The sequence below is a fragment of the Streptococcus sp. 2342 genome (assembly GCF_013276795.1).
Classification (GTDB): domain Bacteria; phylum Bacillota; class Bacilli; order Lactobacillales; family Streptococcaceae; genus Streptococcus.
In genome coordinates, this window is sequence record NZ_VMLR01000005.1 from 91,422 (window position 1) to 149,092 (window position 57,671).

Below are 57,671 nucleotides of genomic sequence, written 5' to 3' on the forward strand. Positions count from 1 at the left end.
ACGGCAAGGCGACGTTGACGTGGTTTGAAGAGATTTTCGAAGAGTATAAAACAAAAAACCGCCTAGATAATACCTAAACGGATGCTTGAAATAATCTAACAAGTTACAACTTAGCTAGTCCATTTAGATATTCATCTATATGGACCACAATCAAAAATCTTAGCCACATAGATACAAACAAATTGCTTGAACTGTTTGCATCCATGGTGACATGTCTACAAACACTATCTAAAGTAGCTAAAGTAAAAGTTTTGATTCATCGTTACAGCTTGTTTCTTATTCATTTCTTTTCTGCTTTCTTTTTTGATGTTTCCTATCTTACCACCTTTTTTATCAGCTGTCAAGAATATTTCAGAATATTTTAAAATTTTTCGAAAATTCTTTCATAATTCTTTCAATTCTTTCATGATTCTTTCAATTCTTTCATGATTCTTTCAATTCTTTTAGGATAATTTCAAAGATTTGCCCATTAGACAAAATAGAACGATTTGAAGACTTTTATGATATTTAGCTGTATTAGAGTCTTTTAAAAGTGTTTTGATGGCTTGTATTTCTTCTTTGGTTGATTTTATATCACTATTATATAATGCGTTTTGATTTTAGTATAGTATTAAACTGACTCTTGGCAGTCGGACAAAAAATCGACAGTTATTTTATACTGTTTAAAACCAATAGTCAATACGACAATCTCTTTACTTTTCGATTATCAACTCTGTAGATTGCTAACATATCCAAAATAAGCCAAGTATCCCGAGGATAGGCAACATATCTAGGTGTCCAAATAGGATTAAACTTTTGTTTATACTGTCTAAGACCACTAAATGAATAGAATCGATTAGTGAAGGCATAGATGAGATAGGCTACTTTTTCTTGTAGAAAGCTATGTTTCTCAGTTCCTACATTTGACAACGGCGCCATGCCTAATTCAAATAAACGAACTCCTTCTTCTTTAAAATGAAGTAATAATTTCACAAAGAGATAATCCATAATACCATTGGGTGCTGTCCTTAAGTGGTAGCGCATCAAATCGATGCTAGCTTCTTCAGGACCATTACAAGCTAAAAAGGTAACAAAAGCCTGAACCTTATCTTCCTTATCCCTTACAAGGGCTATTGGTGCTAATTGAATGTACTTCTCATCAAAAAATCCAAGTGAAAACCCTTTTTCTTGGCGACCATCTAGCCAATTATCCGATATTTCTGTAAGGGTGTTAAGCAACTTCTTATCAAAAGGTGGTTGTAATACTTGGAATTGATACCCCTTGCTTTCTAATCGATTAACAACTGTTCTAAATTTCTTTCCTTGTTTTCCTTCGGTTGTAAACCTATCCAGTAATACCTGAGCAGTCTCCCCAAATTTCATAAAGTCGTACCCATATTCATGAAGTAATAGGGTGGTTTCTTGATTAATTTCGTAGAAAATAACAGAGACATTTATGTACTCCGCAGCCTCTAAAAACTTAGATAAGCCTTTTTCTAAGTATCCTGACTGTGCCAGTGGATCCGACATAACGACACATTTATTATTTTCAATTGCAAATTGGAAAACAACCTTGTCTTGACCATCCTCTTGGTACCAATAAAGGTATTTGTCATCTAAATAAGCCAGGGTAGCATCTAAATTTATATTTGGTATTGTTGCAATAAAGTCTTGATAACGTTGCTTATCGAAAACTTCTCCAAAATTCTCTTTGGTTTGACTGCTCTCACGGAGTACCAAAACATACGAAATCACCAATATCAGAGACGAGCCAAAAAGATGAATCCAGTGTGTAATCAAATGAGGAAGATGTTTAACTTCAAATACATGATGAGGGTTCAAATGTCCTAACAAAACAAGGGCCAAGAAGAAACTTCCACCAATATACGATATATCCTTACAACAATCTTCCCAAGCATAAATATAATGACTACGAACAAATGTATTTCTAATCCACCATATGATAGACAAAATAATGATTAGAAAAAAACTACTTGCGAATGAAAGACTACCAATATTCAAATAAACAAGGCTTACTAGACCTAGTACAGTAGCGAATGGTAATGTAAATTTTAAACGTCGTTTAACTAGTCTTGCAAGAAGGAAGAAGTGTACGCCGAGAATGATACTAGGAAGTTGAAAAACAAACTGTCCAGTGCTAGGTGAAAGTTCTTTAAACAAAGGAAGATGTCCTAATTCTTGAGGAACTATAGCTGACACCACGAGGAAGAAAGCAAAAAGTCTCAACCCCCAAACCAATACTATAGTGGATAGTGATCCAATAACCTTTTGAGGAATTCCCAAATATTTCTCATTAAGTCGACCACCCATATTTTTTAAGAATAAAACAACCCCTAAACAGAAAGGAAGAATATAATAGAATAAACGAAATACTAGTAACCAACTTAGCGCCTGATCTTTATCAATACCAAGGCCAACTAAACCAGATACCATAATTAAATCGAAACTACCTAGGCTACCAGGAATCATCGATATAATGCCAATTGTAATAGCAATCATAAAGAGGGGGATTACATCATAAATTGGTAAATTGTAGCCTAAAACATACCCAACCAAAAGGAAAAAACTTAATACACTAGCCCAATCAAGGGCAGAAGTTAACACTAATGATAAAATTGTCCTTCCACTCAATTGACCAAAATAGACCCATTTTTTTCTATTTGAAACAAATAAAATAATTGGAAGATAGAGACAAGCTCCCAAAAGAGCTGGCCAATATTGTTTAATCCCCATTGAAATAGGAAATATAATTGTGAAAATTAAACTTATCAGTGCAAACAGTGAGAAACCACTCATAAAATAAGGGATGACACGAGAAATTCCTTGCATACTTTTTTCAGAGCGTTCTTCATCTCCATAGAAAGAATAGCGTAAACCAACATCCACCAAACCGGCAAAGCCAATCATATTATTCAAGCTATTTATAGTCCAACTTGTTTCTAGTAAGTAAGATAATTTTTGTTTCTGATTAAGTTCTTTATTTAGGATTCTATCATAGAGCATCATTGGCGCAACAGCCATAGAACCGAGCAAAGCTAAACTAATGACTTTTATTGGAGAGAGTTCCCCCAAGATTGCTCCAATCTTATCAACCGAAATTGTCTTAAAAAGTCTGATTATCTCTACAATAACGAGACTAACAATAGATAAAAATAAGGTAATCTTGATGAGTGTCTGCCATTTTTTCACGCAATTCAAAATTGTTCTCACAAGCTCTTCCTCTTATCCTAATAAAGTTTGTAATATTGGAATAACAACGATAAATAGAACCGTACTTAGAGTCACCACGTTCGTAGAGAATTCCACATCTCCTTTTCCCTGATTAGCAAGGATTGGGAGAACAGCTAGAGCTGGTGTAGCGGACTGAATCATAAAGGTCTTAAATTCTACTGTCGCCATATCTGGTGCAGAGAACTTCAATACAAGAAACATAATCAGAGGAGCTAGGATAAAGCGTCCAACTAAAGTGACAATTGTATCTTTATCAAAAGTAATAGTATTCAAGCCTGCCTTTGCAAGAACGATACCAATATAAATCAGAGATAAGGGAGTGACGATATTTCCAACATAAGTTAAGGTATTTGTTGCGAAATCTGGAATGGAGATTCGGAGAATCAAAAATAGTAGAGCGACAAGAAAACCTACAAGCGGAGCTGGAAGCAATTTCTTCCAGTCAAATTTAGTTTTCTTCTTACTTTGACCCGATTTACTATCGCTCGTTATCACATACACGCCTAATGTCCAGGTAGAAATCGTGTTAGTGATATAGTAAATCAAGAAATATGGAAGAGCCTGATTACCAAAAAGAGCAACGTTTAATGGTAAACCGATAAAAATAGTATTGGCATTCACAAAGGTATTAATCATGGTTCCTCGCCGTCCTGGACGAACCTTGAAAAGCCTAACCGCAATATAAGCTACGATATAGCCCAATTTAAATGCTACAAAAGTATAAAAGAGTCCTCCAGAAAGACTGATTAGTTTATCTAGCGTTAGGTATTTCATCACCGACACAAAGATTGACGCTGGCAAGGCTACATTCATGATCAAACGAGATAGATTGGATCCAAAACTATCTCCAAACCATCCCCTCACCTGAAGAATATACCCCAAAACAATAATAGCAATAATCGGAATGATACTCGTAATCGAGGTTAAAAAGAGTGACATAGGTGTCCTTTCTAAATTACTTAAGTCCACAGGCCATACAAATCTGCCACTATAGAAGGATAGCAGCAGAAATGAATTATTTATACTCTGGATACCACTTCAAATCACGAACTGCTTTGGCCATATCTGTTTCCTTAGCGCGTGCAAGACCTTGCTCTTGTGCTTTTTTAGCGACTGCTTCTGCTACTTTAATAGAAACATCTGCTACATACTTGAATGGTGGCAAGACAGGAGCTCCTGGTTGGTCTGGATTGACAATACCACTCAATGAATGCGCCGCTGCTCCAATCATTTCATCAGTCAAAAGACTTGCTTCAGAAGCCAGCATACCTAGACCAAGACCTGGGTAAATCAGGGCATTATTTGCTTGACCAATCACATAGTCTACACCTTTATAAGAAACCGTATCAGCAGGAATTCCTGTTGCGACAAAAGCTTTGCCATCTGACCATTCAATCAAATCTTTGGCACTAGCTTCTGCCAATTTAGTTGGGTTTGACAAAGGGAAGATCATTGGACGTTCTGTGTTTTCACACATAGCTTCTACTATTTCTTTAGTGAAGGTATTAGGCTGAGTTGAAGTTCCTACAAGAATGGTTGGCTTCACAGTCTTCACTACTTCAAGCAGGTCAGTCAACTTATCTGCGTTACTAAAGTCAGCACGTTTCTTAGCAAATGGTTTTTGCTCTGGTGTCAAGTCATCCATGTCATCAAAGAGAAGACCTTGTTTATCAACCATAAAGAAACGTTTATAGGCTTCTTCTTCAGAAAGACCTTCACTTACCATTTCACGAAGAACACGAGAGGCAATTCCTGCACCCGCAGTACCACCACCATAGCAGAGATAAACTTGATCTGTTAATTTTTCACCACTAATATCCAGCGAACCAAAGATACCACCCAAGGTAACGATTCCCGTACCTTGAATATCATCATTAAAGGTCGGAATTTGTTTCCGGTATTTTTCAAGAATATTGGCAGCATTCAAGCGACCAAAATCTTCCCAGTGAAGGTAAAGTTTAGGAAAGAGACGTTCTGCTGTTTGAACAAATTGGTCAATGAAGTCGTAGTAACGATCTCCGCGGACCCGTTCGTGACGATTTCCTAAGTAATTAGGATTGTTACGAAGTTCTTCACGGTTAGTCCCTGCATCAATGACTAAAGGAAGGACCATTGAAGGATCGATTCCAGCAGCAGCCGTATAGACCATCAATTTCCCAACAGAAATATCGACACCATTTGTTCCCCAGTCGCCAATTCCAAGGATTCCTTCTGCATCTGTTACAACAATGAGACGAATCTCGCGACCCCCGGCAGCGTTTTTCAAAGTGGCTTCAATATTTTCAGGATGATTGATATCAAGATATCCCGCATATTGGGGATCTACAAAAAGATCACTATAGCCTTCAATGGTATCTGCAATGGTTGGATCATATACAATTGGATTGAATTCTTCCAAATGTTGAGAAAAGAGGTAATAAAAAAGAGTCCTGTTGGTATTAAAAATTTCCATTAGGAAAAGACGTTTTTCCAGATCATTGGCTTTTGTTTGCATTTGTGCATAAGTTTGCGCCGCTTGTTCTTCAATCGTTTGAACATACGGTGGCAGTAAACCAATAAGGCCTAGTTCCTTTCGCTCCTCTAAGGTAAAGGCAGTACCTTTATTGAGGAAAGGATTGTTTAAAATATCATGTGCAGTCATAGTGCAACCTCCTTTTTATTTATATTATACCACATGAAACGAATTGTTCATGAAACGTTGTTGTTTAAATAATACAATTGTATACGCATATGTTATAATGAGCCTACGAAAACAATTTCTAATAGGCTCTTTTATACTTAAAACACTATTATTGATAATACTTTAAGTTGTTATATTTTATAAATTTCTGAACTCATCAAACTCTCGATGATCTCTCTTTACTAAAAGTTTCGAGTAAAAGAAACCAATCATACAAATTGACAATCCTCATTAAAATAAATATCATATAAGTTTGTTATGTAGTACTTTGTATTTTTTAAGGTGTTTTTTTGTCATATAAAACTTGTATTCTATTTATATGACAACTAAAAACTATTTACAACAATATATTTCCCAAAAAGTGAAATATTTTCGAACACAGAATAAAATGAGCCAGGAAGAACTTTCGGAACAAGCAGGACTCGGGCTTAAGTATATCAATCAACTTGAAAACCAAAATGTGAATCTGACCATTCACAGTCTTGAAAAAGTGATTGACGCACTAGAAATGACCCCAGAGGAATTTTTCAATTTTGATAGCCTTGAATCAACCTCTGATAAGAGTGACAATCTTTCACTCAAAAGAATCAACATGAAGATTAAACAGCTCCCTATTGATAAACGAGAAAAGATGTTGGTCATTTTCGAGAGTATCTTAGATAATCTTTGAGATCCCTGACTCACTTACATTTTAACTGGTGAATACTCGTATAGTCAAATTATAGGATACGGATAAAAATTATTTATCTGCTGTTTTCCACTTATTTTCCTTCTCCAACTAATGAAAGTGAGCCCATATGAATTTAAAAGATCTACAATATTTTTATGACCTCTGCCAACTTCAATCCTATACGGAAGTAGCAAAACAACATAAAGTCAGCCAACCATCTATTTCTTATGCTATCAAGCGCTTAGAGGAATCCTTTAACTGCAAATTGATTTACCATGACCCCTCGCATCGTTCCTTCAAGCTAACTCCTCAAGGACAAATCCTTCTAAAGCATACAGAACTGATTTTACCTGAGGTCATTTCTACTCGCAAAGAAATTAATCGCTCCTTGGCACAATACTCTACTGTAGGATTCCCTCCTATTATCATTCAATATCTCTTTGCTGCCTTAAACGAAAAAGATAAATTCGATTTTTTAAAAAAGATACGCCCTATCCGCGGTGGCTCCGTAGAGTTATTAAACCTTCTCCTTAAGGGAGACCTTAATGCAAGCCTACTCGGTTTGATTGAACCTCTCAACTATCCTTCAATAGAGACACACGAGCTATTTCATAAAGAACTGTATGTCGTTTTATCTAAGAACCATCCTTTTGCCACTGCTCCTTCCCTCGCTTTTGAAGAATTAGCAGATCAATCCTTTATACTCTTAGATGAACACTTTGTTCACCTGAAAGCTTTTGAAATGCTTAATCAAAAGTATCAAAACAAGGCAGAAATATTCTTTAAGACTGATGACATTGCCATCCTTAAAGAACTTTTAAAGAAAGGGATTGGCCTTAGTTTACTGGCTGATATCGCACTTTCTGATGAAGATGATGATTTAATAAAAATTCCGCTTATACCGAAGGATAAGATAACTTTTACAGTTTATTACGCCTACCTTAAATCAGCTACACCGTCATCAGAAGTAGAAGCCTTATTTAATCTCCTTAAATCATATGAATAGAAAAAACTCTAACTATCAATGAACTGATAGCTAGAGTTTTTTACATTGTAGATATTATACTCAATGAAAATCAAAAAGCAAACTAGGAATCTAGCCGCAGATAGAGCTGACGTGGTTTGAAGAGATTTTCTAAGAGTATTAGACTATAGTAGATTGAAACTAGAGTAATACGCCGCGACTTCTAAAACTTTTCTAGAAATGAATTTGACTTTCCTAATAAAGTTGTTCAGATTTTATTTCATCTCACTATAATTCAATGATTTTCTAAGAATTCTATTTCTTTCGAAAATTCTTTCAGAACGCTTTCAAAGTTTTTCAAATCAGTCCAACAAAAAAGGTTTATAATTTCCATAAAAGTTGACATGGAAATTATAAAACCATTATTAGTTTAGTCCTTGTTGGTAACGCGCCAATTCGGCTTGGTTCGCCCAAACATAGTGACCTGGACGGATTTCTACCATGGATGGCTTATCAGTCTCATAGTCGTGTTGACTTGGATCGTAAACCTTCAAGACCTTCTTGCGTTCCAAGATTGGATCTGGAATTGGTACCGCTGAAAGTAAGGCTTGAGTATATGGGTGAATTGGATTGTTAAACAATTCTTCTGTTTCTGCAACCTCTACAATAACACCCTTGTAAATAACTGCGATACGATCTGAAATAAAGCGAACGACCGACAAGTCATGGGCGATGAAGAGATAGGTCAAACCAAGTTCTTTTTGGAATTTTTTGAGCAAGTTCAAGACTTGGGCACGCACAGAAACGTCCAAGGCTGAAATTGGCTCATCCGCAATAACAAAGTCTGGTTGCATGACCAAGGCACGGGCAATACCGATACGTTGACGTTGACCGCCTGAGAATTCATGAGGGTAACGAGTCAAGTGCTCAGCAAGAAGACCCACTTCACGGATAATATTTTTAACTTTCTCTTTACGTTCTTCTTCATCCTTGAACAGATGATGATTGTAAAGACCTTCAGAAATAATATAATCAACAGTCGCACGTTCATTCAAACTTGCCGCAGGGTCTTGGAAAATCATCTGGATACGACGAATCAATTCCGCAGCTTGTTCACGCGATTTCTTTCCATTAATCTTTTGACCTTCAAAAATGATATCTCCATTACTTGTATCATTAAGACCGATGATAGCACGACCAATAGTTGTTTTCCCACTACCTGACTCACCTACAAGCGAGAAAGTTTCTCCCTTGTTGATAAAGAAGTTAGCATTTTTAACTGCGACAAACTTCTTACTTCCTTCACCGAAGGAAATTTCTAAATCTTTGATTTCTACTAATTTTTCAGACATTTCCTTCCTCCTAGTCTTCCAGATGGGCAAATCCCATTTTTTCACGGATCTTATCGTGGAGATTTGCAATCACAGCTGGTTTTTCTACTTTTGGAGCATCCTCATGAAGGAGCCAAGTTTTAGCCCAATGTGTCTCTGATACTGAGAATTGAGGAGCTTTTTGTTCGAAGTCAATCTGCATTGCATAGTCAGAACGCAAGGCAAAGGCATCCCCTTTCAGGTCAGTATAAAGTGACGGAGGTGTTCCTGGGATTGAGTAAAGATCCCCTTTATCATCAGCAAGCTGAGGCAAGCTAGACAAGAGACTCCATGTATATGGATGGCGAGGGTCATAGAAGACTTCCTCAACAGTTCCATACTCAACGATTTCTCCTGCATACATAACCGCTACCTTATCCGCAATACTTGCCACCACACCAAGGTCGTGAGTGATAAAGATTGTTGTGAAATGGTACTCGTTTTGTAAAGATTTTAGCAAATCAATAATCTGAGCTTGAATAGTTACATCCAAGGCAGTCGTTGGCTCATCACAGATCAAGACATCAGGTCGGCAGGCAAGGGCAATCGCAATAACGATACGTTGACGCATTCCTCCAGAATATTGGAATGGGTATTCATCAAAACGTCTATCTGCGTCTGGAATCCCAACCTTATTCATGTAGTCAATGGCCAATTCTTTTGCTTCTTTAGCTGTTTTTCCTTGGTGTTTTACAATAACTTCTGTAATCTGACTACCAATTGTTTTAATTGGGTCCAAACTAGTCATTGGGTCCTGGAAGATAGTCGCAATCTTAGCCCCACGAATTTGTTCCCAATCCTTGTGAGAAGATAGATTTGTCAAATCCTGACCACGGTAGTCAATGCTACCTTGGGCAATGCGACCATTTTCTTCAAGCATACCTGTGAAAGTCTTTGTCAAAACAGATTTTCCTGATCCTGACTCACCTACCAAGGCTAATACTTCTCCTTCAACTAGTTCAAGAGAAACGCCGCGAATGGCTGTCAATACTTTGTCACGAACGTCAAATTCCACGACAATATCGCGAGCAGTCAAAATTACATTTTTTTCTTTTGTCATTTCTACTCCTATCTATGTGTACGTGGATCACTAGCATCCGCTAAGTTTTGACCAACTACGAAAAGGGACAAGGATACCAAAACAAGGGTTGTCAATGGAATCCAGAACAAGTAAGCATTGGTTGTTACGTTTTGTGAATAATCCGAAATCAAACGACCCAAACTTGGCACTGTAATCGGCAATCCAAGACCGAAGAAAGACAAGAAGGCTTCGTATGAGATAAAGCTTGGAAGCATTTGAGTCATCGTTGTCACAATAACAGATACCAATTGTGGCATAATGTTTTTGGCAACAATCTTCAAGGTTGGTGTTCCCAAAGTACGTGACGCCAAGTTGTATTCCAAATCACGATAACGCAAGATTTGCACACGGATCATGAAGGCAATTCCAATCCATGTTGTTACACTCATGGCAAAAATCAAATTCCAGAATCCAGCTCCGATTGAGTAAGTCAAGACAATGACAATCAAAAGAGATGGGATGTTTGAGATGACATTATAAACTTCCATCATCACGCGGTCAACTGATTTTGAAATTCCCCAAATACCACCGACAAAAACACCGATAACCAAGTTAATCACTGTCGCAATCACAGAAATGAGGATAGAGTTACGAGCTCCGAACCAGACACCGTCAAAGAGCGATTTACCGTTACTGTCTGTACCGAACCAATGCTCAGCATTTGGCTTGATATAACGAGCACTAAAGTCGTTTACCTTGCTGACATCATTGAAATCAAACTTAGAAAACATTGGGTAGATGAAACTCATCAAAATGATAGCTACCAAGATTCCCAACATAACTACAGTTGATTTTTTCTTCATAAATTGTCTAAACACTGACTTCCAGTAAGAATATGCTGGCGCATCAATAGTTTCAGAGGCAAAATCGTCACGTTTTACAAACTGAAATTTTTCTTTATCGATTGTAGACATTATTTGCCTCCTTTCTCAGTCAATTTAATACGTGGGTCAATAATCGTCATCCAAATATCTCCCAAAAGAAGTGAGAAGATAGAAATACATGTAAAGATGAAGACAAGACCTACGACCATAGAGTTATTAGATGCTTTTACAGAGTCAATCAACATTTTACCCATACCTGGGAAGGCGAAGACTGTTTCAGTAAGGGTTGCACCACCGATAACCCCGATAACAGCACCAGGAATTCCTGAAACCAGCGGAACCATGGCATTTTTAAAGATGTGTTTGTTTGAAATTTCTTTTTCAGACAAACCTTTTGCACGAGCGAAACGAACAAAGTCTTGAGATTGCAAGTCAATCATGTAACGACGAATCCAAATGGCTGTACCAGGAGCACCCAACAAACCAAGGATGACTGCTGGTAAAACATAAGAACGCCAATCTCCAGCCCCTAAGATAGGGAATGAATCTGGTAAACCAATTGAGGAACCAATCAATCGAACAATATAAACAAGGGCGATTGTTGGAAGTGCCATCAAGAAGGTCAAAGCCCCTGTTGAGAAGCTATCGATCCAAGTGTTCTTGAAACGAGCCATGGCTGAACCAAGTGGCACGGCAATCGCATAAGAAATCACCAAACCAATCAAACCAGCAATAGCAGAGCTGACAATCATAGATGGATATTGGTAATTACTTTCAGTCGCTGTATAAGGATCATCTTTCCCATAGCTAGCTACTTCACGAGAATCAGCCTGGCTAGGTGACTTGTAGGTTCTTGAGTAAATATTTACAGAAGACGTTTTCTTACCTGTTGGGAACTGAACTTGGGCAGTTTTGGTTTGTCCTTGACCTTGAGTAATAACCTGAAGAACTGGTGTATTAGCATAGGTTGGATAAGAGTCACCTAAATTGATATTCACAAAATTTTGATGCACAAATGGGAACTGACTGTTGAAGTACAAGAGATATTTATGTTTAGTACCCGAACCGACCAATGACCATCCGATAGCTGGATCATTTTCGAAACGAAGGTAGCGTTTCAAGTCTGGATTTTCAGGGTCTTGAATTTTATTTGTATGGTCAATGTCAATCAAGTTAGCATAGAAGTGAAAAACACGTTCAAAAATTGGAATTTCACGAGTAGCATAAAATTGACCACTTTCAGTAAATTCTCCCAAAGTCCAACCATGACCTAATTGATTGATGTACTTTTCATAAATAGCTTTATTGGTCGCATTTGCCTCTACTGTTACAGAAGAATCCATGCTACTTGCCTTTTCTTGCAACTCCTTAGTATCGTAATACTCAATGTAGCCCATACGCTCAAACACAGTATTTTCATAGTTATCACGTTTATCAGCCGTTGTCGCAATTTTATTATAGTTAGGGTCCTGCTTGAAAATCAATTTTCGAGGAACCAAGGTATAGATAATCGTGTAGGTCAAAGTCGTTACTAAGAAAATCGAAACCAATGACCGCAAAACACGCATAAAAATATATTTTTTCATATTATTTCCTTTAAAAATCCCAAAAGAACCTTCTCCTCATGGAGAGAAAGTTCTATTAGAAATTATTTACTTCACATGACTTGCCAATTCTTTTTGAGCTTTCTCATTTGATTCAGCTTTTTCTTTCAACCATTTTTCACGAGCTTTTTCATACTCTTCTTTGGTGATTGCTTTTTCACCAACTTCAGTGTACTTCAAGTATCCTGAATTTTCACCTTTAAGACCAGATTCAGAATATGATGAGCTAAATGGTAGAACTTTTGAAACATATGAAACGGCTGTTTCTTTAGGAGAAGCCATTACTGGAATTGTCAAAGCATTGTCAGTCAACCAAGCTTGTGCTACCGCGTATTTTTCATAACGTTTTTGAACATCTTGGTTTTCGCTGTTTGCATCATCAAGTAATTTTCCATAGTCAGCTAAAGCAAGTTTGCTTACTACTGATGCATCAGTGTTTTGGTCAATACCAAGGTAAAGGCGAGTGTTTCCTCCCTTGATGACAAACTGATCCAAGAAAGTAGAAGGATCTTGATAGTCAGGGTTCCATCCTAGCAAGGTGTGGATATCCCAATCTTGCTCTTTAGCTGTTGGAGCACTAAATGAAATTGGTAAAGCTTCTGCTTGAGTCATTTGTTGCAAGTCTACAACAACATTATCTGAACCCAATACTTTTTCAATTGATTGTTTCAATGATTGAACACGGTTTACAACCGCTGTTGATTCTTGGATAACCAAGGCATCCAAGTGGATTGGGAATTCAACACCTTCAGCTTGTAGGCTTGATTTAGCTTTAGCAAAGACTTCTTTCGCTTTTTCTTCATTGTAAAGTCCATTTTGAGAATCTGCTAGAGATACGTTTGACCAAGTAGAAGAATTTGTCTTAGCCAAGCTATCTTGTACCAATTCACCAAATGTTTTCTTACCAACTTGAAGATTATAAGGTGCAAACGTATTACGGATGGCTACTGCAGCTCCATCGGTACCATTTGTTTGAGCTGAATAAGAATTGCGATCGACCGCAAAGTTCAAGGCTTGACGGAATTCCTTGTTTAGCAATGCTTTCTGAGTAGATGTCTTTTGGGCATCACTTGTTTTGGCAGTGTGGTTATACGTTGTACGGCCATAATTCAAGCTGACAGTTGCAACACCAGCACCTGGTTCGTTAAAGTAAATGTTATCTTTGAAGTCAGCTGCATATTTTTCATATGTAGAACTTGTAGGGAAGATACGAGCTTTGCTATATTGACCATCAGAAAAACCTTTGGCAATTACATCTTGATCCTTACCATCCCAGAAAGTGAACTTAACGTTCTCAATTTTTACATTTTCTTTATCCCAGTAAGCGTCATTTTTAGCCATCTCGATAGATGATTTAGGAGTTACAGCCTTCAAGACAAATGGACCGTTATAAAGAATAGAGTTAGCATCGGTTGGGGCACCAAAACCTTCCCCTTTTGAAGTTAAGAATTCTTCATTAACCGGCATCAAAACACCACTAGTTGTCTTGTCATTCCAGAAAGTTTCTGGCTGGTTCAAAGTATATTCTAGTGTTTGATCATCAAGTGCTTTTACTCCAACGGTTGAAAAGTCGCTTGTTTCACCCTTGATATAGGCTTCTAATCCTTTAATAGAAGAGCTAACGATTGAAAGTCCTTTTGATTTTCCATCTACGGCGTGTTTCAAACCAGTAACGAAGTCTTTAGCAGTTACAGGAGCGTATTCTTCTCCCTTTGCTGTCACCCATTTAGCATCCTTACGGATTTTATAGGTATAAGTCAAACCATCTTTTGAAACTGTCCATGATTCAGCAATAGAAGGAACTAAATTACCATATTTATCATTAGCCAACAAACCATCTACTGCATTTGTTGTGACGAATGATGTTGAATCGATATTGCTGACGATATAATCCAAGGTTTCTGGATCTGTTTGATAAACATATTGGTAATCTTTTGCTAGTTTAGCATTATTTGAACTAGTGTTTGAACACGCAGCTAGAACTCCTGACGCTAATAAGGTAGCTCCTGCTACAGCAAGCACTTGACTTTTTTTCATTTCTTCACTCCTCGTAATAAAGTATAGGTTATTATCGATTATACCATAGATTTTAAGATGTTTCAAGAAAAATAAACGAATTTTCAGAATATTTAGGCTTATTCATACAAAAAATCTAAAAAAACTATTGACTGAGAATGATTTTCAAGGTATAATAATAAACGTTAAGGCGGTATAGCCAAGTGGTAAGGCACGGCTCTGCAAAAGCTTGATCGTCGGTTCAAATCCGTCTACCGCCTTTCAATACCGAATTTATCGGAATTTATCAAGATAAAAAGCCCGCAAAATAGGGCTTTTTTATTTTTTTCTTCGGATAAATACGGATAACTTACAAAAATTTTGGGGCAAAGTTCTTCCCATGACATAATTCCCTCATGAAATCAACTGAAAAAAGCTTCGTCACGCCTGGTGACAAAAGCCTCTAGTTTACTCTGTTTCTTCTTCTATTTCGACTTCTGTAATCTGGACTTTTACCTTGGTAACACGTCCATTTTTCACTTTATCATTGGTTAAGATAAGCTGTTTGTTTTGGCTGACTAATTCATAACTGAGTTTCTCAGTCGTTGGAATGGTCCCAACTCCTGTCAAATAATAACCAGCGATGGTATCAACGTCATCACTTTCCAGTTCAACATCAAAGTAATTATTGAAATCATTGAGGGTCATAGTTCCCTGAACAATGTAGGTATCCTCGCCAATCTGATGAACATCTATTGCCGCTTTGTCCGTTTCATCATCAATTTCACCAACAATTTCCTCTAAGAGGTCTTCCAAGGTCACCAAACCAGCCATCCCACCGTATTCATCCAGCAAGATTGCCATTTGTCTTTGGGTATTGCGCAACTCTTTTAGCAAGTCATCCACAAAAATAGTTTCAGGAACAAAAAGTGGATCTTGTAAAATTTTCTTCCATACAATATTATCAAAACCATCCACAAATCCTGCCTTAAGAAGACTCTTGGTATGAATAATTCCAATCACATTGTCCTTATCCCCATCATAAACCGGGATACGAGAATAATTTTGTTTTAAAATACTTTGGATAATGGTTTGACTATCATCCTGAATATCCACCATAAAGGCATCCGTTCGAGGAACCATGACTTCTCTGGCCATCAGTTCATCGAGCGAAAAGACACCTTGTAGCATCTCAATCTCATCAGCATCCAACGTTTCTTCACTATTTGTCAGCATATAGGCAATTTCATCACGGGTCATCTTTTCATCCGCATCATCGAATGACATAGGAGTCAAATGGCTCAAGAAATTGGTCGAAGCAGCTAAGAGCCAAACAAAGGGACTAACTAGTTTCCCAAGCCCAATGATAACCGGCGCTGTACGAATCGCCAAGGCATCCTTTAGATTAAGAGCGATTCTCTTAGGATACAATTCCCCAAAAACGATGGAAATATAGGTCAAAAATGCCAAGGATAGAAAAGTTGCCACAGCTTGTGCTGTTTCGCCATTCCCAAGCCAAGAGGCAATCACACGTCCTAGAGTATCAGCTAAACTCGCCCCTGATAAGATCGTAATCAGAGTAATCCCTACTTGAATGGTTGATAAAAAGTGGTTAGGATTTTCTAGCACCTTCAGCAGACGGATATAGCGTCTATCTCCTTCTTCTGCCTTTTGTTCAACCCGCGCACGATTAAGAGAAACCATGGCCATTTCTGTGGCTGAGAAAAAGGCATTTAATACCGTCAAGATAAACAATAAAACAAATTGTAGCAACAAATTCTGACTACTTGGGTCTTCCATAGTTCTTCTCCTAAAATAGTATCTTATCCTTTATTATATCACAAAATTTAATCCAGTACATATTATTTTTTTCTTAGTACCTATTCTAGCACTGCTTAAACTAGTAAAAAGAACCCCTACATCCATAAGTGACATAGGAGTTTATTTCATATTTTACTGAGTTACAGTTACTTCTCCAGTTCGGTAATCCAGTTGAAGTCCCTTTTGAACATTGGGAACTAGAACATTGAATTCCAATTCTCCATCCGAAGACTTGGCTTCAATCTGTGAAGCTGAAGGAACTAAATCCTCGTTTGAAGCGTAGTAAAGGGTTACACGGTAACGGACACGCTTGTTTTTATCCAAGGCTTTACGCACCTTACTTTCATAGTAGTTTTGACCAGTCGAATCCTCGGCCTGCGCCTGATTTGCCCAGGCTGTCTGAACAGCAATGTTTTTAGGATTGCTTGTCGAGGCATCAAAACCATCCAAACCACCGATTAAGGCATAGCCTAACAAGTGACCTCTATCGACTGCATGGGTATAAGAGCCCTTTAGATTCTTGACCTGATGCCAACCTGGTGGAGTCCAAGAAGTCGAACCATTCCCGGTTTCTTCACGATTCTTGTACTGGCGAGTAGCCTTAGACAAGAGGGCATTAGCTACGGTTGGCACTGTTTCCTTGCCCACTGTCTTTGTCTTATTATCAGCGTAGGGCTTACTTGAAACCTTGGCATTTAGGTTTGTTTTATTACCATTGACGATAAAAGCACCAGCCCCGTTCCACTCCAGACTCCCTTTTATTTGGCTTTTGACTGCGTCTGTTAAGACACTTTCCGCCAATTCTTGACCAGGCGCGTCTGGTGATTGACTTTTCTGACTCATTTTTGTCTTAGCAGCCTGATTTCCTAGTTCAGTCTGCTTAATATAGTAGCTCCCTGTAGACAAAAGCAATAACACTAGCAGTCCGATTAGTGTCTGTCTTGTTTTTTTGTTCATATTTCTCCTTATCTTTAGAAAAAGACTGGTCTCCCAGCCTAATTTCCTGTAAATTTATGAATCAATTCCTGCCATTTTGCTGGAGACAGGATAGCCCATGGATCTTGACCCTTGCCCAAGATTCCATAACCGACCATTAGACCGATTCCTAGAGCCAGAGCACCTAAAATCAGTACCAGGATGACTAAAAGTAAACGCTTGATTACGTAACCTGATTTCTTATTCATCTTCATCACTTGCCTCAATCCGCTGAATCTTAGCGCCTAGCTGCGCCAATTTCTCATGGAAACGGTAGTAACCTCTATCCAAGTGAACCAATTTACCAACTACAGTTTCTCCCTGTGCTACCAAACCTGTCAAAATCAAGGCTGCACTGGCACGAAGGTCAGTAGAAAGAACTTCCGCTCCCTGCAAAGGCTGTCCACCAACAATACGAGCTGTATCACGGATAATCTCAGAATGCAAGCCCATGCGGCGCATCTCTTCTAGGTGTTGGAAACGATTTTCAAAAACTGTCTCCACCATGGTTGATTCGCCTTTTGCAACTGTCATCAAGGCTGTAAATTGAGCCTGCATATCTGTTGGAAATCCTGGGTGGGGCAAGGTTTTCACATGAACAGCTTTTAGATTTTCTAGTTGAGAGCGAACGCGAATTCCTTCCGTCTCCTCCGTCACTTCCACTCCCATTTCAAGCAACTTGGCAATCAAGGGACGATTGTGCTCCCAGACAGCATCTTTAATCAAGACATCACCACCAGTCATGGCAGCAGCTACCATAAAGGTTCCTGCTTCGATACGGTCTTGGACTACATTGTGAGTCGTACCATGAAGTTTCTCAACACCGGTAATGGTAATGGTCTCTGTACCAGCACCCTTAACCTTAGCTCCCATTTCATTAAGGAGAATGGCTAGGTCAACAATCTCAGGCTCACGCGCAGCATTTTCAATCACTGTCATCCCATCAGCTAGGGTCGCTGCCATCATCAAGTTCTGCGTTGCACCAACACTTGGAAAGTCCATATAGATATGAGCGCCATGCAAGCGTTCTGCCTTGGCTTCGATGTAACCAGCTGTCTGACTAATCTTAACCCCCATAGCTTCCAGACCTTTCAAATGAAGATCAATAGGACGGCTACCAATGGTACAACCACCTGGCATGGATACCTTGGCATGACCCACACGGGCAAGGATTGGCCCTAATACAACGATGGAGGCGCGCATCTTGCTGACATACTTGTAAGGGGCTTCCTCAGTGATGTCGCCAGTAGCATCCACCTCAACAAGATGGGCTTCCTCATCAAAGTCAACCTTGGCATTCAAACCACCAACCACCTGATTCATAATAAAGACATCCGACAAGATCGGTACATTCTGTAAGACTGTCTTTCCTTCACTTGCTAGAATAGTCGCTGCCAACAAGGGCAAGACTGCATTCTTTGCTCCTTCGATGGTTACACTTCCTACCAGACGATTATCGCCACCTTGAACAACAATTTTGTCCATACTCGTTTCCTTTACTCTTGATTTTATAATAATCCTCTAAGCGCTTCTTGCCACAAATGATACAGGCTGATAAAGAAAGAACTCAAGATATAGCCCATGACAATGCTGAAAAAACCTACTAATAAACGAACTTTTCTTGTATTCTCAGCTGTCACTTTTAAAACCTTTTCCCATCTAACAAGATCCTTTAAAAGGTAAAAACTCACATAAATAAAGAGCATGTGACTGCTTAGAGTGAATAATAATTGAACCATTTGACTATTATACCATCTTCTCTGTTTGTGCGCTAGTTTGGAAACTTCACTTAAAAACTAGGGATTGTTTTTCAAGTAATCAATTGCATCTTGTAGGGTTTTAACGGGCACGATTTTCATATCTGTCTTGATTGTTTTGGATGCTTCTAGGGCTGTTTGGTAGTTGTTTTTTGCATCCGGGTGTGCTTTTTGTTCTTCTTCGCTAACAGGATTATCAGGGGCAAAGAAAATAGCGGCACCTGCCCTAGCCGAAGCTACAACTTTTTTATCAATACCTCCAATATCCCCCACATTCCCATCGCGGTCAATGGTACCTGTACCAGCAACAATACGACCATTACGAAGATCTGGGTGAGCTATTTGAGTATAGATAGCTAGACTAAACATGAGACCAGCACTTGGGCCGCCAATACCAGCTGTTGAAAAGCTAATTGGGACATTGCTGATTACCTCTGTACGATCAATCAAGCCGATTCCAATCCCATTTTTTCCATTTTCCAAGGTGATAATCTTTCCTTCTGCAGACTTGGTTTGCCCATCCTCTTCATAGGTGACCTTGACGGAGTCCCCTAATTTTTGAGAACTGACGTAATCAATCAAGTCTTTGGAACTATCAAAGGTCTGATCATTGACTGCTGTGACCGTATCAGAGATATTGAGAATCCCTTTAAAGGTTGAATTATCCGTCACATTCAAAACATAAACGCCAAAGTACTTGAGTTCGATATCCTTACCAGCTGTTTTTAGTCCTTGATACTTGGCCATATTTTGCGATGTTTGCATGTAGAATTGATTGATTCGCATAAATTCAACATCGGAAGAACCACCTGTAGTCTCCTGAGCACTACGAATATCTGTAAAAGGTGTCAACCAAGCATAAATCATATGAGCTAAAGTGGCATGTTGAACACCAACCGTAACGAATTGATAGGCACCAGCTTCCTTATCTTCTGTGTCATTTACTTTAAGGACTTGGCGAATATCTTCCGAACCACCTGGAACCTCTATATAATAAGGCAAAGGCACCACAAATGCCAAGAAAGTCACAATCAAGGCCGCAATGACGTATAAGGGCCATCTAATCTTTTTTTTCATTTCTTATTTCCTCCAAAATACTCTCGGGAACATAGCAGGCAATATCCTGACCAAACTTCAAAAGCTCTCTAACGCCTGATGAACTGATATAGAGATGTTCAGGTCGGCTATGTAAATAAATGGTCTCTATATCAGGAGACAGCTGATGGTTGTAGTAATCAAAACTGGCTTCATATTGCAAATCCGCTGCATTCCTCAAACCACGCACTAGACAAGTAGCCCCCAGTCTTTTTGCAACATCAATAACCAATTCATCATGAGAAAACACGACTTCAACATTCCCCAAATGTTCCAAAGCCTTTTCTAACCCCCGTTTACGATTTTCGATAGGAAGAAATCCTTGTTTGTGGGGATTAAAAAAAATACCGACATAGAGCTTATCAAAGAGTCTGCTCGCCCGTTCAATCATATCCAGATGCCCATTTGTCATCGGATCAAATGAGCCTGTGAATAAGCCAATCTTATCTGACATAGACTGTCACCTTACTAATTCCATAAATCTTTTCCTTCCAGATACCCAGACAGGCAATCTCTTCTGGAAGTTCAACGGCCTTATCCGTCTCGCACACAACCATAACATCTTCAGAAAAAAGCTCTCTCTCAGCCATTTTTTCAATATCTGCTACGATTTGTTCCTTGGCATAGGGAGGGTCTAAGAAAACGAGGTCAAATTCCCCAGATACCTGTTCCAATGCCCTCTCTGCATCCATCTTGAGGAGTTGAAATTTTCCAACTTCCTTGGTCATCTGGATATTTTCAGCCACGATGGTCTGAGCCTTACGGTCTCGCTCCACCAAAACAGCACTGGACATGCCACGCGATACTGCTTCGATAGATAAACCACCACTACCTGCATAAAGGTCCAAGACTCGTCCCCCTTCAAAGTAGGGACCAATCATGTTAAAAATGGCTCCCCTAACCTTATCCGAAGTAGGTCTTGTTGTCTTGCCTTCTAGTGTCTTGAGGGGACGTCCCCCATAGATTCCTGATACGATTTTCATACTGTTTATTATACCAAATTATAGACAAAAAGAGAAAGAAAACCGAACCTTGCGGTTCGATTCTCTACAAAATATTTTCGTAAGTATCGCGGACTTCTTGAGGCCAAACACTTGTTTGCACTTCTCCGATGTGTCTCTTGCGAAGTAGGAACATGGCCATACGAGATTGTCCAATTCCTCCACCGATTGTCAATGGGAATAGGCCATTCAACAAAGACTTGTGCCATTCCAATTCCAAGCGGTCTTCATCACCTGTAATTTCCACCTGACGTCTAAGAGTTTCTTCATCTACACGAATTCCCATAGAAGACAACTCAAAGGCTCCACCTAAAGACTCATTCCAGACAAGAATATCACCATTTAGACCCTTGTAGCCATTCTCAGACTCGCTTGTCCAGTCATCATAGTCTGGTGCACGTCCATCGTGCGGTTTACCATCTGGCAACTCGCCACCGATACCAATCAAAAAGACGGCTCCAAATTCTTTACAAATCGCATTTTCACGTTCTTTAGGTGTCAAGTCTGGGTAGCGTTCTACCAATTCTTCTGTATGGATAAAGGTGATTTGTTTTGGCAAGATAGACTCGATGTCATAGCGAGCTTCAACAGCTAGCTCAGTCAGGCGAATAGCCTTATAAATCTTCTCAACTGTTTCTTTTAGATAAACGATGTTACGCTTACCATTTGGGATAACCTTCTCCCAGTCCCACTGGTCAACATAAACAGAGTGGGTTGCATCCAAGGAATCCTCATCTGGACGAAGGGCTTTCATGTGGACAAAGAGACCCTCTCCTTCACCAAAGCCAAAACGAGCCAAGGTGTGGCGTTTCCATTTAGCAAGTGAGTGCACCACTTCATAAGTAGCATCAGGGATTTGGAGAACCTTGACCGATACTGGATTTTCCACACCAGACAGGTTGTCCTGCATTCCGTCACCGACCTTACTCAAGATAGGACCTTGAACTTCGACAACTTCTAGCTTATCTTTCAAATACTGGGTAAAAGTGTTTTTGACAAAGGAAATTTCTTCTTGTTGATGGATAAAACTTTTCTTCATAGACAACTCCTCAAAAATTTAATAAACATATTATACACCTATTTCCAAGAAAAGAAAAGAGAAAATTTTAAAAAAATCAGTGTCACTCAAAACACTGATTTCATAGACCTTTTAGTCATTGCGACCAAAGATACGTAGAATACTTAGGAAAAGATTGATAAAATCAAGATAGATGCTGAGAGCCATTGACACCACCCAGCCTGTCGCTACACGACCTTGTGATTGTTCATAGGCGAGGCGAATCTTTTGGTTATCCCAAGCAATCAACCCTGAAAAAACCAAAACCATGGCTACGCTAATCATATAATCAAAGAAGCCACTAGCCAAGAAAATATTGACTACCATAGCAATCAGTAAACCAATGAGAGCTGCCATCATTGCTCGACCAATCCCACTCAAGTCTTTCTTGGTAAAGATACCAACTGCCGCCATGACAAAGAAGAGAAGGGCGCTCGATACAAAGGCAGATAAAACTGTACCCGGAGTATAGAAGGCTACCACAAAACTAAGGGTAAAGCCGTTTAAAACGGAGTAAAGTAAAAATACTGGAAGAGCAGCTGGACTATTTCTTGAAGCCATGCTACTGGCAACGAAAACCAAGGCCAATTCTGCAAAGGTTGCAATGGTCAACCAGAGACGCCCCTGCATCAACAAGTAAAGCAACTGAGACTGAAAGACCGTCAACATAAGGCCTGATACCAAAGCAGATAGTCCGATTCCCAGACCAACAAAGGCATATACCTTAGCGTAAAATTGATTGAGACCTACACGGTCATGTATAATAGTGTGATTCATCTTTTCTCCTTTTCTATGAACATCTTTCCTTGATTATAACAAAAAAAGTTAAAATTAGCTTAAATGGAAAATCAAAATACCAGCTGCAATGGCAACATTCAAACTCTCCGCCTGCCCCTTCATGCTAATATGGACCAACTGGTCTGCACTTTCAGCCATAAGGGGACTAATTCCTTGGCCCTCATTTCCCATGACTAGTACAAAATTTTCTATAGGAGGCAGTTCTCTGTAATCAACAGAATCTTTAGATAGGGTTGTAGCTAGCACAGGGATAGCTGCCTCTTTGGTTTCCTTAAGGAGCGCTTGGCTAGTCATCCGGTAAATAGGCAGATGAAAATGACTGCCTTGCATGGAACGTAAGGTCTTGAGACTGTAGATATCTGCCGATTTATCTGAAACAATCACTCCTGTAAAGCCTGCTGCATCCGCAGTTCGAATGATGGTTCCTACATTACCAGGATCTTGCACATCTTCCAAAAACAAGAACTTGCCCTGACTAAAGTCAGCTTGTCCTACTTCTTCTTTTTGAACCACCGCAACGATTCCCTGTGGAGTCTGAGAATCCGCCAAATCTAGCAAAATATCCTCTGACACCCAGACAGTTTGCGGAAAATCATCTAACTGATCTCGGTAATTTTCTAGGGCAAAGATTTTCTCAATCGTCACTCCAGCTTGGACAGCTTCTTCAAACAAGTGCCAGCCTTCAATCAAATAGGCAGACTTGCGGTATTTTTTTTGGTGTAATTTCTTAGCATTTTTTACCACAGAATTGGCTTTTGAGGTTATAATAGTCATAGAAATATTATAACACAATCAAAGGGGTTTGGTATGCAAAAGGTTAGAATGATTGCCCAAGGTAGGGTGCAGGGAGTCGGCTTTCGTTGGGGTGTTTATAGCCTGGCCCTTGAAATCGGTGGCATCACAGGTCGAGTCTGGAATAACGACGATGGCACAGTGGAAATCTTAGCCCAAGCAGACTCATCTGCTATCATGGCAAAATTTATCCAAGAAATCCGAAAAGGACCGACACCTTTTTCAAAAGTAAGCTACTTAGATGTCAAACTAAGCAACTTTCCTCCCTACTCTGACTTTAAAATCGCAAATTAGGTCTCCAGAACTATTGTATATTTTGTAAAAAAACAGTAGAATAGAAAGGTATAATTTTTAAAGAAGGAATAAAAACAGTGAAATCTATTAAACGTTTTGCACTCTCAGCTATGGGAGTGGCTATGTTGCTTGTCTTGACTGGCTGTGTCAATGTCGATAAAACCACAGGTCAGCCAACAGGAGTCATTTGGAATACTTTCGGAGCGCCTATGGCTGAAGCTATCAAGTACTTCGCCAATGATAAAGGTCTAGGCTTTGGTGTCGCTATCATTATCGTAACCATTATCGTGCGCTTGATTATCTTGCCACTTGGTATCTACCAATCATGGAAGGCAACGCTTCACTCTGAAAAGATGAACGCCCTCAAGCACGTCCTTGAGCCACACCAAACGCGTCTCAAGGAAGCAACTACTCAAGAAGAAAAACTCGAAGCCCAACAAGCTCTCTTTGCTGCTCAAAAAGAGCATGGCATCAGTATGTTTGGTGGAGTAGGATGTTTCCCTCTCCTCCTTCAAATGCCTTTCTTCTCTGCCATCTACTTTACTGCCCAACATACTGAAGGGGTTGCTCAAGCAAGCTACCTAGGCATCCCTCTAGGCTCTCCAAGTATGATTTTGGCTGCCTGCGCTGGTGTCCTTTACTATCTTCAATCACTCCTTTCACTTCACGGAGTAGAGGATCAAACGCAAAGAGATCAAATCAAGAAAATGGCTTACGTGAGCCCAGTCATGATTGCCGGCTTCTCCCTCATCTCACCAGCTAGTGTCACACTTTATTGGGTTGTTGGTGGTTTCATGATGATTCTCCAACAGTTTATCGTCAACTATATCGTTCGTCCAAAACTTCGCAAAAAAGTCCGTGAAGAACTAGCCAAGAACCCACCAAAAGCAAGTGCTTTCTCTAAACCAAGTGGACGAAAAGACGTTACCCCTGAACAACCAACTGCTATCACAAGCCAGAAAAAACACAAAAATCGCAACGCTGGAAAACAACGTTCGAGATAAGAAGAAAAAGGCTTAGCTGATTTGCTAAGTCTTTTTGCAAGTCAAAAGCCCGATGTTTCCATCAGGCTTCTTTTCTATCCATGTACACGTTTCGTATAGTCTTGGTAACTTTCGGTATCCATGAGTTGTTTAGCGTTCTTAACGCGGTCTGCTGTTGGTGGTTTAACCCCTTCGAGGGAATAGGGAATTCCCAATTCACGCCATTTAAACTCACCCATGGTGTGATAAGGCAGAATTTCAAACTTATCCACATTTTTAAGAGTCTTGACGAACTTACCAAGTTCAATCAAGTCATCGTCTCTGTCTGTCAATCCTGGAACTAGCACGTGGCGAATCCAGACAGGTTTTCCAATATCTGATAGATACTGGGCACAGGCCAAGATATTTTTATTGGTTTGGCTAGTAACAATCTTGTGCTGTTCTTCGTTGATTTCCTTGATATCTAAGAGAACCAAGTCAGTGACAGCCATGAGTTTGTCAAACTTTTCAAGGTAACGTGGTTTATTACGGAAAGGAAGGGCACAGGTGTCCAAGGTACAGTGGATTCCTTGTTCCTTAGCCTTGGTGAAAAGGGCAATCAGGAAATCAATCTGCAAGAGTGCTTCTCCTCCGCTGACTGTAATCCCGCCCTTATTTCCCCAGAAACCACGGTAGCGCAAGGCTTCTGTCAAGACATCATCTACCGTCCGTTCACGTGATTTATTGGACTCCATAGCCCAAGTATCTGGGTTATGGCAATACTGGCAACGCATGTGACAGCCCTGTAAAAAGATAATAAAGCGAATACCAGGGCCATCTACCGCCCCAAAACTTTCTGTCGAATGCACCATTCCTGTCACTTGTCCATAATCAATTGTTTCTTCAGACATATCGTTACCTTCCTTGAAAACGTTTTATAGTTTTATTATATCACGACTTGAAGGAAAAACAAGATTTTTACCTATTTTTTAGAAAGCAATCTGTTTTTCAATTTCATTTTCAATCTATTCTCAGATTATTCTTCAAAATCAAAACCATACAAGGTTGCAAAATAGTCTTCAGGGCGCTCTGCACGGCGGATTTGACGGGCTTTGCCTTCTTCAGTATAAAGGATTTCCGCAGAACGAAGTTTGGCATTGTACTGGTAGCCCATTGAAAAACCGTGGGCACCTGTATCATGAATGACCAGCAAATCACCGATTTCTGTATAAGGCAGTTCGCGATTGACTGCAAATTTATCATTGTTTTCACAGAGTGAACCAACCACATCTACCACTTCAACTGATCCATCTGGATGAGTCATGTTGCTAATATGGTGATAGGCTCCGTACATAGCTGGACGCATGAGGTTGACTGCTGATGCATCCACACCTAGATAGGTACGGTAGGTTTTCTTCTTATGAGTGACTCTTGTGACTAAAGCACCGTGAGGTGCCAGCATAAAACGACCCAATTCGGTGAAAATCTTGACCTGACCAAGACCTGCTGGAGTAAGAACCTCTTCATACACCTTACGAACTCCCTCACCAATCAAGGCGATATCATTTGGCTCCTGCTCAGGACGATAGTTGACTCCAATACCCCCGGAAAGATTGATAAAGTCTAGTGAAATACCCAGTTTTTCCTTGATTTCAACAGCCAATTCAAAAAGCTGACGCGCCAACTCTGGATAATAGAGATGGGTGACAGTATTGGATGCTAGAAAGGAGTGAATCCCAAAAGTCTTGGCTCCTTTTTCCTTCAAGATGGCAAAGGATTCAAAGAGTTGATCCTTGGTCATACCAAACTTAGCCTCCCCAGGATTATCCATAATGTCTGTCCCCAGTTCAAAAACGCCTCCAGGATTATAACGACATGAGATGATTTCTGGAATGCCTGCTGCTCGCTCCAAATGTTCAATATCTTCAAAGGCATCCAAGTTAATGATCGCACCTAATTCACGCGCATAGGCATATTCCTTATCTGGCGTATTGTTTGAAGAGAACATAATCTCAGAACCAGGGAAATCCAGTTTATGGCTCATCAAAAGCTCTACATAACTAGAGCAGTCCACACCACAGCCTTCCTCTTGGAGAATTTTCAAAATAGCTGGGGTTGGAGTAGCCTTAACTGCAAAATATTCCTTAAAGCCCTTGTTCCACGAAAAGGCTTGGTTGACGGCTCTTGCCTTCTCACGAATTCCCTTCTCATCATATAAGTGAAAGGGAGTTGGGAACTCGGCTACAATCGCTTCTAAGTCTTCTTTATTAATAAATGGTGTTTTCATAAGTTTCCTTCTATTCTATTTGCAAAGAAAGGCTGGGACAACCGTTCCAACCTTTATCCTTTATTCTTCTGTGTCAAAAATATTACCAATCTCAACATCGATGGCTTGGTTCTTGACATCAATATTGGTTACCTTCAAGAGTGACTTGTAGTCAAACTGCTTTTCACGTTCTTCTTGGGCATTGTCCGCAAAGACCGCTACACCTGCCAATTCTGAGTCGAATTCGCGCAAGAGACTAATCATCCCATTGACAGTTCCGCCGCCTTTCAAGAAATCATCCACAATCAAGACACGGCTACCTGCCTTGAGACTCCGTTTTGAAAGGAACATTTTCTCGATACGGTCACCACTTGAACCGGATACATAGTTGACGCTAACCGTTGAACCTTCGGTAATTTTCAGGTCACGGCGCACAATGACAAAAGGGACATTGAGGACATTGGCAACTGCATTTGCAAGTGGCACACCCTTGGTTGCTACTGTCATAACCGCGTCAATTTTTTGATCCATAAAGCTCTTGGCAATAATGCGACCAATATTTTTCAAGATGGCTGGTGTGCTAAGTAAATCAGACAGGTAGATGTAGCCACCTGGCAAGATACGGTCACTTTCTGACAACTTGGCACGCAAGTCTTCAACCATTTCCTTAGCATCATGGTTTGAGATTGATGGTGTAAAGATAACACCTCCGCCAGCCCCAGTCACAGTCTGGAGGTGACCGATTTCGATTTCCTCAAAGGCGCGTTTGATAATGACGATATCTTCTGAGATGGATGATTTAGCAGATTCATACTTTTCAGCAAAAGTATTGAGACTAGTTAGTTTATAAGGATGATTAATCAAATAGTTGGAAATGACAACCATCCGATCACTTCTTCTTAATTTCATTTCTATTTCCTATTCCATTTTTATTCAAAAAATCAAAAAGCAAACTAGAAAGCTGGTCACTGGTGGTTCAAAACACTGTTTTGAGATTGTCGATAGAACTGACAAAGTCTGTAATATACCTGCATATATACATACGACAAGGCGATACTACCCTAGTTTGAAGAGATTTTCGAAGAGTATTCATTTTTGTCTTTTACTTATTATACCATATTCACAGAAAAAAACGAACATTCTTATTCTAAAAAATGTTCATTTTTCTTAAATTATAAATCTAAACCTGGTTTATAGAAGGAACGATTGTCCATAGCGAAGATTTTATTGGTCATCTCTCCTTTATCCACCAAAGCCAGAGCTGTTGACATCATCATCATGCTGGCATCCAGATTGTCAATCATATGAATAATCTCTGCTTCCATAATGCGTGGACGGACTGGGCTTCCATACTCAAGTAAGCCGTGGTGACTGAGGATGACGTGACGAAGCAAAACGACTTCTTCCTTGGTATCATCGATGCCGAGCTCCATAACCGTCTTGGTAATTTCGCTATCAATGAGAGCGATATGTCCAAGAAGATTGCCTCGCACTGTATACTCAGTCTGTTCTGGTCCCGTCAACTCGATAACTTTGGCCAAGTCATGCAGCATAATTCCCGCATAGAGCAGGCTCTTATTGAGCCGAGGATAAATATTGCTAATGGCATCTGCCAAGCGCACCATGGTCGCCGTATGATAGGCCAAGCCTGTTTCAAAGGCATGGTGGTTGGTCTTGGCTGCTGGATAGGAGTAGAATTCCTTATCATACTTGGTGTAGAGATTTCGGACAATCCGTTGCCAGACAGGATTTTCAATTTTGAAAATCATTTGCGACATGTAGTCACGAATTTCCTTGATATCAACCGGTGGCTTGACCTTGAAATCAGCTGGGTCATTGGGTTCACCAGCTTGCGGCAGGCGGAGAGTGATTTGATTGACCTGTGGAGTGTTGTTATAAACTTCTCGGCGCCCTTTCATGTAGACAACCCTACCTGCGGTAAAGGCCTCAATGTTATGAGGTTGGGCATCCCAGAGCTTCCCCTCAATCTCGCCACTATCATCTTGGAAGGTAAAGGCTAGGTAGTTTTTCCCAGCTCGAGTTTGCCTCAGGTCAGCTGATTTGATTAAGTAAAAACCTTCAAACAGCTCATCTTTTTTCATGTGACTAATCTTCATATTCTTCCTCATTTTCTTGGAAATGGAGTAGATCAAGCGCAGGCTCACCTTCTGACAACTCAATGTGACGGAGCGTCCGCTCGATAGCTGTGGTACGACGGTTTAATAATTCATCAATATTGCCAGAGGCATGTTGGAGATGTTTTTGTGCCTTTACCAGAATACCACCAAACTTGCCAAACTCGGTCTTGACGCTGGCAAGAGTCTTACTGATATGGTCGGCACTCTTTTGGATATTGAGAGTTTTGAATCCAACTGATAGGGAGTTAAGAAGGGCTGATAGGGTACTTGGACCTGCAACAATAATCTGTTCTTCCCGTCTCAAATCATCAAAGAAGATAGGATTGCGGACGATTTCTGAGTAGAGACCTTCTGTCGGAACAAACAAGACTCCAAAATTGGTCGTCCGAGGCGGTGCTATGTACTTGCTCTTGATATCCTTGGCAAAGCGCTTGACGCTTGCTAAAAGCGATTTACGACAGCGTTCAATCTCGTCCCTATCACCTGCTTCATAGGCTTCTTCCAAGCGGTAATAATCAGCCAAAGGAAACTTGGAGTCAATCGGTAGGTATACATATTCCTGATCACCCTGTCCAGGTAACTTAATGGCATACTCCACTCGTTCACTGGAGTTTTCAACCGTTGCATATTCTCGTTCATACTGGGCAGGGGTCATGATGTCTTCGATGATTTGCCCCAGTTGCAATTCTCCCAGAATCCCTCTCGTCTTGGTTCCAGAGAGAACCTTGTTGAGGGCGCCGACATCACGGGCAACTGTCTGCATTGCTCCAAGGCCACGATTGACAGACTCCAGTTGTTTGGAAACTGTCTCAAAGGAGGCCTGTAAGCGTGTCTGCAAGGTCTTTTCTAACTTTTCCTCGACTGTCTGGCGCATTTGTTCCAAACGTTGCTCATTTGATTCCTGCAAGGCTTGGAGACGTTGGTCGGTCTTGTCTCTGGTTTGGAGGAGATTATCTGTCATTTCTTGACGGACCTGAGTCAGACCTTGGTACAATTCGATTCGCACTTCTTGCAAACGATCGCTGACAGCCACTTCCAAGTCTTTTTGATCTAACTGCCTGGCTTGTCGGGCTTGCTCAAAGCGATAATCCAGCTGATCTGAAAGATTATCTGCCTGATCCTCCAAGCTCTTGCTGAGATGTTTTTCCTGCTTATCCTGCCTCTGCCAAATCAGAAAGAGTCCAGCTAGGTTGGCAATCAATAATAGAACAAGTAAACTTTCCATCCTACCTCCTGTCCTTACTATGCAGCACAACCACATAGCCATCTGGGCAAGTCACTGACACTTCCCTATCTATATATTCGTTAGAAGCGTACACTTTTTTAAAGAAAAAATTTTCCTCTGTCAACTCATACTTAGCACCGAGAATAGTCAGCTGGCTATCCCGAACCGGCATAAAGGCAAGATAGTCGTAGTCTGAACGGGGATGTAGCTGACTGATCCCTTCTGGACAATAGGCAATCAAATTTTGCCCATCCTCAATTTCTATCTGGCGCATATAAGGCGCCAACTTGGGGTTGCTAGGAAGAAAAACATTGGCCAGCATATGGTCGATACGACCACCCAAAGCACCGAAAATAGTGACCACAGCCTGAGGATTTTTCTCAAAAATAGTCAAGAGAGCCAATTCCAGATCTGTATCATCCTTTTCTGGTCGGGCTTGGACAAAATGCTGAGCACGTTTTTGAATCACCTGTCGCTCTTCTGCAGTGACAGAATCAAAATCTCCAACCGCCAGAGCAAGAGGCAGATTTTCTTCCAAGACCCAGAGCGAGCCTCGATCCACACCGACAAAACTATCAAAGTCTGTCCGATAATGACCGCGATCTCCGCCTGCAAAAACGGCAACCCTAGTCCAGTTGTTTTCTGAGAGTTTGTACTCGCTCATTGACATCTCCCTTAAAGACATAGGAACCTGCTACAAAAACGGTCGCACCAGCTTCTTTGGCTAGAGCAATAGTTTGGTCATCAATCCCGCCATCCACTTCGATTTCAAAGTTCAAGCCTTTTTCATCACGAAGAGCAACCAACTCACGGACCTTATCCATGGTCTCTGGTAGAAAGGCTTGCCCACCAAAGCCTGGATTAACTGTCATGACTAAAACTTGGTCAACTAGATGAAGGACGTGCTTGATGGCTTCAACTGGTGTGCCAGGATTGATAACAACTGAAGGTTTGACCCCTAGAGAACGAATTTTTTGGAGGGCGCCATGGATATGGGGTGTTGCTTCTACATGGATACTGATGATATCTGCACCTGCGCGCGCAAAGTCTTCTAAGTGGTGTTCAGGATTCGCCACCATCAAGTGGCAGTCAAAGACCATCTTGCTATGAGGGCGAAGAGCTTCAACCACACCTGCACCAAAACTGATTTGTGGCACAAAGTGCCCATCCATGATATCGATATGGGCATATTCTGCCCCAGTTGCTTCTAGGCGTTTGATTTCACGTTCAAAGTTGGCATAATCTGCTGCCAGAATTGACGGAGCAATCTTGTATTGAGGCATAGGTTTCTCCTTATTTTGGAATTTTTTTGCTGACTTTTTTATAGGTTTCTCTGCGATTTTCAATCTCACTGAGGAATTGCAGGTAATTATCAAAACGGAAGGTTGCAATGGTACCCTCTTCAACAGCTGGCTTGACAGCACAAGACGGCTCATGGGTATGGGTACAAGTACGGAACTTACAATCTCTGCTAACACTAGCTATCTCTGGAAAGGCCTGATTGAGGTCTTCCGCCGTTGATACTTCGTAGTCCAAGGATGAAAATCCTGGTGTATCTGCGATTTTGCCCCCATTGAGGTTGTAAAAACTAACAGCTCGAGTGGTGTGGCGCCCGCGACCCAGACTGTCTGAGATTTCTCCTGTTTCAAGATTGAGGTCTGGTGCGATTTTATTGAGAAGGGTTGATTTTCCAACGCCCGTCTGCCCCATAAAGACTGTAATCTTACCTGTTAACAAAGGCAGGAGTTCCTCTTTACTGGTCACAAAGTCATAGCCGATGTCACCATAAGTCTGTTCATAAAAATCCAGTTCTCCTCTATCTTCCAACAAATCCATTTTGGAAATATAGACGATGGGATGGATGCCCTTATGCTCCAAAAGAACTAAGAACCGATCCAGCAAATTGCTGTTAAAATCAGGTTCCTTGACAGACATGATCACCACAGCTTGATCGATATTGACAATAGGCGGACGGACCAGACTGTTTTTCCGTTCGTGAATCTTGAGAATATAGCCTTCTGAATTTTCCTCGGCAGAGAAATCTACCCAGTCCCCAACATAGGGTGTATGGCCTTTTTTACGGAAATTTCCACGCGCGCGTGTTTGATAGACCTGACCATCACTCTCTACATAGTAGAACCCCGCCAAGGCTTTAATGATTTGTCCCTGCATCTTAGAGTCCTTGCCCTTTAAGTGCATCTGCTAGGCTGGCAAACTCTGCCAAGCTGAGAGCTTCCCCACGCACACTTGGTGACAAGCCTGCTTGGTCCAAAGCCTTAGTCAGCTTGTCCTTGACCTCTTCAGTCTTGCCAAAGTAACCTGTCAAGTTATTCCATAAGGTCTTGCGACGATGAGTGAAACTTGCCTTGGAAACCTTAAAGAAGAAGTTCTCGTCTTCTACTGCTACAGCTGGCTCTGGACGACGCACCATTTTCAAGATAGCCGAATCCACATTTGGCGCTGGCACAAAGACCGTACGAGGCACGATGAAGGCAACCTTGGCAGTCATGTAGTACTGCACCGCAATCGACAAGCTACCATAAGCCTTGGTATTCGGTTGAGCGGAGATGCGGTCTGCCACTTCTTTCTGCATCATAACCACAAACTCACTAAAAGGAATCCCACTCTCTATCAAGTACATGAGAATAGGCGTTGTGATGTAGTAAGGCAAATTAGCCACTACCTTGATTGGCAGGTCAGGATTTTTAAAATTCTGGATATGCTGCGCCAAGTCAACCTTGAGAATATCCTCGTTGACAACGGTCACATTATCAAAATCACGCAAGGTGTCTGCCAAAATCGGCACCAATCGGTGGTCAATTTCAAAGGCCATGACCTGAGCCGCACGCTCAGCCAGAAACTCCGTCAAGGCACCAATCCCTGGCCCGATTTCGATAACATTGACCTGGTCATCAATCTCAGCCGTATCCACGATTTTTTGAAGAATATTGGTATCCGTCAAGAAATTTTGCCCGAAGGACTTTTTAAAGGTAAAACCGTGACGCTCCAGCACTGCCTTGGTCACGCTATAATCTGCAATTCTCATCTATTCTCTTTTCTATTATCTGTTACTACTATTGTAACACATTCCCCTTGTATTTTGGGGCTGCTTAACCATTCTCATAAGATTTCATAGCTTCTTCCACTTCTGCCAAAGTAACCCCAAACAACTCTAAGCGCTTGAGTAATTGCTTGCCGTTAGAATAGCCAATTCGGAGAACCTCTCCCAGATATTCTCTGCGCTTACGGCTGTCTGCCCCTGCTAAAAAACCAAGGCGAATCAAGTCGCTACGACTGATATCAAACTGACTCTCATGTTCAAATTGTTCTGTCACCTGAGCTAGAGCCGTTTTCAAATCTTCATAGCTGGCATGCTCAATTCCCAGGGAACGTCCCTTGGTCTTGGACTTGGGAACAGCTTCATCTCGTTTGAGGAAGGCATGCTGAACTGTTGGAATGGCCGTCATAATCATGCGGCGAATCCGCTCCCCATTAAAATCTGGGTCTGTAAAAACAATGACCCCATGACGCTGGTGCAGGCGCTGAATCCGCTCTATATCCTGGTCATTGATGGCAGAACCTCGAGTCTCATAGGTCTCTACATCGAAATAGCGTTTGAGATTGGCCGTATCATCGCGCCCTTCGACCACGATAACTTGGGAAATTTTCTCTTTCATTACTTGCTGTCCAATCCAAAAATTCGTTCTGCATTTGCAGTTGTTACCGCCGCTAGCTCTTCTGCCGTCATCCCACGCAAGCCTGCGATAAAGTCCACCACATAGCGAGTATAGGCTGTTTTATTTTCGCGACCACGCTTGGGTACAGGTGCTAAGTAAGGCGCATCCGTCTCCACCAACATCTTGTCCAAAGGTAACTCTTTAGCTACTTCTTGGATGTCAGTTGCCTTCTTAAAAGTCACCACTCCTGAGAAGGAAATGGTCATGCCAAGCTCAACAAACTTCTCTGCCCATTCAAGAGTTCCTGAGAAAGAATGCATGATCCCACCTCGAGGACCAACGCCCTCGCTCTTAATAATCTCATAGGTATCTTCCAGCGCATCACGGGTGTGGACCACAAAAGGCAAATCCAAGTCCTTAGATAACTGAATCTGACGGCGAAAAACCTGCTCCTGCACCTCTTTGGGCGCTGTCATCCAATGGTAGTCCAATCCAATCTCACCCAAGGCAACTATCTTTGGATGCTTGAGCTTGTCAAGCAAGTAGGCTTCAATCTCCTCTGTGTAAGTCCCTGCTTCTGTCGGATGCCAACCGATAGTCGCATAGAGCTGGTCATACTCATCCACCAACTCCAAAGCACGCTCAATCGTCAGTTTATCAAAACCAACAATATTCATCTGTGTCACACCCATCTCAGCAGCCAAGGCAATTTCTTCTGCCTCACGACCTGCAAATTCTTCTACATTCAAGTGTGTATGTGTATCAAAAATCATCTCTTCTAACCTCGTTTTCTATCTTCTATTATACCAAAAAAGAGGAGGGGCACCCAATTTTTCGGTTTCCCTCCTCTCTTTAATAGAGCTATTCTGCTAGCTTTTCTATCCGATATTGCCCATCTTCTATTCCACAGTTAGAGACAGAAGAGACTGGCTAGATTGATAGAACATCCCTATTCATCTAATACTCTTCGAAAATCAAATTCAAACCGTGTCAACGTCGCCTTGCCGTACTCAAGTACAGCCTACGGCTAGTTTCCTAGTTTGCTCTTTGATTTTCATTGAGTATAAAGTATGTGATTATCTTGGGTTCTCTCTTCTCTCACCCATCACTAGGATTGATGACTTCTCCAAATCCCCCTTATAATCTAACTTTAAGTAGAGAATAGAATGTTCTAGCTGTCCTATTTTCTACGTCTAGCCTTTCTTCCTAGCAAAGCAAAACCACTTGTTGCCGCCACTAGACCAAGACTAGCAAGTGCTGCACTTGATGCTGAACCTGTGTTAGGTAATTGTTTGCCAGCAGGTGACTGGTAGGTAACATCTTGCATTGTTCCTGCAGTTGCTTGCGGTGCACTTGTTGCCTGAGGAGCAGCATTAGGAGCCACTGGTCTCTTAGGAACTGTAACCATGGCAATGGCTTGCACTCCAATCGTTTCTGCTTCCTTCACATCTTCCACAGTTTCCGCATTTTCAATTTCTTTGAGAGCTGCTTGTTTTTCTGCTTCCACTCTTGCTAAAAGTTCTGCTTTTTCTTTATCAGAAAGCGGTGCGCCTTTGATTTCATCCTGCTTGTCCTTGGCAGCTTTTTCAATGGCATTTTTAGCTGATTCTTTTTCAGTAGCTAATTGCTTAGAAGCTTGTGATTGAGCTGGGTTTTGTGAACCTGTATTAGCTTGTCCGCCTGCCTGGCTACCACCGCCTGCATTCGCATTAGCATCTGAGCTTCCAGTATTGCCTCCATTATCTCCACCTGGTGTAGTTTCTGGCTTATACTCTGGTGTAGCTTCTTGAGTTACAGATTCACCTTTCGCAGATTGTTGAACTGTATCTTTCCCTAGAATCGTCACTACTGAACCATCTGGGAATGTGATTGTTGCTGTACCATCTCCAGCTACATTGATTGTCGCTCCGTCTAATGCTGAACCATTTGCTTGTAAAATAGCAACCTTAACTTTTTCTTTTTCTTCATCTGTTAAATGAGTTATATCTTTTACATCTACTCTTTGAGCAGGCGCTTTAACAGTTGATTTTTCAGCAGTCAGTTTAGTGCTATCTTGTGCTTTTGGATCTTGTGCTACCAATTGATTTCCTGGAATTGTAATAGCTGAACCATCTTTAAAGACGATTGTCGCTGTGCCATCTCCAGCTACTTCAACTTTAACATCGCTTCCGAATCCATTTGCATCTACTACAGCTTTTTTAACAGCTTCTTTTTCTGCATCTGTTAATCTTGTAGCTTCTGCTACTTTTGTAGGGTTAGCTGGGATGATTACTTTTGTCTTCTCTGCGATTGTTGGTTGCTCTTGTGTTGAAGTTTCCTCTTTTTGAACTACTAGACTGGTTCCTGGAATTGTATTGACTGAACCATCTGAGTATGTCAATGTCGCTGTTCCGTCTTTAGATACCTTAACATCTGTAGCAGTTGGATTTGCTTGTTTCACTTTCGTAGCTACTGCAGCTTGTTCCTCAGGTGTTAAGCTATGAGCATTCCCGACTTCTGTAGTTGCTGGCACCACTGCTGGATTTTGCGTGGCTTGTGTTGCAGCTTCATTGTCAGTATCTTTGGCTACTACTAGACTGGTTCCTGGAATTGTGTTTACTGAACCATCTCCATATGTTAGCGTTGCTGTTCCATCTTTAGATACCTTAACATCTGTCGCCGCTGGATTTGCTTCTTTGACCTTAGCTGCTACAGTATCTTGCTCCGCCTGTGTCAAGTTGTGAGTATTTTCAACAGGTACAAAGTTTCCTGGAACTTGCGCTGGGTTCTTCTCTGCATCTGTCTGAACTTTTGGAGTTTCTTGTTTACTTCCTTTTTCAACAAGTTTATCCCCTGTTATTGTATCTACAGATTTATCTGGATAGGTGATGACTACTGTTCCATCAGGTCTTACTTCTACTGTAGTTCCTGCTGGGAAGTTGTTCGCTTCCTCAACCGCTTTTTTAACCGCAGCTTGTTCTCCTGGTGTTAACTTAGTAGTGTTTCCTACTTGTGTTTTTCCTGGAATAACTGGCTCGGTTCTTGACGCGATTGTTCCTGTCTCTTTGTTAGCTGGCGCTACTAATTTATCTTTAGAAATCGTATCGCTTGAACCATCTTTATATGTGATAACAGCTGTTCCATCTGGTTTTACTTCTACTGTTGTTCCATCTGGGAATGTGTTAGCTCCTTCGATGTTTTGACGAACTTGTTCTCTTTCTTCATCTGAAAGTTTTGCTGGATTTTCCACTTCCACTTTGTTTTCAGGAACTTTCGGATCGAATTTAGATGCAATAGAGCCATCTGGTTGAACTTCATTTATCTTATGAATACCAGCTTCTTTCGCCGCGTTGATTTCATCTTTAGATTGAGCTTTGTTGATGTCTTCAATCGCTTTGTCTTTGGCCTTATTGATTTCTTCGATAGCTTTGGCTTTCGCTTCGTCTGATAAATCTTTATTGTTCTTGATTTCGTTAATGCGTTTTTGAGCTTCTTCTAGTATTTCAGCTTTTGCTTTCGCTTTTTCTTCATCAAGGTTTGTTACATCTGGTTTCTTAACTTCTGCATCAGCTTTTGGATCATATTTTTCAATATTTTCTTTTGCTTGATCTGCAATTTGTTTAGCTGTTCCTGCTGATGATGCTTGGTCAATAGCTTTATTAGCATCTTCTTTGGCTTTATTGATTTCTTTTTCAGCTTTTTGTTTTTGATCTTCTGTTAAGTCTTTATTGTTCTTGATTTCTTCAAGTTTTTTCTTAGCAGCTTCTTCTACTTGTTTTTTAGCAGCTTCTTTCGCCTTAGCAAGATCATTATCTTTATCAGCTGTGCCTAAAGAATCAACTACTTCAACCGGTACTTTTACAGTTACTTTGCTACCATCCGCTAGGGTTACTTCCACCTCTGCTTCTTTAATTCCCGCTTCTGTTGTAGTTGGTTTAAAAGTGATTTTCGCTGTTAGTCCATCAGCTAGTGCTAATTGTTTTAGGATGTCTTCGTCAGTTAAGCCTTTACCTTTTTCTACAGTTACTTTTCCGGATACTAAAGCAGTTTGTAAGTCTAACTCTGGTTTGAAGATACTTGTTGATTGCCCTTTAGCAGTTTGTACTACTACATCTTCTTTCGGTAGATTTCCGTTTGGAGTCTCAACATTTCCTTGATCATCAACCTTGACATCGTCCTTGTTTAAGCCTGGATTTGCTTCAACAATAGCTTTCTTAACATCTTCTTTTTCTTTGTCTGTTAAGTTATTCGAATCTTTAACTCCTACAGGTGTGACAGGTTTCTTCAAAGCTGGTGTTACTACATCTTTTGCTGGTAAATTACCTTGTGGTGTTTCAACATTACCTTGACCATCAACCTTAACATCATCCTTGTTTAAGCCTGGATTTGCAGCTACAACAGCATCCTTAACAGCGTCTTTTTCTGCTTCTGTTAAGTTTTTAGGATCTTTAACTTCTACAGGTGTAACAGGTTTCTTCAAGGCTGGTGTTACAACTTCTCCTGCTAGTAAATTACCTCTTGGCGTTTCAACATTGCCTTGATCATCAACCTTGACATCGTCCTTGTTTAAGCCTGGATTTGCAGTTACAACAGCATCCTTAACAGCGTCTTTTTCTGCATCTGTTAAGTTATGGACATCTTTAACAGGGACAAGATTTGTCGGTTTTTTCAAGGCTGGTGTCACTACATCCTCTGCTGGTAAGTTGCCTTTTGGTGTTTCAACATTGCCTTGATCATCAACCTTAATATCTTTATCTGTTAAACCTGGATTATTTTTAATAATCTCTTCTACAATCTTAGATTTCTCTGGTTCTGTCAGTTTAGATGGGTTGACAACTTCAACTGGGGTTGTTGGTTTCTTCAAGGTAGAAGTTACTACATCTTTTGCTGGTAAGTTACCTTGTGGTGTTGTGACATTTCCTTGATCGTCAACTTTGACTTTATCTTCAGTTAAACCTGGATTTGCCTCTACAACAGCTTTCTTAACGGCTTCTTTTTCTTTAACTGTTAGGCTATTTGGATTTTCTACTTCAACAAGTTTATTTGGTTTATTTAAGACTGTTGTGACAACATCTTCTTTTGGTAGATTTCCTTTTGGAGTTTTAACATTTCCTTGGTTATCTACTGTAACATCACCTTTGTTTAAACCTGGATTTGCAGCTGCGACAGCATCCTTAATGTCCTCTTTTTCTTTTTCTGTTAAAGCATTAGGATTTCCAACTACAACTGGTGTTGTTGGTTTGTTCAGGGCTGGAGTTACTACATCTTTTGCAAGTAATTTATCACCATTCTTAGTTGTTACATTACCTTTGTCATCGACTGTAATATCATCTTTGTTTAGACCAGGATTTGCGTTGGCTACAGCTTCTTTCACTTTTTCCTTTTCATCATTTGTTAAATGATTTGGATCAGCTACTACGACTGGTGTCGCTGGTTTGTTTAATGCTTGAACAACAACTTTTTCTGCTTCCAAGTAACCTTTAGGAGAAGCTACATCTCCCTTATCACTCACATAGACTTCAGATTCTTCTAGTTGAGGGTTAGTCGCCACAATCGCTTTTTTAACAGCTTCTTTCTCTTCATCTGTTAAATGATTGACATCTGTAACCTTAACCTTTTCTTTTGGTGGAGTTAACTTTCTCTTAGCTGTTTCTGTAATATCTTGTGGAGTATGAACAGCAGCAATTTCTTGTCTACCTTTTTCTGTGGCTGACGCTATAGCTTCTGGTGAAGTTGCATTATTGATGTTTTCTTCGTGTTTTGCTTTCAGTTCATCAACTTGTTTCTTCAATGCTTCTTTTTCTTTTTTAGATAATGCATTGTCTTCATCAATTTCAGCTTTTTCAGCATCTGCAGCTTTTGTTAGGTCAGCTTTCGCTTTTTCCTGATCAGTTGCTTTTCTTACAGGTACTTCGATTTCATCTTTTGATCCGTCACCATAAGTAACTTCTACTACAACTACTTTCTTACCTTCATTTGCACCTGTTCCTTCCACAATTTCTCCATCATTTTTGACTTGTTTGTCTGTCGGTTGTGGTTGGTCTTTTGGTACTTCTACAGCATCTGTAATAGCTTTTTTATCTGCTTCTGCTACTTTAGGAGCGTTAGATGGGTCAACACTTACTGGAACTCCTCCTGCTTCAGTTACTGAATCTTTTACATTTGGAGTTGCTTGCTCAGCATTAGTTTTATGAACAGCATCAATTGCTTTCTTACCTGCTTCTGTTGCTTTCGCTACTTCATCAGTTGTTCCAGCTTTATCGATGTTAGACTCTGCAGCTTTCTTAGCTTCATCGACTTTTGCTTTTTCAGCTTTCTTCTGATCTTCTGTTAAGGTCTTGTCTGATTCGATTTCTGCTTTTTCTTTGTTAGCTGCTTCTGTTAAGTCAGATTTCGCTTGCTCTTTGGCTTTGTCTAACTCTGTTTGGTGAACTTCAGCAATTGCTTTCTTACCGTCTTCTGTTGCTTTTGTTACATCTTCTGGCGTTGTCGCTTTATCGATATTTTTTTCTTGTTCTTCCTTAACTTTATCAACTTTGTCTTTTTCAGTTTTCTTTTGATCTTCTGTTAAGTTTTTGTCTGCTTCAATTTCTGCTTTTTCTTTGTTAGCTGCTGCTGTTAAGTCAGATTTCGCTTGTTCTTTAGCTTTGTCTAATGCTTTTTCTGCTTCAGTTTTCGCTTCTACAGTCTTAGATGCAGGCAGTTCATTTTGTGATTTGTCAGAGTACGTTACAGTTACTTTCCCTGTATTGTCTACTGAAATTTGATCATCAGTTAAATTTGTGTTTGCTTTCTTAACTGCTGCTTTAACGGCTGCTTTTTCATCTTCTGATAAATTAGCAATATTATTAACTTTTACTTTTTCTGGATCATTTAGTGGAGATTTTGCAGCATCAGTTCCTTCTACTGGAACTTCAACTGTTCTTGTAATACCATCGTGAGTGACTGTTACTGGAACAACTGTCTTACCACCTTTTTCTGCAATTTTTCCATATTCTACAGTATAAGTAGCATCTAACTCTTTACCGTTTGCAGTTACTTTCTCTTTTACAGTCGGTTGGTCTTTTTCAGACAATGAGTCTCCTGCTTTTGGTACAACAGAGATTTTCGCTGCTCCATCTTTCACTGCTAAAGTGAAGTCTTCTGCTTTACCTGATAAAGCTAAACGCGCTTGTTTTAATGTATTAAGAGCATCATCCACTTCTGGTTGAGTAGCATCTTGCTTGTCATACACTTTTTGAGCATTTGCTAAAGCATCATCATAAGCTTTTTTCTTAGCGGCATCTGTCTCTTTAGCATAAGCTGGTGATTTTTTAACCGCATCATCTGTGTTCAAGTCAAGTTCTGCTTTCAAAGCATCTTTAGATACAGGAACAGCAACTTTTTCACCTGTAAGAGCTTCTATAGCTTTTGCTAAATTGTCAATTAAAGTAGCTACTTCTGATGTGCCAGCTGCATTTTCTGGCTCAGCTGTTGTTTTATCAGCTACTTTTGAAGCGGCATCTTTTGCTGTGTTAAAAGCATCTTTCTTATCTTGAGTTGCTGTATTATATTTTTCAGATCCTTTAACTTCTTTAGCTTTTTCTACTAATTTTTGTAGAGAATCCATCTTAGAATCTAAACCTTGAGCAATTGACACAATATTATCTACTTCAGCTTTGTTCCCTGCAGCATCAACTTGTGTTTTCAATTCTGCTTTTTGTGCAGCATTTAAGTGTTCAAGCGCATCAATTTTTGCTTTTGCTGTATCACGATACGCTTTTACTTCCGCATCCTTCACAATATCTTCCAATTGATCTCTTGTTGTTGCTGCATCAATTTGTTTCTTATACTCATCTCTTTGAGCATCTGTTAGACCAGGAACTTGATCAATTTTCTTCTTATACTCATCTTTTAAAGCATCAGTTTTAGCTTTTTCAGCATCATGAGTTTTTTTAGATTTTTGATTTAGCGCATCTTCAATTACTTTAGCAATTGCTTCCTGTGTAGTAGCATTTTGAATTTGTTCTTTATACTGAGCTGCTGTTGGTTTTTCTAAATATCCTGCTTGCCCACCATTTTTATCGATTTCATCAATGATCGCTTTTGCTTTTTCTTTTGTTTTTTCTAATGCTTTGTCTAAAATTTTATCAACAAGACCTTTTGTATGTTCAATAGGAGTAGCAGTTCCTTCAGTTGGGTCTGTCATTACTACTGCCGATACTTGATCTACTAGTTCTTTTTTCTCTGCTGTTGTTAAGTAAGGATTGTTATTAATTTTTTCCTTCACTTCACGTTTTTTAGTTTCTAATGCTTTCTCATTTTCACTATTTTTAGCAACAGCTTCTTCTACAACAGCATTGACACTTTCTTGAGTCGTTTTATCTTTTAATTTTTCTTTAAATTCTTGTTTTTCTTTTGGAGATAAATAATTTAAATTATCAATTGCCGCTTCAGCATCCTTTTTAGCTAAATCTAGCGCACTAGTTCCTTCTTTATAATAAAGGTCTGAAGTTGGGATAGTGTATACTCCAGAGTATCCTGCATCTCTTGATAACATGACAGTAGAACTGTTTGGTTTAAACCCTATATGTGTTCCTATATTTTTGGCATTTGCTGTATTATCATCATAGGCAAACCATTTATTTCCCTTGTCATCCTGAAGTATTCCACCCTCGAAATCAAGGTCGCTTTTACCACTGTGATACTGTAAATTCTCTACTCCGATTCCATTTGCTTTTAAAAATGATTTGATAGCTGCTTTCTTTTCTTCTTCAGTTATTTGATCCATATTTTTCACAGGTACTGGAGCAATGTCATACTCATATCCATTACCCTGTCTATGCGTGTTTGTTTCTGTCACTTTATAAACAAGCGATGTACCTGGAATAACATCTCTACTATTATCAGAATAAATAATTGTTGCTGTTCCATCATCATCTATAAGAATTGATTCTGTTTTGTCTTCACTTTTAAGGTTTTCTATTAATTTATTCTTCCCTGTTCTTGCTACTGAAGTTACATTTTCTTTATTTGCACTCCAAATTCTATCTCTAACAATATTTTTTTCTTTCTCTGTTAATTTATTTGGATTTCCTACTGTAGCACGAGTTGGTGTTGATGGTTCAAAAATTTCATTTAATTTATATAGACTTGGAACTGGTGCTAATACAGTTTTGTAATGTTGCATCATTCGAGCAATCCCAACCCTAAAACCTGCTCCAAATTCTAAAGTACTACGATCATTACCGAAAGTTGGATCGGCAACTTCATATACAGCTGTTATCGTAGCTCTTTCAATTCCTCCACGTTCCCAATCGACATACATCGTTTTTGTGTTTGTACGGAAGTTCTCATAAATAGCTTGTTCATATGGATCATCTGAGATTCTATCCCCAATATGGTACCAAAACTTATTCGCAAAACTTCCGCTATATTCTCGGTAAGATTCACCTGTTGTTTCATTATAAGATTCCCACTTAGTATCATTACCGTGGAAATCAGGTGTTGTATAAGCTCTATTGATGTCATCTTCTGTTTGGAAACGTGAATTAATCGAATTTGATAACGAACCGAATTTTTTATTTTTATTCCAGCTTTCCATTACATAAACTGGACGTCCATCATTTTTCTTTAATGTAATTTCTTTAGGTTCTTTTAATCCTATCGGTGTTGTAAACCAGAAACGTGGACGGTGTCCTCCAAATCCAGTTACACTACTTCCATCAGCTCCACCGTTATAAGTATAAGTTACTTTAACAATTGGATTTTCGCGAGTGTATTGTGACCAGTCTACATCGATTCCAATTTCTTTATCTACATTTACTTTTGATCCAATTTGAATACCGTCTGCACTTTCAGGAGTTTCTCCAGAATTAGAATATAACGATACAATACCGTCTTCGCCATTTAATTGTTTAAATGCCGCATCTACAATATTCGGATTTACAGCAGCCCCAACTAAAGATGCCCCTATCAAACACGACGCTGCTCCAAAACTAAACTTTCTAATCGAAAACTTTTCTACACGCTGCCACATTTGCTTAGAGCGTTTCTGAGTTCTCTTATACTTCATTCTTTGATCTCCATTTTTTATTTTTATTTCTTCTTATTCAAAAACTAATACACTATAATACAATTTTATTATAATATATCTACTTTAGGCAATAAGAATACACGTACATTATATCATAAAGTCCCCCCCCCCGTCCAATTTTAGCCTAATTTTTACTTTAATTAAAAATATATAGAAATTTACCCTATTTGCTATCGTTTTGTCACTAATCCCTTATACAGATTTATAAATTTTAATTGATTCTCATTCAAAAACATAAAATAAGTCATTCTAGGTATCTGAAGCCCTATCCCCCTCCACTTACTTCATCACAAAACAAAGAAAAGACCCTACCAGAACCAAAAGCGTCTGGTAAGGCCTTTTTCTGAAACCAGTCACTATGCTTATACTCAATGAAAATCAAAGAGCAAACTAGAAAGCTAGCCGCAGGCTGCTCAAAGCACTGCTTTGAGGTCGTAGATGAAACTGACGAAGTCAGTAACATACCTACGGCAAGGCGACGCTGACGTGGTTTGAATTTGATTTTCGAAGAGTATTAACTAAAAAGCATGACTAGCAATGTTATTGAATATGGTTAGCTAAATCTTCCTGAGCTTTTTTATTTGACTCAGCTTTTTCTTTTAGCCATTTATCATAGAGTTCCTGGTACTGTTTAGCAGTTACCGGCTCTTTTTGCAGTTCAACATATTTGTAGTTATCAGCATCTCCCTTATGACCAACGAATGAGAAGGCTCCTGTGAACGGTACAGTCTTACGGAAGATTGGATTAGCGCCACCACTTTGAACCGGTAGGAAGAGGGCGCTGTCAGTCAACCAAGCTTGGACTTCAGCAAATTTTTCATAACGAGCCTGAGTATTTTCAACTTCGCTATCTGCTTCATCTAGTAACTTTTTATAAGCAGAAAGTCCAATTTTTTCTTTTACTTCATTATCTTTTCCAGCAGTTAACCCAATATTATTAAGCTGTGAACCTGACTCTGGATCCAAGAGATCAAGATAAGTTTTCGGATCTGAGTAATCTCCGCTCCAACCTGAAATATCAATGTCATAGTCCTTTTGTTCAGCTGTATCTGCAAAGAATGTAGCTTGATCCTTCTCGTCTGGAGAAAGTTGAATTACGTCAATCACAACGTTGTCCGCCCCAAGGGTTTCTTCCACTGTCTGCTTAAAGGAACTTGCTTGTTGCACATCTAACTTGGCCGTCTGGTCAACCGGCATATCCAAATGAATTGGGAAGGTCACGCCTTCTGCTTGCAAGGTTTCTTTAGCTTTAGCAAATGCTGCCTTGGCTTTTTCAGCATTCAAAAAGGCAGGTTGTGCATCATTCAAATTGATATTCGACCACTCTGTACCATAGTTAATAATCTTTTCATTGACAACATCTCCAAAGTTTTTACCACCGATTTGGACAAAATCACTTGGGATAAGCGTGTTACGCAAGATACGGTCTGCTCCATCTTCACCATTTGTCTGCGCTGCATAAGCATGACGGTCAAAGGCAAAGTTGACAGCCTGACGGAAATTCTTATTTTGCATGGCTGCAAGTGAATCTGTCTTTTCTTTATCAGACTGTTTCATGGTCTGCTTGTAGCTTTGACGATTAACGTTAAAAAGATAATAGAAGGTAATTGAGTTTTGTGGTGTGTAGGTGATTTTGTCCTCATTCCCTTTTTTCAACTGATTAAACACTGAACTTGTCGGGAAGATACGACCGTCCGAGTAGTTCCCTTCCAAAAATCCTCTCGCTAAACTATCTTGATCAGAACCGTCAAAGAAAGAGAGCTTCACTTTCTCAATTTTTACATTGTCCTTATCCCAGTAATTAGGGTTTTTATCAAATTCAATCAAAGATTTTGATGAGAAAGATTTAAACAAGTAAGGACCATTTGACAAGATACTGGATGGTGTTACACTTCCAAAGTCATCTCCCTTAGATTTCAAAAAAGCTTCATTTACAGGACTCAAAATACCCCCAGTAGTCTTAGAATTCCAGTAAGATTCCGGCTTATTCAAAGTATATTGAAGAGTATAGTCATCCACTGCTTTAACACCAACAGTCTCAAAGTCAGATGTTTCCCCCTCAACGTACTCTGCGAGGCCCTTGATAGAGTCTTGAACCAAGTACAAGTTTTCAGCCTTTTTATCAGCTGCATACTTGAGACCTGTCACAAAGTCATGAGCCGTTACATCCGCATACTCTTCGCCCTCTGAAGTGTACCATTTCGCCCCCTGACGGATTTTATAAGTGTAGGTCAAACCATCTTTTGACACCGTCCATGACTCAGCCATAGACGGAATGAGATTACCATACTTATCATTTTCTAACAAGCCATCAATCAAGTTAGTCGTAATACTAGAAGTTGAACCACGTGTTGAAGTAATGTAGTCCAAGGTATCAGGATTACTAGTAAATACATAAGAGTAGGTTTTCTCAGCATTACTTGATTGGGAAGACCCACATGCCGCTAGAGCTAGACCTGCTGTCAAAGCCATAGCTCCAAAAAGCATAACTTTTGATTTCTTCATGATTATTCTCCATTTTTTACAGTATGTGAAATATTATACACCATTTGAGCAAAAATATAAAGCCTTTTTGAACTTTTTTACAAAAATAAAAATCAGTAGACTCGAGTTCCTACTGATTTTTGTTATGGTTCGTTTGGATTATGCAGCCAAAACTTTGCGTCCTTTACGACGACGAGCTGCCAATACGCGACGACCGTTTTTAGTTGACATACGGTTACGGAATCCGTGTTTGCGCGCACGACGAAGTTTACTTGGTTGATAAGTACGTTTCACGATGAATACCTCCTCATAGATTTTGTATTCGTTTAGCCGGCTATAAAGTGATCAGTTACTAAACATACTTTACTATTCTATCTGATTCTTTCACTTTTGTCAATAGCTCAAGGCAAATGTTTACTGCTTTTTGGCGCTTTTTCGAATGTAAGCCCTATCTACGATACTGTTTCAAGAAACGAGTCATCTTTTCTTGGATTTGGGCTAACTCATCAACACGAGGAAGGTAAACGATACGGAAGTGGTCTGGTTCCTTCCAGTTAAAGCCGCGACCATGAACCAATAGAACCTTTTCCTGCTTCAAGAAATCAAGGACAAACTGCTCATCATCATCGATACGGTACATATTGCGGTCGATTTTAGGGAAGATATAGAGTCCAGCCTTGGGTTTAACAGCAGAGAGACCTGGAATCTCTTTAATGGCATTATAAATGAAATTTCTTTGCTCGTAAATTCGTCCACCAGGAAGAAGCAATTCATCGACTGATTGGTGGCCACCCAAGGAAGTTTGTACGACTTGCTGGGCCAAAACGTTAGAGCAAAGACGCATATTGGACAGCATATTGAGCCCTTCGATATAGCCCTTGACATGAGTCTTAGGACCAGACAAGACCATCCAACCCACACGGAAACCAGCGATACGATGGGATTTTGACAGACCATTCATGCTAACACAGAAGACATCTGGTGCCAAGCTCGCCACAGGCGTATGCACATGTCCATCCATGACCATACGGTCATAGATTTCATCCGCAAAGATAATCAAATCGTTTTGACGGGCAGTCTCAATAATCTCCAACAAGAGTTCCTTAGGATAAAGGGCTCCAGTTGGGTTGTTTGGATTGATAAGGACGATTGCCTTGGTGTTGGAAGTGATTTTTGACTTGATATCGTCAATATCTGGGTACCATTCTGCAGCTTCATCACAGATATAGTGAACAGCATTTCCTCCAGCTAGACTGACAGCGGCCGTCCATAGAGGATAGTCTGGCATTGGCACTAAGACCTCATCCCCATTGTCCAAAAGCCCCTGCATGGACATGACAATCAGCTCACTGACACCATTTCCAAGGTAAATATCATCAATATCTACATTTGGGAATTTCTTCAATTGGCAATACTGCATGATGGCCTTACGGGCTGAGAAAATCCCTTTTGAGTCAGAATACCCTTCACTATCACGCGCATTCATAATCAAGTCATGAATGACCTCGTCTGGCGCTGTAAAGCCAAATTCTGCTGGATTTCCTGTATTCAGACGTAAAATCTTTTCTCCGTTTGCTCGCATCCGCATGGCTTCTTCCAAAACAGGACCACGGATATCATAAGCAACATGCTCTAACTTACTAGACTTGTTATATTCTTTCATCTTGTTTCCTCAATTCATCGAGATAGTAACATTATACCACTAGAAAGACAATGCGACAAGTTTACTGAAATGTGTTACTAAAATCCTACAGAAGAAAAACCTCACTAAAAGCGAGGTCAAGACAGGGGAAATAGCAGGAATTTTGCCAAAGACAGATCACATACCAAAAGATAAACCTAGAAAAAGCAAGCCTAAAAAGGAGTCATAAAGAAGATTGAACATGAGGAAAAGCCCCCATATCGTCAAGTAATCCCAACGCCCACTTCGTTTTGCAACCAGGAATAAAATTAGATGGTAGAGTACATGAAAGACTAAAAATCCGATAAACCCTGGATAAAGAAACGGTACCAGACTCTCTAATTGCCAGATCATAATCACTTCTACCAAGACTGAAACTAGGATAATTCCATAATAAAGGAAATTTGATTTTTGAAAAGAGTTTTTCATCATTCTCCCTCCCTTCACTTGTTTCCTGCTATCCTTTCTTTTATTTTATCATATATTATATAGATTTTAAGCACTAACATTCTTTTGAAAAATACTTTTTTTGCTTTACTTCTATAGTGAAAAGGTTTACAATAATAGTAAGAAAATTTCAGGAGGTTTCATTATGGCACAACGTTACCAAAATATTATGGTCGCAATCGATGGTTCTAAGGAAGCGGACTTGGCTTTTATCAAGGGAGTTCATTCTGCTCTACGAAACAACGCTAAACTCACCATCGCCCATGTCATTGACACACGCGCTCTCCAAAGCGTATCCACCTTTGATGCTGAAGTTTACGAACAACTCCAAGTCGACGCTGAAAGTCTGATGAAAGAGTACGAAAAGCGTGCTAAAGATGCTGGTGTGGCAGATGTTCATATCGTCATTGAAATGGGAAATCCAAAGACCCTACTGACACGTACTATTCCCGATGCTGAAGAAGTGGACCTCATCCTCGTTGGCGCAACTGGTCTCAACGCCTTTGAACGCCTCTTGGTCGGTTCTTCATCTGAATACATTCTCCGCCATGCTAAGGTCGATTTGCTGGTTGTGAGAGAACAAGAAAAAACTTTGTAATCACGAAGAAAAGGAGCCCCTAGCTCCTTTTTGTTTACTATTTATACTCTTCGAAAATCTCTTCAAACCACGTCAACTTCCATCTGCAACCTCAAAAACATGTTTTGAGCAGCCTGCGGCTAGTTTCCTAGTTTGCTCTTTGATTTTCATTGAGTATTATTTCTCTCTTTATGGCGTTCGTAAGCCTTGAGCTGACGCTGCAGTTCCTTTTTAATAGCAGGTTCTGGGGCATATTTTTCTTCCCAATCATCTGGTTTTAAGATTTTGTGGGTCACTGGATCAAAATGAGCCTTGCCATCTGGAAAAATTTTCCCCATATTAGCCTGATGGACAATGTCAAAAATACGTTCTGGGTCCACCCCCATCAAGACAAAACTACCGTAGGTGAAGTAAAGTGTGTCAATCAAGGCATCCACTTGCCCTATCAAATCTTGCTGAGCAGGTGTCTTCTTGGCTACTTTATCTGCTGCCTTATCAAGAGCTTGATGAAGTTGCGATACAGCTTGACCAAAATCCTCTTCAGAAGGACTAGCAGCTCGAACAAACTCCACCAATTCTTCTATTTTAAAGCCAGCCCTATGGGTTGCACCTTCTAAATCCCAAGCTCGAGGTTCTTCTTGGGTCCGTTCATCCATCATGTGATGGAAGGTCTTGACCTTATTGAAATGATAGTCACGGCTGACAAAGACTTTTTCTGAGGCCAGAACACCAAAATGTTCCAAGGCCTTGTGGATTCCGTCTTGTTGATTGCTAGTGGTAATGTGCTTGGCAACTTCCTTGACACTGCTACTACCATTTCCCATAGCGACCGACATACCGACACCCGCCAGCATTTCTAGGTCGTTATCTGAGTCACCAAAGGCCATGACTTGGTTAAGATCAAAACCATATTCTTTCCCAACTCGTCTAATGCCTTCCAATTTAGAGTTTCCTTGATTGATAACATCCGCTGCAAAAGGATTGCTACGTGTCAATTTCAAGTCTTCAAAATCAGCTGCCGCCTTCTCAGACTCTTCTGGCGTCATCAGCATCAAAACTTGGTAGATAGGCTGATTCATCAGATGAAGCAGGTCTTCTTCCTTTTGGGGAACAACCTTGCTGACCATTCGATTAAAAGACTGACTCACTGTCCGAGTTAAAACAGAGGGAACGAAGCGACTGATTCGTTGGGAAAAAGTTCCCAGACCAAAAGACATGATTTTGGAACCTAACATGGCATCCTTAGTCCCTAGGGCAATCTCCTTGCCCTCTTTTTTAGCATACGTAATGAGATGGCGCAAATGTAACTTGGAAATTGGGCTCGTGAACAAGACTCTGTCTTTAGTAAAGATATACTGGCCATTGTAGGTTACCGCAAAATCCAGATCCAAATCGTCCATCAATTCCTTAACAAAAAAAGGTCCTCGCCCTGTCGCTACGCCGACTAGTACCCCTTGTTCTTTGACAATCTTAATCGCGTCCTTAGTGGATTTCAAAACACTCTTGCGATCGTTGACCAAGGTTCCATCGATATCAAAAAAAACAGCTTTGACTTCCATCCTATCCCAATCTCCCCTTTTGTGATACAATGATTATACCACATTTCAGAAAGAGTGAGTAAATCATGCCTAAGAAAATCCTTGTTTTACATACAGGTGGGACTATTTCCATGCAGGCCGATGCTTCTGGCGCTGTTGTGACGAGTTCAGATAATCCCATGAACCATGTGTCCAATCCCCTCGAAGGAATCCAAGTCCACGCCTTGGACTTTTTTAACCTGCCAAGCCCCCATATCAAGCCCAAGCATATGCTGGCCCTCTACAAAAAAATCAAAGAGGAAGCAGATAACTACGATGGAGTGGTAATCACACACGGAACCGATACTTTGGAAGAAACAGCCTATTTCCTTGATACCATGGAAGTTCCCCATATCCCCATCGTTCTAACAGGAGCCATGCGTAGCTCCAATGAACTCGGCAGTGACGGTGTTTATAACTATCTGAGTGCTTTACGGGTGGCTAGCGATGACAAGGCTGCTGACAAAGGAGTTTTGGTCGTTATGAACGATGAAATCCACGCTGCCAAGTATGTCACCAAAACACATACGACTAACGTCAGCACCTTCCAGACTCCAACGCACGGGCCCCTCGGTCTCATCATGAAACAGGAAATCCTCTACTTCAAAACAGCTGAACCTCGTGTTCGCTTTGACCTTGATCACATACAAGGTTTAGTCCCTATCATCTCGGCCTATGCTGGTATGACAGATGAGCTGATTGATATGCTGGATTTAGAACACTTGGACGGTTTGATTATCCAAGCCTTCGGAGCTGGTAATATTCCCAAAGAAACAGCTCAAAAATTAGAAAGCCTTCTGCAAAAAGGAATCCCAGTCGCTCTGGTTTCCCGATGCTTTAACGGTATTGCTGAGCCTGTTTATGCCTACCAGGGTGGAGGCGTGCAGTTGCAAAAGGCAGGTGTCTTCTTTGTCAAAGAACTCAATGCCCAAAAAGCCCGCTTGAAACTCCTCATCGCCCTCAATGCCGGACTAACAGGACAGGCTTTGAAAGACTATATGGAAGGCTAATACTCTTCGAAAATCTCTTCAAACCACGTCAGCTTCCATCTGCAACCTCAAAGCAGTGTGTTGCGCAGCCTTTAACCAACCGCCTAGTCCGCTCTGTGGTATTCATTACTCAACATCTCTTGTTTAAGAGCACAAAATCAGGAAATCTTCACGATTCCCTGATTTTTTTCTATTTCCGTTTTCGTGTTGAACGACGTTCTGTCAAACCATGAGGCAAGAGAACTTCACGTTCTTCCAACTCTTCCTTGTGCATAATCTTAGTCAACATACGCATACTAATGGCACCAAGGTCATAAAGAGGTTGGGCGATAGTGGTCAAGTTTGGACGGGTAAAGCGTGCAATTTGCGAATCATCACTAGTAATGATCTCAAATTCTTCTGGTACTGACACACCTTTATCAGCCAAACCATTCAAGACTCCTGCTGCCAACTCATCACCTGTCACAACTGCTGCAGTTGCATTTGATGAAATCAAACGCTCTGCTAAGGCGTAACCATCATCATAACTATATTTAGATTCAAATACCAAACCCTCACTATAAGCGATTCCTGCTTTTTTCAAGGCTTCCTTGTAGCCAACTAAACGAACCTTACCATTGATGTCATCCACTAGCGGACCGCTAACGAAAGCAATACGTTCATTTTCTTTAGCAAGGTAACTCACTGCATCAATCGTTGCTTGCTTATAATCAATATTGACACTTGGAAGCTGATGTTCTACATCCACAGTTCCTGCGAGAACAATCGGAGTACGTGAACGCGAAAATTCTGAGCGAATTTTATCTGTCAAGTGATAACCCATAAAGATAATGCCATCTACCTGCTTTGAAAAGAGGGTATTAACAACAGAAACTTCTTTCTCGTTATCTTCATCGCTATTAGCTAGGACAATATTGTACTTGTACATTTCTGCAATATCATCAATCCCCTTGGCCAAACTCGAAAAATAACCATTGGTAATATTTGGAATCACGACACCGACAGTGGTTGTCTTTTTACTTGCAAGACCACGCGCAACTGCATTTGGACGATAATCCAAACGATCAATTACCTCTAGCACTTTTTTACGGGTATTCTCTTTTACATTTTTATTGCCATTGACCACACGGCTGACCGTCGCCATGGAAACTCCAGCTTCACGGGCGACATCATAAATCGTTACTGTATCATCTGTATTCATTCCATTTCCTTTCTATATCATACCTCACGAGACTCCAAAAAAAGAGACGGTATGAAAATTTCGTTTTCATGATTCTACTTATTCCATTTTATCACTATTTGTAAACACTTTCAAGTATTTTTTGAAGATTGTTTGAAAAAAATTTCATAGAAAGCTATGTTTATGAAGAAAAAATTACCTTTTCTTGATTTTTAATCCTATTTGCTGTATGATAAGGGAAAAGAAAGGGGGAAGAAATATGGCTTTTACCAATACCCACATGCGGTCTGCTAGCTTTGGCATTGTTACCAGTTTGCCTGATGACGTTATTGACTCTTTTTGGTATATCATCGACCACTTCTTAAAAAATGTCTTTGAATTGGAGGAGGAACTCGAGTTTCAATTGCTTAATAACCAAGGAAAAATTACCTTCCACTTTTCAAGTCAACATCTCCCTACAGCTATTGATTTTGACTTTAACCACCCTTTCGACCCTCTTTATCCCCCGAGAGTCCTAGTTTTAGATATGGACGGTAGAGAGACTATCCTCCTCCCAGAAGAAAATGACCTATTTTAAAAACTCTAGCCTTCAGTTGCAAGTGACTGAAAACTAGAGTTTTTTCTATTTTTTCAAAGCATTATACAAGTTACGGACAGGTTGCTTTAATGTCGGATGGATAAAATGAGGCGCAATTTCCTGTAAGGATTCAAGGACAAAAAGGCGTTCCGCTATGTAAGGATGAGGCAAGATGAGGTCGTCTGTATAAAGAATCTGATCCTCTACAAAGAGCAAGTCCAAATCAATCAAACGAGGTCCCCAATGTACTTCTCTCACCCGTCCCATCTCTGACTCAATGGCTAACAAGCTCTCTAATAGAACTGGGGCGAGCAACCAGGTTTCTACTTCAACCACTTGATTAGCAAAGCTATCCTGCTCCACACCACCCCAAGGCTCCGTCGCCAAGACACTGGACTCTTTGAGAATATGGATACCTCGATTTCGCATTTTCTCAATGGCTTGTTTCAAGTTTGCTTGTTTATCTCCCATATTGCTTCCTAGGGCGATAAAGGCTCGTTGCTTGCGGCGATGAATGGTTACCGAGCAAGTATCTAGTGGCAAATGCACTGGCGCCCAAGGTTTTTTCAGTTCCAGCTTTATTTCTTGGACAAGAGGATAGGCCTCAAAAGTACGTTCTACCAGTTTGTAGGCTACCGTTTCAATCAAGTCCTCAGTGGTTTCCTGAAACCAAGTCGTCCACTGCTGACACAGTTCTCCATAATGGACAGAAGCCGTTAAATCCAAGTCTGTCGCCGCCTTGGTCATATCATAGGATAGGATTGCGGAAATAACAAACTTCTGCCCCAATTCTTTCTCACTAGGAAAAAGACCATGGTAGGCAAAAATTTCCAAATCTTTAATCTGCAGTTGATCCATAATGATTCCTTTCTAGAAAAATCCGCCCAAAGCGGATTCTTTTTATAGTCCCATTAAACGATAAGCCTGATCTCGGAGGTCCTTATCTGTTTCAAATAGACCACGAGCTACTGTCGTCAAGGTTGCAGTGCCTGGTTTTCTGACACCACGCATACTCATACACATATGTTCTGCCTCAATGACAACAAAGGCTCCCTTAGCTCCTAGATAGTCCATCAAGGCATCGGCCACTTCGATATTCAATCGTTCTTGGATTTGTGGCTTTTTCGAATAAACTTCAACCGTACGGGCAAGTTTGGACAAACCTGCCACACGACCATCTGGAATGTAGGCTATGTGTGCTCTACCATAAAATGGCAAGAAGTGGTGTTCACACATGGTATGGAAAAAGATATCCTTTTCTACCACCATATTATCGTCAATAATCTCAAAGGATTTTGACAAATGTTCCTCCGCTGTTTGACCAAGACCTGAAAAAATCTCTTGGTACATACGAGCGACACGAGCAGGTGTTTCCTGCAAGCCCTCGCGATTAACGTCTTCTCCTACAGCCTCGATAATCATTTTTACAGCTGCTTCAATCTTTTGTGTATCCATTCTCGTTTTTCCTCTCCATCAGATAGGCTCTCACTTGGCTCGAGAAATACAAGGAACCTGTGACAATCCTAACTGTTTTTTTCTCTTCTTTTTTATCTGTCAATTTCTGCTCTAGAAAATCCTGCCAACCTTGGTAGTTGAGATTTCTAGACTTAGCCGCCTCTTCCAGCACGCTTTCATCAGTCGCCCGACTATCGTCAAAATGTGTTAGAGTTAGCTCGGTATCTGGCATGGCCCCCAGCAAGTCCAACATATCCTCCAAGGCCTTGGTTTTGATGCAAGTAAAGAGGATTTCCTTACGATAATCCGCAAAGCGTTCTTGCAAGGTTGCCAATAAGGCCTTGATCGCATGGGGATTGTGGGCTCCATCCAAAATCATCAGGGGGTCTCTCGACACAACTTCCAAACGCCCTGGCCAACTTGTTTCTTCCAAGGCTTGACCAAGCAGGTCATTGCTTGCTAGCTCTCGACCATGTTCTTGACAAAAAGTATCAAGTAAAGCTATGGCCATCCCAGCATTCTCTATCTGGTGCAAGCCAAGCAGGCCAGTTTGGAAGCGACCTTGCCTGACAACACTTGTATAGTCAAAGACTTCGCCTGTAACCACACTCTTTTGATGGCTGACCTGATAATCTGTCCCGTAGGCAAGTCTCGGCGCATCTTTCCCTTCCGCAATGCGGTCAATCACAGCCAAAGCTTCTGGAGCGATACGACCTGTTATCAAGGGAATACCTTGTTTGATAATACCAGCTTTCTGCTCTGCTATGGCTTCCAAGGTATCACCAAGTAGGGCCACATGGTCCAAGCCAATAGTCGTAATTCCTGTCAAAATGGGCTGACAGACATTGGTACTATCTAAAAGTCCACCCATACCGACTTCCATGATAGCCACTTCTACTTGCTCTGCGGCAAAGTAGTCATAGGCCAGGGCTGTGATAATCTCAAACTCGGTTGTACCCTGTAAATTGGCGACCGCTTCTCCCTCCAGCAAAGACTGATAGTCTGCCATGAGGGCTTCTAGCCTAGCCTCTGGAATGGATTCCCCATTGATGCTAATCTGGTCTGTGTAATGAATGAGATAGGGCGAGCTGAACACCCCAACTCTCAGCCCTAGCTTTTCCAGCATATTCTTCAAAAAAGCAATGGTCGAACCCTTGCCGTTAGTCCCTCCGATATGGATGACCTTGAGTTTGAGATGGGGATTTCCACGCAAGGCTAACAGTTCCACCATTCGTTCCAAGCCAAAATGCGGTTGATCCGTCCGGTAGTTAGCAATCCACTGATTGTTTTCAATTTCTTTCATCTTATTTATATTGTTTTAAATCTAGATTTTCCGCTTCATCAGCCAATCGAATGGCTGATGCAATTTCAACTGCCATCTTGTGACTGGCTACGTCATGCACGCGCACCACTTCTACACCCTGTCTTGCAGCGATACTGGTTACATGAGCCGAAGCCGTATCTCGATTGCGGAAACCAAGTTCTGTCTCAGGATTGACTTCAAAACCATTTTCTTCAAGAATATTGATGACAAACCGCTTACGCGACACTCCAAGAAAGATTGGATAGCCCTTCTGATGTAGTTTATCCAAATCCCGTAAAAGAAGCAAATTTTCTTTCTTGGTCAGACCAAAGCCAATTCCTAGATCCAACAGGATATTTTCTTGTGCAATTCCAGCTTGATTTGCTCTCGCTAGTGCACGTTCAAAGAAAGTCTCCATCAAGTCTTCGATTGGCAATTTTTCAAAGTTAGCTAACTCTTCCTCTGTAAAAGCTTGTCCAAAACCAAAATGAGGAAAGATGAGCGAGCTAGGATGCTGAGGTCGAGCCATAACTGGATTAAACATGATGACCACTTTCGCACCAGCCTTAGCAACCACCTCCGCCATTTTCTCATCACCCATAAGACCAGTGATATCATTAACTAGATTGGCACCAGCAGCCAAAGCAGCTTCTGCTACCTGACTCTTCCAAGTATCAATAGAGATGAGGACATCACTTTCCTTGCGAATCGCTTTAATCACTGGAACAACACGCTGGATTTCCTCTTCTATCTCAACATAGCTATAGCTACTTCCCGGCCGAGTCGATTCTCCGCCGATATCTAGCATACTAGCCCCTTCTGCTATCAATTTACGAGCCTGCTGGAGTGCCTGCTCAAGAGCAAAAAATTGACCACCATCCGAAAAGGAATCTGGGGTTACATTGATAATTCCGCAAATAGCTGTCTTTGCATGATTTACTTTAGTTGACATATCGGTCACTCCCTCAAGGCTTTTCACCATATTATTTCTCTATTTTACCATAAAAAGAAAAAGATGGACACTATTGCATTCATCTTTTTTCCCAATAGAAACAAGTAAGCAATTGTCA

48 protein-coding genes, 1 tRNA gene and 2 pseudogenes are annotated in these 57,671 nt (G+C 40.5%); 8 read left to right on the top strand and 43 right to left on the bottom strand.

The window, feature by feature from the left end; genetic code table 11:
* Positions 1 to 452: 452 nt before the first annotated feature.
* The 4 genes and pseudogenes from HT689_RS07045 to HT689_RS07060 all read right to left on the bottom strand — a co-directional run.
* Positions 453 to 572, bottom strand: a pseudogene (locus HT689_RS07045) (IS630 family transposase); the annotation flags it as partial.
* A 103-nt stretch (positions 573 to 675) separates the two neighbouring features.
* The gene (gene mprF, locus HT689_RS07050) at positions 676 to 3,210 is read right to left on the bottom strand and encodes a bifunctional lysylphosphatidylglycerol flippase/synthetase MprF (RefSeq protein ID WP_173226054.1); all 2,535 of its coding nucleotides are present in this window, start codon (positions 3,208 to 3,210) and stop codon (positions 676 to 678) included.
* A 12-nt stretch (positions 3,211 to 3,222) separates the two neighbouring features.
* Positions 3,223 to 4,170 carry an AEC family transporter gene (locus HT689_RS07055; RefSeq protein WP_173226052.1) on the bottom strand — a complete coding sequence of 316 codons (948 nt, stop codon included), beginning with the start codon at positions 4,168 to 4,170 and terminating at the stop codon, positions 3,223 to 3,225.
* 76 nt (positions 4,171 to 4,246) lie between these two features.
* Positions 4,247 to 5,872: a malolactic enzyme gene (locus HT689_RS07060; protein ID WP_173226050.1), complete on the bottom strand. Its 1,626-nt coding sequence runs from the start codon at positions 5,870 to 5,872 to the stop codon at positions 4,247 to 4,249.
* Positions 5,873 to 6,230: 358 nt separating this feature from the next.
* On the opposite strand from HT689_RS07060, the gene HT689_RS07065 reads away from it, so the two are divergent.
* Together HT689_RS07065 and HT689_RS07070 are read left to right on the top strand one after the other, a co-directional pair.
* Positions 6,231 to 6,581 (top strand): helix-turn-helix transcriptional regulator, encoded by a 351-nt coding sequence (locus tag HT689_RS07065; RefSeq protein WP_000208712.1) that lies wholly within the window; start codon positions 6,231 to 6,233, stop codon positions 6,579 to 6,581.
* 127 nt (positions 6,582 to 6,708) lie between these two features.
* Positions 6,709 to 7,587, top strand: a complete 879-nt coding sequence (locus tag HT689_RS07070; protein ID WP_173251421.1) for a LysR family transcriptional regulator — start codon at positions 6,709 to 6,711, stop codon at positions 7,585 to 7,587.
* Between the two features lie 383 nt (positions 7,588 to 7,970).
* Here the strand turns inward: HT689_RS07070 and HT689_RS07075 are convergent, their stop codons facing one another.
* The 5 genes from HT689_RS07075 to HT689_RS07095 all read right to left on the bottom strand — a co-directional run bounded on the left by HT689_RS07075 (position 7,971) and on the right by HT689_RS07095 (position 14,461).
* Positions 7,971 to 8,897: an ATP-binding cassette domain-containing protein gene (locus HT689_RS07075; protein WP_042900321.1), complete on the bottom strand. Its 927-nt coding sequence runs from the start codon at positions 8,895 to 8,897 to the stop codon at positions 7,971 to 7,973.
* A gap of 10 nt (positions 8,898 to 8,907) precedes the next feature.
* Positions 8,908 to 9,975: an ABC transporter ATP-binding protein gene (locus HT689_RS07080; protein ID WP_173226046.1), complete on the bottom strand. Its 1,068-nt coding sequence runs from the start codon at positions 9,973 to 9,975 to the stop codon at positions 8,908 to 8,910.
* 8 nt (positions 9,976 to 9,983) lie between these two features.
* On the bottom strand, positions 9,984 to 10,910 hold the full coding sequence (gene oppC, locus HT689_RS07085) for an oligopeptide ABC transporter permease OppC (protein WP_000103703.1): 927 nt from the start codon (positions 10,908 to 10,910) through the stop codon (positions 9,984 to 9,986).
* On the bottom strand, positions 10,910 to 12,406 hold the full coding sequence (locus tag HT689_RS07090; RefSeq protein ID WP_000759899.1) for an ABC transporter permease: 1,497 nt from the start codon (positions 12,404 to 12,406) through the stop codon (positions 10,910 to 10,912). Before HT689_RS07090 ends, oppC begins: the two co-directional genes overlap by 1 nt.
* Positions 12,407 to 12,472: 66 nt before the next feature.
* Positions 12,473 to 14,461, bottom strand: coding sequence for a peptide ABC transporter substrate-binding protein (locus tag HT689_RS07095; RefSeq protein ID WP_173280902.1), 1,989 nt, complete (start codon positions 14,459 to 14,461; stop codon positions 12,473 to 12,475).
* A 168-nt stretch (positions 14,462 to 14,629) separates the two neighbouring features.
* Here HT689_RS07095 and HT689_RS07100 point away from each other — a divergent pair.
* A tRNA-Cys gene (locus HT689_RS07100) sits at positions 14,630 to 14,700 on the top strand.
* A gap of 187 nt (positions 14,701 to 14,887) precedes the next feature.
* Here the strand turns inward: HT689_RS07100 and HT689_RS07105 are convergent.
* The 11 genes from HT689_RS07105 to HT689_RS07155 form a co-directional block, all read right to left on the bottom strand.
* On the bottom strand, positions 14,888 to 16,219 hold the full coding sequence (locus HT689_RS07105; protein ID WP_173226042.1) for a hemolysin family protein: 1,332 nt from the start codon (positions 16,217 to 16,219) through the stop codon (positions 14,888 to 14,890).
* 153 nt (positions 16,220 to 16,372) lie between these two features.
* Positions 16,373 to 17,197: a DNA/RNA non-specific endonuclease gene (locus HT689_RS07110; RefSeq protein WP_173280904.1), complete on the bottom strand. Its 825-nt coding sequence runs from the start codon at positions 17,195 to 17,197 to the stop codon at positions 16,373 to 16,375.
* Between the two features lie 38 nt (positions 17,198 to 17,235).
* Positions 17,236 to 17,424: a DNA-directed RNA polymerase subunit beta gene (locus tag HT689_RS07115; RefSeq protein ID WP_171035987.1), complete on the bottom strand. Its 189-nt coding sequence runs from the start codon at positions 17,422 to 17,424 to the stop codon at positions 17,236 to 17,238.
* Complete coding sequence (murA, locus tag HT689_RS07120; protein ID WP_119919796.1) at positions 17,417 to 18,700, bottom strand: UDP-N-acetylglucosamine 1-carboxyvinyltransferase; 1,284 nt, start codon at positions 18,698 to 18,700, stop codon at positions 17,417 to 17,419. The genes HT689_RS07115 and murA overlap by 8 nt, the downstream gene beginning before the upstream one ends.
* A 23-nt stretch (positions 18,701 to 18,723) precedes the next feature.
* Entirely contained in the window at positions 18,724 to 18,954 is a 231-nt protein-coding gene (locus tag HT689_RS07125; RefSeq protein WP_023933289.1) for a DUF1146 family protein, read from the bottom strand.
* A gap of 57 nt (positions 18,955 to 19,011) precedes the next feature.
* A complete protein-coding gene (locus HT689_RS07130; protein WP_007284885.1) occupies positions 19,012 to 20,049 on the bottom strand; it encodes a SepM family pheromone-processing serine protease in 1,038 nt (345 codons plus the stop codon).
* Positions 20,033 to 20,521, bottom strand: coding sequence for a pantetheine-phosphate adenylyltransferase (gene coaD / locus HT689_RS07135; RefSeq protein WP_173280906.1), 489 nt, complete (start codon positions 20,519 to 20,521; stop codon positions 20,033 to 20,035). Before coaD ends, HT689_RS07130 begins: the two co-directional genes overlap by 17 nt.
* A complete protein-coding gene (gene rsmD / locus HT689_RS07140; protein WP_000706960.1) occupies positions 20,511 to 21,050 on the bottom strand; it encodes a 16S rRNA (guanine(966)-N(2))-methyltransferase RsmD in 540 nt (179 codons plus the stop codon). Before rsmD ends, coaD begins: the two co-directional genes overlap by 11 nt.
* 64 nt (positions 21,051 to 21,114) lie before the next feature.
* Positions 21,115 to 22,107, bottom strand: a complete 993-nt coding sequence (gene asnA / locus HT689_RS07145; RefSeq protein WP_000747993.1) for an aspartate--ammonia ligase — start codon at positions 22,105 to 22,107, stop codon at positions 21,115 to 21,117.
* A gap of 111 nt (positions 22,108 to 22,218) precedes the next feature.
* Entirely contained in the window at positions 22,219 to 22,902 is a 684-nt protein-coding gene (locus tag HT689_RS07150; RefSeq protein WP_054388447.1) for a Bax inhibitor-1/YccA family protein, read from the bottom strand.
* 54 nt (positions 22,903 to 22,956) lie between these two features.
* The gene (locus HT689_RS07155; protein WP_023936723.1) at positions 22,957 to 23,697 is read right to left on the bottom strand and encodes an RNA methyltransferase; all 741 of its coding nucleotides are present in this window, start codon (positions 23,695 to 23,697) and stop codon (positions 22,957 to 22,959) included.
* A 33-nt stretch (positions 23,698 to 23,730) separates the two neighbouring features.
* Here HT689_RS07155 and HT689_RS07160 point away from each other — a divergent pair, with 33 nt between their 5' ends.
* Positions 23,731 to 24,009 carry an acylphosphatase gene (locus tag HT689_RS07160; RefSeq protein WP_001174613.1) on the top strand — a complete coding sequence of 93 codons (279 nt, stop codon included), beginning with the start codon at positions 23,731 to 23,733 and terminating at the stop codon, positions 24,007 to 24,009.
* A 77-nt stretch (positions 24,010 to 24,086) separates the two neighbouring features.
* On the top strand, positions 24,087 to 25,013 hold the full coding sequence (gene yidC, locus HT689_RS07165) for a membrane protein insertase YidC (RefSeq protein ID WP_023936721.1): 927 nt from the start codon (positions 24,087 to 24,089) through the stop codon (positions 25,011 to 25,013).
* 74 nt (positions 25,014 to 25,087) lie between these two features.
* Here the strand turns inward: yidC and pflA are convergent, their stop codons facing one another.
* From pflA to HT689_RS07245, 17 genes and pseudogenes are all read right to left on the bottom strand, one after another.
* A complete protein-coding gene (pflA, locus tag HT689_RS07170; protein WP_138700479.1) occupies positions 25,088 to 25,882 on the bottom strand; it encodes a pyruvate formate-lyase-activating protein in 795 nt (264 codons plus the stop codon).
* Positions 25,883 to 26,007: 125 nt separating this feature from the next.
* The gene (locus HT689_RS07175; RefSeq protein ID WP_023936717.1) at positions 26,008 to 27,258 is read right to left on the bottom strand and encodes a diaminopimelate decarboxylase; all 1,251 of its coding nucleotides are present in this window, start codon (positions 27,256 to 27,258) and stop codon (positions 26,008 to 26,010) included.
* Positions 27,259 to 27,318: 60 nt separating this feature from the next.
* Entirely contained in the window at positions 27,319 to 28,146 is an 828-nt protein-coding gene (gene purR / locus HT689_RS07180) for a pur operon repressor (RefSeq protein WP_000776875.1), read from the bottom strand.
* A 263-nt stretch (positions 28,147 to 28,409) separates the two neighbouring features.
* A complete protein-coding gene (locus tag HT689_RS07185) occupies positions 28,410 to 29,354 on the bottom strand; it encodes a 3'-5' exoribonuclease YhaM family protein (RefSeq protein ID WP_000703190.1) in 945 nt (314 codons plus the stop codon).
* Positions 29,344 to 30,600 carry a DNA recombination protein RmuC gene (locus HT689_RS07190; protein ID WP_023938939.1) on the bottom strand — a complete coding sequence of 419 codons (1,257 nt, stop codon included), beginning with the start codon at positions 30,598 to 30,600 and terminating at the stop codon, positions 29,344 to 29,346. The genes HT689_RS07185 and HT689_RS07190 overlap by 11 nt, the downstream gene beginning before the upstream one ends.
* Position 30,601: 1 nt before the next feature.
* The gene (locus tag HT689_RS07195) at positions 30,602 to 31,264 is read right to left on the bottom strand and encodes a thiamine diphosphokinase (protein WP_173226024.1); all 663 of its coding nucleotides are present in this window, start codon (positions 31,262 to 31,264) and stop codon (positions 30,602 to 30,604) included.
* Complete coding sequence (gene rpe, locus HT689_RS07200; protein ID WP_173226022.1) at positions 31,227 to 31,883, bottom strand: ribulose-phosphate 3-epimerase; 657 nt, start codon at positions 31,881 to 31,883, stop codon at positions 31,227 to 31,229. The genes HT689_RS07195 and rpe overlap by 38 nt, the downstream gene beginning before the upstream one ends.
* Before the next feature lie 10 nt (positions 31,884 to 31,893).
* Positions 31,894 to 32,772: a ribosome small subunit-dependent GTPase A gene (gene rsgA / locus HT689_RS07205; protein WP_173226171.1), complete on the bottom strand. Its 879-nt coding sequence runs from the start codon at positions 32,770 to 32,772 to the stop codon at positions 31,894 to 31,896.
* 1 nt (position 32,773) lies between these two features.
* The gene (gene rsmA, locus HT689_RS07210) at positions 32,774 to 33,646 is read right to left on the bottom strand and encodes a 16S rRNA (adenine(1518)-N(6)/adenine(1519)-N(6))-dimethyltransferase RsmA (protein ID WP_173226020.1); all 873 of its coding nucleotides are present in this window, start codon (positions 33,644 to 33,646) and stop codon (positions 32,774 to 32,776) included.
* 64 nt (positions 33,647 to 33,710) lie between these two features.
* Complete coding sequence (gene rnmV, locus HT689_RS07215; protein ID WP_173226018.1) at positions 33,711 to 34,277, bottom strand: ribonuclease M5; 567 nt, start codon at positions 34,275 to 34,277, stop codon at positions 33,711 to 33,713.
* Positions 34,277 to 35,050, bottom strand: a complete 774-nt coding sequence (locus tag HT689_RS07220; RefSeq protein ID WP_173226016.1) for a TatD family hydrolase — start codon at positions 35,048 to 35,050, stop codon at positions 34,277 to 34,279. Before HT689_RS07220 ends, rnmV begins: the two co-directional genes overlap by 1 nt.
* A 407-nt stretch (positions 35,051 to 35,457) precedes the next feature.
* Entirely contained in the window at positions 35,458 to 36,627 is a 1,170-nt protein-coding gene (locus tag HT689_RS09970) for a DUF1542 domain-containing protein (protein ID WP_345789529.1), read from the bottom strand.
* Positions 36,610 to 44,310 (bottom strand): annotated as a pseudogene (locus HT689_RS07225) (DUF1542 domain-containing protein); the annotation flags it as partial. The gene HT689_RS09970 and the pseudogene HT689_RS07225, both read right to left, overlap by 18 nt.
* 561 nt (positions 44,311 to 44,871) lie before the next feature.
* Positions 44,872 to 46,836: a peptide ABC transporter substrate-binding protein gene (locus HT689_RS07230; protein ID WP_173226013.1), complete on the bottom strand. Its 1,965-nt coding sequence runs from the start codon at positions 46,834 to 46,836 to the stop codon at positions 44,872 to 44,874.
* 138 nt (positions 46,837 to 46,974) lie between these two features.
* Positions 46,975 to 47,109 (bottom strand): 50S ribosomal protein L34, encoded by a 135-nt coding sequence (gene rpmH, locus HT689_RS07235; protein WP_000831905.1) that lies wholly within the window; start codon positions 47,107 to 47,109, stop codon positions 46,975 to 46,977.
* A gap of 154 nt (positions 47,110 to 47,263) precedes the next feature.
* Entirely contained in the window at positions 47,264 to 48,478 is a 1,215-nt protein-coding gene (locus HT689_RS07240; protein ID WP_173226011.1) for a pyridoxal phosphate-dependent aminotransferase, read from the bottom strand.
* Positions 48,479 to 48,634: 156 nt separating this feature from the next.
* Positions 48,635 to 48,928: a hypothetical protein gene (locus HT689_RS07245; RefSeq protein ID WP_173226009.1), complete on the bottom strand. Its 294-nt coding sequence runs from the start codon at positions 48,926 to 48,928 to the stop codon at positions 48,635 to 48,637.
* Between the two features lie 160 nt (positions 48,929 to 49,088).
* Between HT689_RS07245 and HT689_RS07250 the strand changes: the two genes are divergently transcribed.
* Positions 49,089 to 49,541 (top strand): universal stress protein, encoded by a 453-nt coding sequence (locus HT689_RS07250; RefSeq protein ID WP_173280910.1) that lies wholly within the window; start codon positions 49,089 to 49,091, stop codon positions 49,539 to 49,541.
* Between the two features lie 146 nt (positions 49,542 to 49,687).
* Here the strand turns inward: HT689_RS07250 and HT689_RS07255 are convergent, their stop codons facing one another.
* On the bottom strand, positions 49,688 to 51,079 hold the full coding sequence (locus HT689_RS07255) for a Cof-type HAD-IIB family hydrolase (protein WP_173226005.1): 1,392 nt from the start codon (positions 51,077 to 51,079) through the stop codon (positions 49,688 to 49,690).
* A gap of 65 nt (positions 51,080 to 51,144) precedes the next feature.
* Here HT689_RS07255 and HT689_RS07260 point away from each other — a divergent pair, with 65 nt between their 5' ends.
* On the top strand, positions 51,145 to 52,107 hold the full coding sequence (locus HT689_RS07260) for an asparaginase (protein ID WP_173226003.1): 963 nt from the start codon (positions 51,145 to 51,147) through the stop codon (positions 52,105 to 52,107).
* Between the two features lie 169 nt (positions 52,108 to 52,276).
* On the opposite strand, the gene ccpA is transcribed toward HT689_RS07260, so the two are convergent.
* On the bottom strand, positions 52,277 to 53,287 hold the full coding sequence (gene ccpA, locus HT689_RS07265; protein WP_173226001.1) for a catabolite control protein A: 1,011 nt from the start codon (positions 53,285 to 53,287) through the stop codon (positions 52,277 to 52,279).
* 238 nt (positions 53,288 to 53,525) lie between these two features.
* Between ccpA and HT689_RS07270 the strand changes: the two genes are divergently transcribed.
* Positions 53,526 to 53,843, top strand: a complete 318-nt coding sequence (locus tag HT689_RS07270) for a DUF960 domain-containing protein (RefSeq protein ID WP_000886035.1) — start codon at positions 53,526 to 53,528, stop codon at positions 53,841 to 53,843.
* A 45-nt stretch (positions 53,844 to 53,888) separates the two neighbouring features.
* Here the strand turns inward: HT689_RS07270 and folK are convergent, their stop codons facing one another.
* The 4 genes from folK to folP are packed head-to-tail and all read right to left on the bottom strand — an operon-like array spanning position 53,889 to position 57,583.
* On the bottom strand, positions 53,889 to 54,701 hold the full coding sequence (folK, locus tag HT689_RS07275; protein WP_173225999.1) for a 2-amino-4-hydroxy-6-hydroxymethyldihydropteridine diphosphokinase: 813 nt from the start codon (positions 54,699 to 54,701) through the stop codon (positions 53,889 to 53,891).
* Positions 54,702 to 54,743: 42 nt separating this feature from the next.
* A complete protein-coding gene (folE, locus tag HT689_RS07280) occupies positions 54,744 to 55,298 on the bottom strand; it encodes a GTP cyclohydrolase I FolE (RefSeq protein WP_000380921.1) in 555 nt (184 codons plus the stop codon).
* Positions 55,279 to 56,601: a folylpolyglutamate synthase/dihydrofolate synthase family protein gene (locus tag HT689_RS07285; protein ID WP_173225997.1), complete on the bottom strand. Its 1,323-nt coding sequence runs from the start codon at positions 56,599 to 56,601 to the stop codon at positions 55,279 to 55,281. Before HT689_RS07285 ends, folE begins: the two co-directional genes overlap by 20 nt.
* Position 56,602: 1 nt before the next feature.
* A complete protein-coding gene (gene folP / locus HT689_RS07290) occupies positions 56,603 to 57,583 on the bottom strand; it encodes a dihydropteroate synthase (RefSeq protein ID WP_173225995.1) in 981 nt (326 codons plus the stop codon).
* Positions 57,584 to 57,671 lie beyond the last annotated feature (88 nt).

Excerpts from the sequence above, each read along its gene's own strand:
- asnA (WP_000747993.1), bottom strand. The coding sequence starts at position 22,107 with ATGAAGAAAAGTTTTATCCATCAACAAGAAGAAATTTCCTTTGTCAAA.
- folE (WP_000380921.1), bottom strand. The coding sequence starts at position 55,298 with ATGGATACACAAAAGATTGAAGCAGCTGTAAAAATGATTATCGAGGCT.
- HT689_RS07285 (WP_173225997.1), bottom strand. The coding sequence starts at position 56,601 with ATGAAAGAAATTGAAAACAATCAGTGGATTGCTAACTACCGGACGGAT.
- HT689_RS07070 (WP_173251421.1), top strand. The coding sequence starts at position 6,709 with ATGAATTTAAAAGATCTACAATATTTTTATGACCTCTGCCAACTTCAA.
- HT689_RS07115 (WP_171035987.1), bottom strand. The coding sequence starts at position 17,424 with ATGAATAAGAAATCAGGTTACGTAATCAAGCGTTTACTTTTAGTCATC.
- HT689_RS07110 (WP_173280904.1), bottom strand. The coding sequence starts at position 17,197 with ATGAACAAAAAAACAAGACAGACACTAATCGGACTGCTAGTGTTATTG.
- HT689_RS07075 (WP_042900321.1), bottom strand. The coding sequence starts at position 8,897 with ATGTCTGAAAAATTAGTAGAAATCAAAGATTTAGAAATTTCCTTCGGT.
- HT689_RS07080 (WP_173226046.1), bottom strand. The coding sequence starts at position 9,975 with ATGACAAAAGAAAAAAATGTAATTTTGACTGCTCGCGATATTGTCGTG.
- HT689_RS07155 (WP_023936723.1), bottom strand. The coding sequence starts at position 23,697 with ATGACTATTATAACCTCAAAAGCCAATTCTGTGGTAAAAAATGCTAAG.
- HT689_RS07195 (WP_173226024.1), bottom strand. The coding sequence starts at position 31,264 with ATGAGCGAGTACAAACTCTCAGAAAACAACTGGACTAGGGTTGCCGTT.
- HT689_RS07060 (WP_173226050.1), bottom strand. The coding sequence starts at position 5,872 with ATGACTGCACATGATATTTTAAACAATCCTTTCCTCAATAAAGGTACT.
- HT689_RS07090 (WP_000759899.1), bottom strand. The coding sequence starts at position 12,406 with ATGAAAAAATATATTTTTATGCGTGTTTTGCGGTCATTGGTTTCGATT.
- murA (WP_119919796.1), bottom strand. The coding sequence starts at position 18,700 with ATGGACAAAATTGTTGTTCAAGGTGGCGATAATCGTCTGGTAGGAAGT.
- HT689_RS07065 (WP_000208712.1), top strand. The coding sequence starts at position 6,231 with ATGACAACTAAAAACTATTTACAACAATATATTTCCCAAAAAGTGAAA.
- HT689_RS07190 (WP_023938939.1), bottom strand. The coding sequence starts at position 30,600 with ATGGAAAGTTTACTTGTTCTATTATTGATTGCCAACCTAGCTGGACTC.
- ccpA (WP_173226001.1), bottom strand. The coding sequence starts at position 53,287 with ATGAATACAGATGATACAGTAACGATTTATGATGTCGCCCGTGAAGCT.
- HT689_RS07105 (WP_173226042.1), bottom strand. The coding sequence starts at position 16,219 with ATGGAAGACCCAAGTAGTCAGAATTTGTTGCTACAATTTGTTTTATTG.
- HT689_RS07245 (WP_173226009.1), bottom strand. The coding sequence starts at position 48,928 with ATGATGAAAAACTCTTTTCAAAAATCAAATTTCCTTTATTATGGAATT.
- pflA (WP_138700479.1), bottom strand. The coding sequence starts at position 25,882 with ATGTCTGAAGAAACAATTGATTATGGACAAGTGACAGGAATGGTGCAT.
- HT689_RS07160 (WP_001174613.1), top strand. The coding sequence starts at position 23,731 with ATGCAAAAGGTTAGAATGATTGCCCAAGGTAGGGTGCAGGGAGTCGGC.
- HT689_RS07150 (WP_054388447.1), bottom strand. The coding sequence starts at position 22,902 with ATGAATCACACTATTATACATGACCGTGTAGGTCTCAATCAATTTTAC.
- HT689_RS07255 (WP_173226005.1), bottom strand. The coding sequence starts at position 51,079 with ATGGAAGTCAAAGCTGTTTTTTTTGATATCGATGGAACCTTGGTCAAC.
- HT689_RS07055 (WP_173226052.1), bottom strand. The coding sequence starts at position 4,170 with ATGTCACTCTTTTTAACCTCGATTACGAGTATCATTCCGATTATTGCT.
- HT689_RS07230 (WP_173226013.1), bottom strand. The coding sequence starts at position 46,836 with ATGAAGAAATCAAAAGTTATGCTTTTTGGAGCTATGGCTTTGACAGCA.
- HT689_RS07240 (WP_173226011.1), bottom strand. The coding sequence starts at position 48,478 with ATGAAAGAATATAACAAGTCTAGTAAGTTAGAGCATGTTGCTTATGAT.
- rsmD (WP_000706960.1), bottom strand. The coding sequence starts at position 21,050 with ATGAAAATCGTATCAGGAATCTATGGGGGACGTCCCCTCAAGACACTA.
- coaD (WP_173280906.1), bottom strand. The coding sequence starts at position 20,521 with ATGTCAGATAAGATTGGCTTATTCACAGGCTCATTTGATCCGATGACA.
- HT689_RS07175 (WP_023936717.1), bottom strand. The coding sequence starts at position 27,258 with ATGAAAACACCATTTATTAATAAAGAAGACTTAGAAGCGATTGTAGCC.
- rsgA (WP_173226171.1), bottom strand. The coding sequence starts at position 32,772 with ATGCAGGGACAAATCATTAAAGCCTTGGCGGGGTTCTACTATGTAGAG.
- HT689_RS07095 (WP_173280902.1), bottom strand. The coding sequence starts at position 14,461 with ATGAAAAAAAGTCAAGTGCTTGCTGTAGCAGGAGCTACCTTATTAGCG.
- HT689_RS07250 (WP_173280910.1), top strand. The coding sequence starts at position 49,089 with ATGGCACAACGTTACCAAAATATTATGGTCGCAATCGATGGTTCTAAG.
- rnmV (WP_173226018.1), bottom strand. The coding sequence starts at position 34,277 with ATGAAAGAGAAAATTTCCCAAGTTATCGTGGTCGAAGGGCGCGATGAT.
- folK (WP_173225999.1), bottom strand. The coding sequence starts at position 54,701 with ATGGATCAACTGCAGATTAAAGATTTGGAAATTTTTGCCTACCATGGT.
- rsmA (WP_173226020.1), bottom strand. The coding sequence starts at position 33,646 with ATGAGAATTGCAGATTATAGCGTGACCAAGGCAGTGCTGGAGCGTCAC.
- HT689_RS07185 (WP_000703190.1), bottom strand. The coding sequence starts at position 29,354 with ATGAAGATTAGTCACATGAAAAAAGATGAGCTGTTTGAAGGTTTTTAC.
- HT689_RS07220 (WP_173226016.1), bottom strand. The coding sequence starts at position 35,050 with ATGATTTTTGATACACATACACACTTGAATGTAGAAGAATTTGCAGGT.
- folP (WP_173225995.1), bottom strand. The coding sequence starts at position 57,583 with ATGGTGAAAAGCCTTGAGGGAGTGACCGATATGTCAACTAAAGTAAAT.
- HT689_RS07260 (WP_173226003.1), top strand. The coding sequence starts at position 51,145 with ATGCCTAAGAAAATCCTTGTTTTACATACAGGTGGGACTATTTCCATG.
- rpe (WP_173226022.1), bottom strand. The coding sequence starts at position 31,883 with ATGCCTCAATACAAGATTGCTCCGTCAATTCTGGCAGCAGATTATGCC.
- purR (WP_000776875.1), bottom strand. The coding sequence starts at position 28,146 with ATGAAATTAAGAAGAAGTGATCGGATGGTTGTCATTTCCAACTATTTG.
- HT689_RS07125 (WP_023933289.1), bottom strand. The coding sequence starts at position 18,954 with ATGGTTCAATTATTATTCACTCTAAGCAGTCACATGCTCTTTATTTAT.
- HT689_RS07270 (WP_000886035.1), top strand. The coding sequence starts at position 53,526 with ATGGCTTTTACCAATACCCACATGCGGTCTGCTAGCTTTGGCATTGTT.
- HT689_RS07130 (WP_007284885.1), bottom strand. The coding sequence starts at position 20,049 with ATGAAAAAAAAGATTAGATGGCCCTTATACGTCATTGCGGCCTTGATT.
- oppC (WP_000103703.1), bottom strand. The coding sequence starts at position 10,910 with ATGTCTACAATCGATAAAGAAAAATTTCAGTTTGTAAAACGTGACGAT.